Below are 55717 nucleotides of genomic sequence, written 5' to 3' on the forward strand. Positions count from 1 at the left end.
AGACTGCTCCATCCCGCGTCTGTGTGTCGGCATTCTACAGAGGATCGCTGGGCTGTCAACCTTGAATCTGGATAAATCTGTTCCTGTTCAATCGGTTAGCGCTATTTCTACTTTGGGCGAAGGGCGCGCAGGGCAGGTGGGGCAAGGCTTTCAGCTCTATCGGATAGCGTTTTTCGATTGAGAAAATAAATTCACCGGTCTTTTCCTACGGTCTAGAAAGAACATTCAGACTACTGGTGCTATATACAGGTGTCAGTGAGATACTGCGGATCCGGCTCGCCATGTTTCCTTTTCTGTCATGACCCAGCGAAAAATCATCCACGTCGACTGTGACTGTTTCTACGCCGCCATCGAGATGCGCGACGACCCGAACCTGGCCGGTAAGCCATTGGCGGTGGGTGGGTCGGCGGATCGGCGCGGGGTGATTGCCACCTGCAACTATGAAGCGCGGGCGTATGGTGTGCGGTCGGCGATGTCGTCCGGGCACGCCTTGAAGCTGTGCCCGGACCTGACCATCGTCAAACCGCGCATGGACGCCTATCGCGAAGCCTCGAAGGAAATCCACACGATCTTTCGCGATTACACCGAGCTGATCGAACCGCTGTCGCTGGACGAAGCCTATCTCGACGTCTCCGACAGCGCGCATTTCGGCGGCAGCGCCACGCGCATCGCGCAGGACATTCGGCGGCGAGTGTCCAATCAGTTGCACATCACCGTTTCTGCCGGCGTCGCTCCGAACAAGTTTCTGGCGAAGATCGCCAGCGACTGGAAGAAGCCCAACGGGCTGTTCGTCATCACCCCGGATCAGGTTGAGGATTTTGTCAGCGGTTTGCCGGTGAGTAAGCTGCACGGTGTCGGCAAAGTCACCGCCGACAAGCTGGGTAAGCTCGGCATCGTCGACTGCCTGCACTTGCGCGAGTGGGACAAGTTGGCGCTGGTGCGCGAATTCGGCAGTTTCGGTGAGCGGTTGTGGAGTCTGGCCCGTGGGATTGATGACCGGCTGGTGCACAACGACAGCCGCCGTCAGTCGATCAGTGTCGAAAATACCTACGACGTCGATCTGCCGGACCTGCGCAGTTGCCTGGACAAGCTGCCGGAGCTGCTGGAAACCCTGAAAACCCGCATGGAGCGGATCGACAGCAGTTATCGACCGGGCAAGCCATTCGTCAAAGTGAAATTCCACGACTTCACCCAGACCACACTGGAGCAGGCCGGGGCAGGGCGGGATCTGGGCAGTTATCAGTTGATGCTGACGCAGGCGTTCAATCGGGGAGGCAAACCGGTGCGCTTGTTGGGGGTAGGGGTGAGGCTGGAGGATTTGCGCGGTGGGTTTGAGCAGATGGAGTTGTTCGAACGGTGAATCTTAAAAACAAAAGATCGCAGCCTTCGGCAGCGCCTACAGGGAAGCGCGATCCTCTGTAGGCGCTGACGAAGGCTGCGATCTTTTATCGGGCCTTAATTCGGTCCCGGATCTGCTACCAGGCGCCCGGCATCCTTGGTCAGCGACTTGAGAAACTCAGCCTGCAACTCAGGATCGTTGCGCGTCAGTTCGATCAGGCTTTGTTCCAGCTCGCTGGCCTCTTCTTCCAGACCCAGTTCCGACAGACGTTTGACCCGGTGTACCCACTGGCTCACTTCGTCGTCTTCCAGGTCGTCGTAAATCAGCCCGTGCGCTTCCAGCAACTTGCTGCGCAGGTGGCTGCTGATGGCCAGGGACGAATCGCTGTGCACGTCATCCTTGCCGTCCTCGACGCTGATCTGCAGCTTGCCGATATGATTGAGGTCATTTTCGGCGAACGGGCTGTCCAGCAGGTTCAAGCGCAGGACGCCGTTGCGATCAGTGGTCATGTCGAACGTCTGCTTGCCAGCCTTGACCTGCACCGGACGCTCGCTCCACGGCAGGCTCGAATACTCCATGCGCTTGTCGCGCTGGACCTCATCGATACCGGCCAGGTTCTGTTGCGCGCGACCATGGGACGGCACGTTCATGAACGGGTTGATCCCGGCAATGCCGTAGCTCAGCCAGTCCTTGGTCACGCTGTCCGGCAGGTTGCCCAAGGCGAACACGTTGACCACATTCGCGCCGACGCCGGCCACCACGGCCACCGCGCCCAGCGGAATCTCGTAGATTTCGCGCCAGGGTTGGTAAGGGGTGTAGCGATCGTAACGACGGGTAACCTCGAACTCGGTGACTTCGAAGGTCTTCTGTTCGTTGATTTTCACGCGTCGCTGCGGCAGCTCAAGCATCTTGGGCTCACCGACATCGATCTGTAGGCTGTGATCGAGCAATTTGCGCTCGACCCGCTCTTCGTGCTCGCTGCGCTGTGACATTTGATTGGCACAGCCGCTGACCAGCAGGGCGCCGCACAAGGCGGCGCCACCGAGGCCCAAGGTGTTTCGCTTGAACATGAGGTCTCTATCTGGATTCAGCGGCGGATACGGGCCTGAAGGAAGGACACCACATCGGTGACCGGCAGCGCTTGCGCTTCGGACTCGGTACGGCTCTTGTATTCCAGGTTGCCATCGGCAAGACCGCGGTCGCTGACCACGATCCGGTGTGGAATGCCGATCAGCTCCATGTCCGCGAACTTGATGCCCGGGCTGGTTTTCTTGTCGCGATCGTCCAGCAGCACTTCGAAGCCGGCCGCAGTCAGTTCTGCGTACAGCTTGTCGGTGGCTTCGCGTACCTGCTCGGTTTCATAGCGCAGCGGTACCAGGGCGATCTGGAACGGCGCCAGGGTGTCGCTCCAGATGATGCCGTTTTCGTCGTTGTTCTGCTCGATGGCAGCTGCCACCACGCGGGAAACGCCGATGCCGTAGCAACCCATTTCCAGGGTGACCGGCTTGCCGTTCTCGCCCAGCACTTCGCACTTCATCGCCTTGCTGTACTTGTTGCCCAGCTGGAAGATGTGCCCGACTTCGATGCCGCGCTTGATTTCCAGGGTGCCCTTGCCGTCCGGGCTTGGGTCACCGGCGACCACGTTACGCAGGTCGGCAACGGTCGGAACCGGCAGATCACGCTCCCAGTTCACGCCGAAGTAGTGCTTGTCGTCGATGTTCGCACCGATGCCGAAGTCGCTCATCAGCTCGACCGAGCGGTCGATGATGATCGGCAGTGGCAGGTTCAGTGGGCCGAGGGAACCGGCGCCGGCGCCGATGGCGTCACGCAGTTCGGCATCGGAAGCCATGACCAGCGGGCTGGCAACGCCCGGCTGCTGGGCTGCCTTGATTTCGTTGAGTTCGTGGTCGCCACGAATCACCAGCGCGATCAGCTTGCCTTCTTCCTCGGCGTGGACGATCAAGGTCTTGATGGTCTTTTCAATCGGCAGATTGAATTTTTCCACCAGCGCGGCAATGGTCTTGGTGTCTGGCGTATCGACCAGGCGCAGCTCTTCGGTCGGTGCAGGACGCGAGGTTTCGCGTGGCACGGCTTCGGCTTTCTCGATGTTCGCCGCGTAGTCGGAACCGTTGCTGAAGACGATATCGTCTTCGCCGGACTCGGCCAGTACGTGGAACTCGTGGGAGCCGGCACCACCGATCGAGCCGTTGTCGGCTTCAACCGGACGGAATTTCAGGCCCAGACGCGTGAAGATGTTGCAGTAGGCTTCATGCATGCGGTCATAGGTGATCTGCAGCGACGCCTGATCGGCGTGGAAGGAGTACGAGTCCTTCATGATGAATTCGCGGCCACGCATCAAACCGAAGCGTGGGCGGATTTCGTCACGGAATTTGGTCTGGATCTGGTACAGGTTGATGGGCAGCTGTTTGTAGCTGCTCAACTCGTTGCGCATCAGATCGGTGATCACTTCTTCGTGGGTCGGGCCCGCGCAGAAGTCGCGACCGTGGCGGTCTTTGATGCGCAGCAGCTCAGGGCCGTATTCTTCCCAGCGCCCCGATTCCTGCCACAGCTCGGCCGGTTGGGTGCTCGGCATCAACACTTCAAGCGAGCCGGCGGCGTTCATTTCTTCGCGAACGATGGCTTCTACCTTGCGCATTACCCGCAAGCCCATCGGCAGCCAGGTGTACAGGCCCGAAGCGAGTTTGCGGATCATGCCGGCGCGCAGCATCAGCTGGTGGCTGATCACGACCGCATCGGAAGGCGTTTCTTTCTGTGTGGCGAGCAAAAATTGACTGGTGCGCATGGTTGGCCGTTGTCGGTTGCTATGACTGGAAATGACGGAGCAGTGTACCGGCGAGAGTTGCCGACGTACAGGATTGCGCTCGGCGGTGAGGCTCAACGGCGGGAATCCTCCCGCCGTATATGAAATGTCCTACGACTCTTCCGCGACAGAGGTCGGTAAAGGCTCGGGCGTGGGTGTCGGGCCTTCGCGGCGATTTTCCTGGAACCAGTGCAGGGCAATCAGCAGCAGGGTCGGTACGCCGAGCAGCGCCGTGATCATGAAGAAGTTGTGGTAACCGAACTTCTCGACCATCACCCCGGAGTAACCGCCCATCAGGCGCGGCAGCAACAGCATGATCGAGCTGAGCAGGGCGTACTGGGTGGCCGAGAACTTCAGGTTGGTCAGGCTCGACAGGTAGGCGACGAACGCCGAGGTCGCGAGCCCGGAACTGAAGTTGTCGAGGGAAATGGTCACCACCAGCATCTGCAGGTTCGGGCCCATGTCGGCCAGCATCACAAACAGCAGGTTGGTGGCGGCCGACGCCACGCCGCCGATGAACAGGATCGGCAGGATGCCGAAGCGCACGATCAGCAGGCCACCCATGCCGGCGCCGACGAGGGTCATGATCAGGCCGAAGATCTTGCTGACGCTGGCAATCTGATCCTTGGTGAAACCCTGGTCGATGTAGAACACGTTGGCCATCACGCCCATCACCGTGTCGGACATCCGGTAGGTGGCGATCAGCCCGAGCAGCAGCAGCGCCTGCCAGCGGTAGCGCAGGATGAAGTCGTTGACCGGGGTCAGCACCGGCGCCAGGCCGCGACGGCCCATGGTCGACAGGCACAGCCCGGTGAGCAGGGTATAGAGGATGGCGCGCAGGAACGCGCGGTCTTCGAGCAGCAGGTCGAGCGGACTCATGGTGCCGAACAGCACGCTGGCGAAATCGGTGTTGTAGAGCTGGGTGAACATTGCCGGAACGGACACCAGCAGCACGATCAGCACGAATACCGAGGCCAGTTGATGCACAAAACTGTAGCGGCCGGCCTGCAACTGCGTGCGCAGCGGCACTGGCGGTTCGCGCATCAGCAACGAGGTCAGCAGGGCAGGGACCATCAGTACGCCGAACAGGGCGTAGGTGCCGGTCCAGGCCGAATGCTGATAGTTGAAACCGGTGGAGCCGAAGCCCTCGGCGAAGAACAGTGCGCCCGCCGTGGCCAGCAGCGCGGCGACGCGATAACCGGACATGTAACTGGCGGCCAGCGCGGCCTGACGGCTGTCGTCGGCGATCTCCAGGCGATAGGCGTCGACCGCGATGTCCTGGGTGGCGGAGGCGAAGGCGACGACGACGGCAATGGCAATCAGCCAGGACAGATGCTTCTGTGGATCACAGAAACCCATGCCGATCAGGCCCAGGATCACCAGCGCCTGCGAGAGCACCAGCCACGAACGGCGGCGGCCAAGCTTGCCCAATAAAGGCAGGCGCCATTGGTCGAGCAGCGGTGACCAGACCCATTTGAAGGCATAGGCCAGGCCGATCAGGCTCGCGTAGCCGATGGTTTCACGGGCCACGCCGGCTTCACGCAGCCAGACGGAAAGCGTCGAAAATACCAGCATGTACGGCAGGCCGGCAGCGAAACCGAGCAACAACAGCACGAGCGTCGAAGGACTGGCATAGGCGGCGAGCGCGGCGCGCCAGGTTTTACGGGGCATGGGCTGAAGTCTGCCTCAAGATTGCGAAAACAAAGCGCGCACTCTAACCGCTGTGCTCTACCGGACGCCAGCCATGGCGCTGAATATCCACACGATTGTTCAGGACGGTGACGCCTTCAGCGCGCAATCTTGCCCGTTGCTCGTCCCCCGAAGGGCTGCCCACCGGCAGGCTGATCCGACCGCCGGCACCCAGTACACGGTGCCATGGCAGTCTGGTGTCACCGGGCAACTGACTCAGGGTCCTGCCGACCCAGCGGGCGGCGCGCCCCAACCCCGCCAGTTCGGCCAACTGACCATAGCTGACCACCTTGCCTTCAGGTACTTGGGCGAGGGTCGAATAAAGCGCCGTGCGTCGGATTTGCGCTTCGTTTTCGTCGGGTTGGATTGGCTCTTTCACCTGTGCGGTTCCTGAACAACGATCGTGTCGATGCGTTGAAGGGTAATCCGTCGGCGGGCAGATGAGAAATGAACTCAATGGAAATCGTCCGGTCAGTCCTTGTCAGGGCTTTATTCCTACGGATAATGCCGACCTTTTTTGCAATCCTGAGCCTTCGATTCGCTTATGTTGTCCAGAACCTTGCTGTGCCTTGCTGTCTTCAGTGCGTCCACGCCCCTGCTTGCCGATACCGTCTGGTTGAAGAACGGTGACAAGTTGAGCGGTAAAATTTCCCTGTTCGACGGCGGCAAATTGCTGATCCAGACCCAGTACGCGGGTGCGGTCACGATCGACTGGAAACAGGTCAAGACCCTGGAGAGCGATCAGGAGTTGCTGGTCAAACAGGACGCCTACACCGGTGAAAAAGCCAAGTCGTTGACCGCCGCCGATGACGGCAAGGTCACCCTGGCCAATGGCGAGGCGCCGAAAACCGTGGAGCTGGCGAGCATTCAGCAGATTCTCAAGCCCAAACCGGTGGTCGAGGATCTGGTGTGGAAGGGCAACGTCGGCCTGGCCTTGGATTATCAGCGCGCGGAAAAGGATACCGACGACTACGACATCGACTTCAAGACCTCGGCTCGTCATGGTCGCTGGCGCCATACCGCTGAAGGCGAATACAACCGCGAAGTACAGGACGAACAGGTCACCACCAATAACTGGCGCGCCGAATATGCACTCGACCGCTTCCTGACCGACAAGTGGTTCTGGCAGGGTCGTCTGAACTACAAACGTGATTACGTTGAAGAGCTGTCGCGTCAGCGTGTGGTCGGTACCGGTCCGGGTTACCAGTTCTGGGACGACGAACTGGGTGCGTTCTCGCTCGGCTCGCTGCTTAACCGTACCGATTACGAGTACAGCGATGGCGGCAAGGACAATTTCTACTCGGTCGCCATGAAGTGGGACTACAACCGCTACCTGATTGGCAAGAAGGTCGAGTTCTTCACCAATGGCGAACTGGGCAAGCCGCTGTCCGATGTGGCCGACTACGCGCTGGATGCCGAGATGGGCCTGCGCTACAAGGTTACCGACTGGGCGTCGCTCAACCTCAAGGCCGAGCGCGACATCATCAGCGGTACCAAGGATGCGGACTTGAACAAGACCCGCTACACCGCAGGGTTTGGCGTGGCTTGGTAAGGCACAGGCAAAAGGTCGCAGCCTTCGGCAGCGCCTACAGAGGATTGATGTATCTGTAGGCGCTGTCGAAGGCTGCGATCTTTTTTGCGCCTGGAAAAACACACGCCCACAAAAAAGCCCCGCTTTTGAGGGCGGGGCTCTTTTCTAAAGAAGCTACAAGTTAGATAACTTGTACTTCTTCAGCTTGCATGCCTTTCTGACCGCGGGTAGCGATGAAAGAAACCTGTTGGCCTTCTTTCAGGCTTTTGAAGCCGTCGGATTGGATAGCTTTGAAGTGAACGAACAGGTCGTCACCGGATTGTGGGGTGATGAAGCCGAAGCCTTTTTCATCGTTGAACCACTTAACGGTACCGGTTTGGCGATTAGACATGGTGTAACTCCTTGAACAAAGATAACTGCGACTCAGGAAGAACCCTGGCCGAGACTGAGTGCAAAGAGCAGGAAAAATTCTTGTAGATGGTTGGATCGAAATTCAACATATCGTGTAGAGATTCTCAGTGACACAAGCAGCACAGTGGCGCCACCTTAACCCTTTTTCCGGAACGTGCCAATGCTTCTTGCGAAGGTTTCGCTGTTTTAAGGATCGGCGGTGTGACGGTTCGTCGCCAGAGCTCGTATTTCCAGGCTGTTCGGCGAGAATTGCAGCGCGCACTTTGAACCCGGCGGCGCGCCCGGTAAGATGCCGGACAGATTTTTTCCACCTCGCTATTCAGGACACCCGCCATGAGCATCAAATCGGACAAGTGGATTCGCCGCATGGCGCAGGAACACGGCATGATCGAGCCTTTCGTCGAGCGCCAGGTGCGCGGCAGCGACGACAGCCGTGTGATCTCCTACGGTGTGTCGAGCTACGGCTACGACGTGCGTTGCACCAACCACTTCAAGGTGTTCACCAACATCAATTCGGCGATTGTCGATCCGAAAAACTTCGACGCCGGCAGTTTTGTCGACATCCACAGCGACGTCTGCATCATTCCGCCGAACTCCTTCGCCCTGGCCAGCACCGTCGAATACTTCCGTATTCCGCGCAATGTCCTGACCATCTGCCTGGGTAAAAGCACCTACGCGCGTTGCGGCATCATCGTCAACGTCACCCCGCTCGAGCCTGAGTGGGAAGGCCACGTGACCCTGGAATTCTCCAACACCACCAACCTGCCGGCGAAAATCTACGCCAACGAAGGCGTGGCACAGATGCTGTTCCTCGAATCCGACGAGCAATGCGAAGTCTCCTACAAGGACCGTGGCGGCAAATATCAGGGCCAGCGTGGCGTGACCCTGCCGCGTACCTGATCCGTCCATCTGACAGTTCGCGGGAATTCTTTGGCGGGCAGACACTCTATGGGGTGTACTGCCCGTTTTTGCCTCTGGCAACGCGGGCCTTCGCCGAGGAGGGTTCCATGAAGATCGATCCGCATATCACCGCCGAACTGGCAAGGCTTGAGCCCAATCAGGTTGGCGTTTTGGCCTGGTCGTTGCTGGCACAGCCGTCCATCAGCATGGCCGGCGGAATTCCCGGTCAGCCTGATCCCGATACCCCCAACGAACAACCGACCGAGCCGGGCGAGCCGACCCTTCCGGACGAGCCGCCACCGGCGCCAGTCGCCTGATTGCTAGCCCATGCATGGCCAGTCAGTCGAGGTCTGTCAAAGACTTCAACTGACTGGCCATATTTCGTTATCGCCGACGACAAAAATCCTGCAATGGGCGTCCTTCTCCACCGGATAACCGCCGGTAAAGGCGCCAAATGCCGGCAACAGACTCAAACGTTCACCCAGCCGGAAACACGCCAGGCGCAAGCTTTGCCGCCCCCGACCATGGAGTCGGTACACCGGATGTACATGCCCGGCCAGTACATGGCGTTCGGGATGTGGATCAGGCTCGTGTTGCAAGGCAAATGGCCCGATCAGCAGCGGCTCGGGCACTACCCTGATGTTCAATGATGCCGGAGGATCGCCAGCGCGCTTGTCGTGGTTGCCGCGAATCAGCGTCATCGGCAGATCGACGTGACGTGCGCGCCATTCGGCCAGCGCATTCAAGGTGCCCACGGCATGCGAGCCGGGGCCGTGCAAGAAGTCACCGAGGAAAATCAGCTGCCGGCACGGCAGTTTCGCCAACAACTGGTCGAGAACCTCGATGTTCGCCGCCGTGGTACCCAGTGGCACCGGCTGACCGAGACGACGATAGGCGGCGGCCTTGCCAAAATGCACGTCGGCGATCAGCAACGCCTGTTGCGCCGGCCAGTACAGGGCTTTTTCCGGCAGCAGCCAGAGTGCTTCGCCCGCCAGGCGTACCGGATAACCGCTGCTCATCAGGCGTTACCCTTGTCGGCGGATTTCTCCAGGTCGCCGACCATGCGTCTGATGCGATCGGCGAGTTTTTCCGAACTCATGCTTTCACGCATGCGCTCCACCAGCAGTGGAAAACCGAGCGGCGTCGGGCGTTTGATCAGGTGCATATCCAGTTTCATCCGGTTGATCCGCTCCAAAGTCTGTTCCAGACGACGAATATCCAGCTCCTCGCGCAGGACTTCTTCCCCGGCCTGCGCCAGCAGCAGGTTGTCGGCGTCATATTGCTTGAACACTTCGAAAAACAGCCCGCTGGAGGCCTGCACCTGGCGAGTGCTTTTCGGCGCGCCGGGGTAGCCGGCGAACACCAGCCCGGCGATCCGGGCGATTTCGCGAAAACGTCGCAGCGCCAGTTCGCCGGCATTCAGGCTGGCCAGCACATCCTCGAGCAGATGCAGAGGGCTGAGCAGCGCTGCATCAAGTTGCTCAGACCAATCGACCGGCGTGGCGCTGAGCAACTCCAGCCCGTAATCGTTGACCGCGATCGAGAACGTCAGCGGCTGGCGCTGGCTCACGCGCCACGCCAACAGGCTGGCGAGCCCGAGATGCACTTGGCGCCCGGCAAACGGGTAAAGGAACAGGTGCCAGCCTTCGCGGGACTTCAGCACCTCCACCAGCAGGCTGTCGGCGCTGGGCAGGCCCGACCAGCGCGCCTGGGTTTGCAGTAACGGTTGCAGCGCGTGCATTTCCGGTCCGGCGAACTGTCCCTGCGCCGCCGCACTGAAACGGCTGACCACGGCCTCGGCCAGTTCGTTGGAAAGTGGCATCCGTCCGCCATTCCAGCGCGGTACGGCGGCTTTTTTCGCAGTGCTGCGTTTGACGTAGGCGGTCATGTTTTCCACCCGCACCAACTCCAGCAGACGCCCGGCAAACAGAAAGCCGTCGCCCGGTTTCAGTCGCGCAATAAAGCCTTCCTCGACGCTGCCCAACTGCTTGCCGCCGCCACCCTTGCTCCAGAACTTCAGGTTGATGCTCGCATCGCTGACGATGGTGCCGATGCTCATGCGATGCCGTCGGGCCAGACGTGCATCGGGTACGCGCCACACACCATGTTCGTCCGGCTCGACCCGGCGGTAATCCGGATAAGCCGTCAGAGAAAGTCCGCCGTGGCGTACGAACGCCAGCGCCCAGGCCCAGTCTGCCGGCGTCAGGTCACGATAAGCCCAGGCGCCACGAACTTCTTCGTACAGCTCTTGCGCAAGAAAGCCACCGCCCAGAGCCATGCTGACCAGATGCTGCACCAGCACATCCAGCGGTTTGTAAGGTGACAGGCGCGGTTCGAGGCGCCGTTGCTCCACGGCATCGCGCGCGGCGGCGGCTTCGATCAGCTCCAGGCTGTGGGTCGGCACCAGCGTCACCCGCGAGGTGCGCCCTGGCGCGTGACCGGAGCGCCCGGCTCGCTGCATCAGTCGCGCCACGCCCTTGGCCGAACCGATTTGCAGCACTCGTTCCACCGGCAGGAAGTCCACGCCCAGGTCCAGACTCGAGGTGCAGACCACGGCTTTCAGGAGGCCGTCCTTCAACGCCAGTTCCACCCAGTCGCGGGTCTCGCGGGACAGTGAGCTGTGGTGCAGCGCAATCAACCCGGCCCAGTCCGGCCGTGCGTCCAGTAATGCCTGATACCAGATTTCCGACTGTGCCCGGGTGTTGGTGAATACCAGGCTGCTGGCGCAGGCGTCGAGTTCGGCGACCACTTGCGGCAGCATCTTCAGACCGATGTGCCCGGCCCAGGGAAAGCGCTCGATGGCCGGTGGGATCAAGGTGTCGACCTTCAGCGCTTTGTCGCTTTGGCCCAGCACCGTCACGCCGCCGCCCTGTGGGATCAGTACTTGTTCGGCGTGGGACTGATTACCGAGGGTGGCGGAAACGCCCCACACGATCAGATCGGGTTGCCAGTGGCGCAGGCGGGCCAGCGCCAGTTGCAGTTGCACACCGCGCTTGTTGCCGAGCAATTCGTGCCATTCATCGACGACGATCATGCGCAGGCTCGACAGCGCGGTTTTTGCATCGGCGCGGGCGAGCAGCAGGGTCAGGCTTTCCGGGGTGGTGATCAGCGTGGTCGGCAGGCGTCGGCCCTGACGGGCGCGTTCGGCGCTGCTGGTGTCGCCGGTGCGCAGGCCGATGCTCCACGGAATCTGCAAATCGCTGACCGGCGCTTGCAGGGCGCGGGCGGTGTCCGCGGCGAGGGCGCGCATCGGCGTGATCCACAGCACGGTCAACGGTTCGGCGGGCGCTTTGCGTTTTTGGGGGGCTGCGGCGGGAGGCTTGATGCGGGCGAAGCGATTGAGCGCCGCGAACCACACCGCGTAGGTTTTACCGGCCCCGGTGCTGGCGTGAAGCAGCCCCGACTGACCTTTTTTGACGGCGGCCCACACCTGCTTTTGAAAGGCGAACGGCTTCCAGCCGCGGGCGCTGAACCAGGTTTTTGCGAGGTCGGGAGTTTTCGCCATGCCGGCTGCGCGCGCTCTGGAAGTGTTCTTCCAGTGACCACGCCGACGTACGAAAGGTTTAAAAACACCGCAATCTCAATGTAGGAGCTGCCGCAGGCTGCGATCTTTTGATCTTGAAAGGCAACATCAAAAGATCGCAGCCTGCGGCAGCTCCTACAGGGGGATTCGCGGTTACTTGAGGTTACCGCTGAGGAACTGCTTCAGCCGTTCGCTCTTCGGGTTGCCCAGCACGTCTTCCGGCGCGCCTTCTTCTTCCACCAGCCCTTGATGCAGGAACAACACCTGGCTGGAAACCTTGCGCGCAAAGCTCATTTCGTGCGTCACCATGATCATGGTCCGGCCTTCCTCGGCCAGCCCCTGAATCACCCGCAGCACTTCGCCCACCAGCTCCGGATCGAGCGCCGAGGTCGGTTCGTCGAACAGCATCACTTCCGGCTCCATCGCCAAGGCCCGGGCAATCGCTACCCGCTGTTGCTGGCCGCCAGAGAGAAACGCCGGGTACTGATCGGCGACCCGCGCCGGCAGGCCGACCTTGTCCAGGTAACGCCGGGCGCGGTCTTCGGCTTCCTGCTTGCTGCAACCCAGCACCCGGCGCGGGGCCATGGTGATGTTTTCCAGCACGGTCATGTGGCTCCACAGGTTGAAGTGCTGGAACACCATCGCCAGCCGCGTGCGCAGGCGTTGCAGTTCATTCGGGTCGGCGACGTGCATGCCGTGGCGGTCGGTGACCATGCGGATCGCCTGGCCGTCCAGGCTCATGGCGCCGTCGTTGGGTTGTTCGAGAAAATTGATGCAGCGCAAAAAGGTGCTTTTGCCCGAGCCGCTGGCGCCGATCAGGCTGATCACGTCGCCAGTCTTGGCCTTGAGCGAAACGCCTTTGAGCACCTGATGGTCGCCATAGCTTTTGTGCAGGCCTTCAACGGTCAATTTGTACATGAGACAGACATCCTCAAGGCGAAAGTAGGTAGCCGCTGCGATAGGCTTCGGCGCCCGCCACGTGGGCGATCACCATGCCGGCAGTGGCCATGCGTCGCAGCGAGCGGGCGTACATCACGCCGGCAGCGGTGCAGCAAATGGGGGTTACCCGATCACTGATCGGGTCGATGATTTCGGCGATCTGTTGCCCGGCTTGCAGGTATTGCCCGGCCGTGGCGGTGTACACCAGCAAGCCGCCCACCGGCGTGGTCACCGGTTCGACGCCGGCCAGTGGCGTGGCGGGGAATGGCAAGGACGGCTGCGGCCTGGTTTCGCCGACAATTGCATCGAACTGGATCAGGTAATCGATCAACGCCTGGCAGTCGCGGCTGGCCATCGGGTGATTGACGTCACCCTGGCCGCGCAATTCCACGGTCACCGAAAAACTGCCCAGCGGAATGTCGAAGTGTTCGCCGAAACGCTCCTTCAGTTGCCACCAGAGCAGGGTGAAACATTCGTCGAACGACTGGCCGCCGGAGTCGGTGGCCAGCAGGCTGGCCTGGGCTTCGATGTAGCGCGCCAGCGGTTCGACCTGCGGCCACGCCTCGGGGGTGGTGTAGAGGTGAACCACCGATTCGAAATCGCAGTGCAGGTCCAGCACCATGTCGGCATCGCACGCCAGCCGTTGCAGGGTCAGGCGCTGGGATTGCAGTTGCGTGGCGGGTATCTGGCGGGCGAGGGCGTTGCGCAGGCTGGCGCGGATCAGCTCAAGGTTGCGTTGCGGGTCATCGCCGAGCTTGCCCTCGATGTCGTTGCCGATTTCTTCGCTGAGGTCGACGAACCAGCGATTGAAATTCTGCCCGCTCTCCATTTCGTAGCGGCCCAGCGGCACATCCATCAGCACTTGTTCGAGGCCGACCGGATTGGCCACCGGCACCAGCACGATCTGGCTGCGCAGGCGCCCGGCGGCTTCCAGCTCCGCCAGGCGCTGTTTGAGGTGCCAGGCCACCAGCATGCCGGGCATTTCGTCGGCATGCAGCGAAGACTGGATGTAGATCTTGCCTTGGGCCTGCTCCGGGCCGAAGTGGAAGCTGTGGATCTGTCGTGCGGTCCCCGGCACCGGGGCCAACAGGTCATGAATCTGGTGTCGCATTACAGGTTTTCCTAGTGGGTCGGCCCGAGGAAGGCCAGCCATCGGCGTTCGGCGAGGCGGAACAGGCCGACCAGCGCAAAGGTTATGGTCAGGTAGATCAGCGCGGCGATGCCGAACGACTGGAAGGTCAGGTAGGTCGCCGAGTTGGCGTCCCGCGCCACTTTCAGAATGTCGGGAATGGTCGCGGTGAAGGCCACGGTGGTCGAGTGCAGCATCAGGATCACTTCGTTGCTGTAATACGGCAACGAACGGCGCAGCGCCGAAGGCATGATCACGTAGGCGTACAGCTTCCAGCCGGTCAGACCGTAGGCCTTGGCCGCTTCGACTTCGCCGTGGTTCATGCTGCGGATCGCCCCGGCGAAAATCTCCGTGGTGTAGGCGCAGGTGTTCAGGGCAAACGCCAGGATCGTGCAGTTCATCGCATCGCGAAAGAAACTGTCGAGCAGCGGCTGCGCGCGCACGGCGGCGAGGCTGTAGATGCCGGTGTAGCAAATCAGCAACTGGATATACAGCGGCGTGCCACGGAACAGGTAGGTGTAGAACTGCACCGGCCAGCGCACATAGAAGTGCGAGGAAACCCGGGCGATCGACAGCGGAATCGACACCAGGAAGCCAATGAAGATCGACGCGCTGAGCAGCCACAGGGTCATGGCCAGCCCGGTGATGTTGGTGCCGTCGGTATAAAGGAAGGGTTTCCAGTATTCCTGCAGGAGTTCGATCATCGTACAGCCTCCCGTGCGCCGGCGGCGTAACGGCGCTCGAGCCAGCGCAGGATGACGTTCGAAGCACTGGTGATCAGCAGATAGATCAAGGCGGCGAGTACCAGGAAGTAGAACAGTTGATAGGTGCTTTTACCGGCGTCCTGCGCGGCCTTGACCAGATCGGCCAGGCCGATGATCGACACCAGCGCGGTGGCTTTGAGCATCACCATCCAGTTATTGCCGATGCCCGGCAGGGCGAAGCGCATCATTTGCGGGAAGACCACGAAGCGAAAGCGCTGGCCGCGTTTGAGGCCGTAGGCGGTGGCCGCTTCGACCTGACCGCGTGGCACAGCGAGGATCGCCCCACGGAAGGTTTCGGTGAAATACGCTCCGTAGATGAAGCCCAGGGTGATCACCCCGGCGGTAAAGGAGTCGATCTCGATGTAATCCCACTCCATGACGTCGGTCAGCGCGGTCAGCCAGGTTTGCAGGCTGTAGAAGATCAACAGCATCAGCACCAGGTCCGGCACTCCGCGAATCAACGTGGTGTAGAGCTGGGCAGGCAGGCGCAGCAGTCTGGATTTCGACAGTTTGGCACTGGCGCCCAAGAGGCCGAGCAACACGGCCACCAGCAGCGACAACGCCGACAATTTGATGGTCATCCAGGTGCCTTCCAACAGCAACGGACCGAAGCCCTTGAGGCTGAAGGCGGAGAGCCCCAGATTTTGTAAGAGGTTTTCGAACATAAATCAGCAACCTGAGCGGATGGAAAAGGCGCCCATCGAGTGATGGGCGCCGGGGCATTATTTGCCGCTGTACAGATTCAGATCGCCAAAGTGTTTCTTTTGAATCTCGGCGTATTTGCCGTCATCGTGTAACGCTTTGATACCTTTATCTAAAAGCGCCTTCAGCTCTTTGTTACCTTTCTTAATACCGACAGCGGTTTTGGCTGGCAGCAATTCGCTGTCGACCGGCTTGCTGACTTCGTAGCCGGCGCCATCCGGCGTCTTCAAAAAGCCCAGTTCGGCTTGCAGCATGTCCTGGATCGAGGCGTCGAGACGGCCGTTTTTCAGGTCGGCGTACACCTGATCCTGGTTGGCGTAAGCCTGGATTTTCACCCCGGCCTTCTCCAGTACGGCCTTGGCGTAGGCTTCCTGAATGGTGCCTTGCTCGTAACCGACGGACTTGCCTTTGAGGGACGCGACGTCATCGCTCAGGCCGGAACCCTTCTTGAACACATAGGAAGTCGGGCCGGAGAACAGCTCGCTGGAGAAGTCGATCGCCTTTTCACGGGCCGGGGTCACGGTCATCGACGAGATCACACCGTCGAATTTGTTGGCGTTGAGGCCCGGAATCATGCCGTCGAAGTCGCTTTCAACCCACTTGCACTTGACCTTCAGCTCGGCGCAGATCGCGTTGCCCAGGTCGATGTCGAAGCCCACCAGGCTGCCGTCGGCCGCTTTCGACTCGAACGGTGCGTAGGAAGGATCAACGCCAAAACGCAGCTCTTTGTATTCCTTGGCCAGCGCGGAGCCGGCGGCCATGCACAACGCCAGTGCAGAAAGGGTCAGCAATGCTTTTTTCATTATTCAATCCCTAAGAACCAATATGAGCGCTTGTGGCGCAGAATTATTGTTACTGGAACGCGTACGACCTATAGAAAGTAGCAATTTCCGAACCAGAGTCCCGAACAAGTGTTTTAAAAGGTTGGGATTGAGGGATGCGGAAGGGATTGGTGCATGGAAATGGACATTGTCGATGCCTTGCACCAATGCAGGTCAACGACGAGTTTTCTGTAGAAAGTGAAACTTTGTGGCGAGGGGGCTTGCCTCCGTTGGGCAGCGAAGCGGCCCCGGGCTATTCCAGTAAAATCGGGCATCCAGGGTTTACGACTGCTGCGCAGCCGAACGGGGGCAAGCCCCCTCACCACAGGTAATCTCAGTTAGCCAAAGATCAGTGTCCCGGAAAACCGGGTCAGGCCAGCAGATCCTGCAGCGTCGCCAGGCTATCGGCCTCATCCACGCTCTTGTCCTGCCGCCAGCGCAGCATGCGCGGAAAGCGCACGGCGATCCCGCTCTTGTGCCGCCGCGACAGGGCGATGCCTTCGAAACCCAGCTCGAACACCAGGCTCGGCTTGACGCTGCTGACCGGGCCGAATTTTTCCACGGTGGTTTTGCGCACGATGCTGTCGACCTGGCGCATTTCCTCATCGGTCAATCCCGAATAGGCCTTGGCGAAGGGCACCAGCGCCCGTTGGCTGGACTCGGGCGGACCGTCCCACACCGCAAAGGTGTAATCGCTGTACAGGCTGGCGCGTCGACCATGGCCGCGCTGGGCGTAGATCAATACGGCATCGACGCTGAACGGGTCGACCTTCCACTTCCACCACACGCCCATGTCCTTGGTCCGGCCCACGCCATACAGCGCGTCGCAGGCCTTGAGCATCATGCCCTCGACCCCCAGCCGCCGCGACGCTTCACGCTGGCGCGCGAGGTCTGACCAGTCGCTGCCGGTGAGTACCGGCGAGGGCAGTAACACCGGGGTGTTACTGCGGGCGATCACCAGTTCCAGTTGCGCACGCCGTTCAACCTGCGGGCGGTTGCGCCAGTCATCGCCCTGCCATTCCAGCAAGTCGTAGGCGAGCACCACCACCGGCACCTCTTCGAGGATCTTCTTGTCGAGGGTCTTGCGTCCGATACGTTGCTGCAGCAGGGCGAACGGTTGCACGGCCGGCGGTGTGCTCGATTGTGGATCGAAGGCGTCTTCGGTGGTCGGGTGGGTGCTTTTCCAGACCACGATTTCGCCATCGATCACCGTGCCATCCGGCAAGCCGTGCACCAGAACGTCCAATTCCGGGAAGCGCTCGGTGACCAGTTCCTCACCCCGCGACCAGACCCACAGTCGCCCGTCACGCTTGACCACCTGCGCGCGGATGCCATCCCACTTCCATTCCACCTGCCAGTTGCTCGCCGGCCCCAGCAGCGCTTCAAAGTCTTCCACCGGTTGCGACAAAGCATGCGCGAGGAAGAACGGGTAGGGCTGGCCGCCGCGCTGGGCGTGTTCGTTCTCGGACTCCGGAGCGATCAGTTTCAGGTAGCTGGCGGCATTCGGCCGGTTCGACAGATCGGTGTAACCCACTAGCCGCTGCGCCACGCGTTTGCTGTCGAGGCCGGCCATCGACGCCAAAGCACGGGTGACCAGCAGTTTCGATACGCCAACACGGAAGCTGCCAGTGATCAATTTGATGCACAGCATCAGGCTTGGCCGATCCAGTTGCGCCCATAGCACGGGGAGCTGGCGGGCGAGGTATTCCGGGGTTTCACCGCGCAGCGGCAGCAGTGTGTGTTCGATCCATTCGGCAAGGCCTGCGTCGGAGCTGTGCGGGTTTTCCGGCAGCACCAGCGAAATGGTTTCCGCCAGATCGCCGACCGCCTGGTAACTCTCTTCGAACAACCACGGCTGCAGCCCCGAGATCTCGACGGCCAGCTCACGCAGGATGCGCACTGGCACCAGTTGTCGCGGACGCCCGCCGGACAGAAAGTACACCGCCCATGCCGCATCCTGCGGTGCGGCCTGGGCGAAGTAGGTTTGCATCGCCGCCAGTTTGGCGTTGCTGGACGTGGTGGCGTCGAGTTCGGCATACAGCTCGGCGAAGGCTTTCATGCTTGCACCTCGGCGATGGCCGGCTCGACGCCAATGTTTTCCTCTTCGTCGTCGCCGTATTCGGTGTTGAATCCCTGCGCATCCAGGCCTTGTTCGCGCAGATGGCGCACCAGCACGCCAATCGAGCCGTGGGTGACCATCACGCGCTCGGCGCCGGTCTGGTTGATGGCCCACAGCAGACCGGGCCAGTCGGCGTGATCCGACAGCACGAAGCCGCGATCCACGCCACGCCGCCGGCGAGTGCCGCGCAGGCGCATCCAGCCGCTGGCGAAGGTGTCGCTGTAGTCACCGAAACGGCGCATCCAGTTGCTGCCGCCCGCTGAGGGCGGGGCAATAACCAGCGCCTGACGCATGATCGGGTCGGACTTTTTCACATCGCCGGCGTAGAGGGTCGGCGGCAGGTACACCCCGGCCTCGCGGTAGACCCGGTTTAGCGGTTCGACCGCGCCATGGCTGAGGATCGGCCCGAGGCTGGCGTCGATGCCATGCAGAATTCGCTGGGCCTTGCCGAACGAATAGCAGAACAACACGCTGGCCTTGCCGGCGGCGATGTTCGCCTGCCACCACTGGTTGATCTCGCTGAACACTTGGGCTTGCGGCTGCCAGCGATAGATCGGCAGGCCAAAGGTCGATTCGGTGATGAAGGTGTGGCAACGCACCGGTTCGAACGGTGCGCAGGTGCCATCGGGTTCGACCTTGTAGTCGCCGGACGCGACCCAGACTTCGCCGCCGTATTCCAGGCGCACCTGGGCCGAACCGAGCACATGGCCGGCGGGATGGAAACTCAAGGTCACCCCGTGGTGGGTCAGAGGCTGACCGTAGGCAAGCGTCTGCAGGTTGATGTCCTGACCCAGACGCGCACGCAAAATCCCTTCGCTGGCACTGCTGGCAAGGTAGTGCTGGTTACCGCCACGGGCATGATCGCCGTGGGCATGGGTGATCACCGAGCGTTCGACCGGGCGCCATGGATCAATGTAGAAATCCCCGGCAGGGCAGTACAAACCTTCGGGGCGGGCGATAACTAGATCCATGTCGTTACCAGAATGGAGGGGCTTGTTAGCTATGAGGTTGGCGGGAGTCTGGAAGTTCTATCGAGTTTTTATGTGGGGCGAAAAGCAAAAGATCGCCGCCTTCGGCAGCTCCTACAGGATGTTCACCATTCCCATGTAGGAGCTGCCGAAGGCTGCGATCTTTTGATCTTGCTCTAGAGCTTATTTACCCGGAGTAAGGGTCAAACGCGTCTTGCCATACACCCGGTCAAAGTTCTGCGGCTGCATCGGCAAGCCGATGTACTGGCCCTTGAGCCACGCATCGATGCCGTTGAGGTAGTTCGGGCTGGCCGGGTTGCCGGACTGGCCGGTGCCGTTCTGGCCCATCAGCGGCTCGGTCTGGCTGAAGTCGACGATGAAACGCATCGACGGTGCGCGGGTGGTATTGAAGTCCTGACCCCAGGCAAACGCCGCAGTATTGAGCGTGGTGTGATCGCCGCCGGCTGTCAGTGGACCGTGAACGGTCTGGCCATTGGCGTTTTTCCACGTGTAGCTGTGCAGTCTGCCCCACTGCCAGGCCTTGTGATCGCCACCCAGCTGGCTGTCGCCGGCGCTGATCGCCGCCGCCAGACTGCGGGCGAGGATCACCGCTTTGTCTTCTTTCTGCGGGGTGCGGATGTCATCCCAGAACGGGCTGTCTTCGCGACCGAGCAGGTGATCGGCTTGCGCCGCGTAGGACAAGTCGCCATTGGCGATAAAGGCTTTCCACGCCGGGCTCGACTCGGGGCCGAGTTCGTCGAGGAAGATCTGCTTCATGCTTTCTTGCAGGAACAGTTCATAGATCGCCGCATCGGCCGACGTCGCGCTGAGCTTGCCGTCGAACGCCATCAAGCGGGTAAACGCCTCGCGGGCCTTGCTGCGATCGGCTTCCGGCAGGGCATCAATCGCCTGTTTCAGCGGCTGCTTCATGCCTGGGGCTTCGAACATCTTCTTCAGCTTGGCGGCAAACGTCGTGGTCTGGTCGTATTGCATGGCGATCACGCTGCGACCGTCCTGTTTGCCACTGCCAGCCAGTTCGGCCAGGCGCTCGCCACGCTCCGGCGCGGCCCAGGAGTTGGACAACTGCATGCCGTAGCCGTGAGGAATCACCCGCTGGTTGGCGGTGCCGAGCCAGCCCTGGGTCGGATCCTGATCGTACGGGTGCAGCATTGGGTCGGCGTAACCGTCCCAGTCGTAGCGACCTTCCCAGCCCGGTGATGGCAGCAGGCCTTCGCCTTCGCGACGGTTCGGGAAACGCCCGGTGACCTGCCAGCCGATGTTGCTGGCGTCGGCAAACACCATGTTCAGGGCGATGGCGCGGATCTCGCGGCTGGCGTCCGAAGCACGTTCAACGTTTTGCGCGCGGGTCAGGTCAAAAAACGCGTCCAGCGATTTGTCGTCGGTGAAGCTCGGGGTTTGCAGGGCCAGGCCAAAACCGTTGCCTTGCGCCGCCGCTTGGGCACTGTTGAGCAGCGCACCGTGACGGGTTTCGTACACCGCTTCGCGAATCGGCCGCTGGCCTTTGACGAAATAGGTTTCGTTGCGCACGCCCAGCGGCTGCCATTTGCCGTTGACCTCGTAGGTCAGGCTGCTGCCCTGACGGCGGATTTTTTCCAGGAACAGGTCCTGGTTGTCGCCGAGCACGCTGGTGGCACTCCACGCGACTTTGCCATTGAAACCGCCGAGGACCATCGGCAAACCGGCCACCGTGACACCGGCAGCCTGATATTTCGGCGCGCGGATCTGCACGAAGGTCCACAGCGACGGTGCCGCCAGTGGGCCATGGCTGTCGCTGGCAAGAATGCTCTTGCCGCTGCGGCTGCGTTGCGGGGCGATGGCCCAGTTGTTCGACGTGCTGGTGCCGAGCAGATTTACCGCCGCCAATTGTTGGCGGGCGTTGCTCAGTTCGCTCAGGCCGGGGATCTGCCCGTTGAGCTTGAGGCCTTGCAGCTTGTCGGCCTCGGCCAGTGGCAGGTTTTCGTCCGGGGCGGACGGGGTCAGCCAGGCGAGTTTGTCGGTGGTCACGGTTTGCGCCAGCACCAGCGAGGAAATCTCTTCCGGCAGGTTGGCCGACTGGCTGAAGTTCAACAGCGCGAACATCAGCGCCGAGTCTTCCGGTTTCCAGTATTGCGGCTTGTAGCCGCTGGAGGCGAGGTCGCCCGGCAGTTTGTCGGCATAGCGGAACAGGTAGGCGTTGACGCCCCGCGCATAGACTTCGAAGAAGCGCTTGAGCCGTGGCGACGAGGCCTTGTACAGCTCGTCGGCGCTTTTCTTCAGATTGACCGCACGCATGTAGCGGTCGGCGTCGAGCATCGACGCGCCGGACATTTCCGCCAGACGCCCCTGGGCCAACAGGCGCAGGGTGACCATCTGGTTGATGCGGTCGCTGGCATGGACGTAGCCGAGGGTGAACAGCGCGTCGTGGAAGCTGTTGCTTTCGATCAACGGCATGCCCATGGCATTGCGTCGTACCGAAACGTTCTGCGCCAGGCCCTTGAGCGGTTGCACGCCGGAGGTGGGCGGGAGGGTGTCCTGAGCGTTCCAGGTCTGGCAACCGGACAGGCTCAAGACACCGGTCACTGCTGCGGCAACGCCGAACCGGGGAAGAAAATGTGTAAGGGCTGGCGAGGCCATGGCAAAGCTCCTGCGGGGGTGTAGAGGCTGGGGGCGCAATAAAGCCGCTACGTTAGTGAGCAGGAGGTGGCCGCGCAAGCGGGGCGAGTGGTTATTTCTGTATTTGTCTGACCAACAGCAAATCAGCAGAGATAACAGTGTTTTTGTGGCGAGGGAGCTTGCTCCCGCTGGAGTGCGAAGCGCTCTCAAACCATTCACCGCGATTTATCAGAAAAATACGCTGTCTGGATAACGACTGCTGCGTAGCCGAGCGGGAGCAAGCTCCCTCGCCACAACAACGATCCATCCAGATATCAGGGTTTCGGCGGGTTGATCTTCTGCACCAAGGCATACGCGTTCACCGTCGCCGGGCGATCCTTGATTGGCTTGAATCAGAGCTTGCTCACCCCGTGGCGGTGATGCTGAAGTGCGGGAAACTCAATGACCCTGCGTGAGACAAATCGCCATGGAGCTTCAGACCAACGCCGCACTGATCATCATCGACCAGCAACAGGGCATTCTGGAACCGCGCCTGGGCCGGCGGAATAACCCTCAGGCCGAAGAGCGCATGCTCGATTTGCTGGGGGAATGGCGTAGCAGCGGGCGTCCTGTGATTCATGTGCAGCACCTGTCGCGCTCGCCGGACTCGGTGTTCTGGCCCGGGCAGTCAGGGGTGGAGTTTCAGCCACGGTTTTTGCCGCAGGACAGCGAATGGCTGATCCAGAAACAGGTGCCGGATGCGTTTTGTTCGACTGGGCTGGAGGCCCGGTTGCGTGAGGCGCGGATCGGGCAGTTGATCATCGTTGGCGTGGCGACCCACAACTCGGTGGAGTCCACAGCGCGCACGGCGGGCAATCTGGGGTTTGATACGTGGGTGGCGGAGGATGCGTGTTTCACTTTCGACAAGGCCGATTATTTCGGCACACCGCGTTCAGCCGAAGAGGTGCACGGGATGTCGCTGGGGAATTTGCATGGGGAGTATGCGACGGTGACCGGGAGTGCGCAGATTCTGGCGGCCGGCTGAAGGTTTTTGGTGAATGTACCGTCGGTATCGCGAGCAGGCTCGCTCCTACAGTTGAACGCATTTCATCTGTAGGAGTGAGCCTGCTCGCGATAGCGATGTTTCAGGCGAAGAAGGACTTCGCCCAAGGCATCAAGCGCCGTGGCACTTCTTGAATTTCTTGCCGTTGCCGCATGGGCAAGGGTCGTTGCGGCCGACGTCTTTCAGGGCGTTGCGCACCGGTTCCTGGTGGGCGTGGCCGCAGTTCGGGCCGTGGACATGGCCATGGTCGTGATCATGATGATGGTCATGATCGTGGTTGCAGTCAGGGCCATGGACATGAGGTTGCTGAGTCATCGGTTGTGCTCCGGAATTAAATCGGCGGGGATTATCACGCCATTGCGCTCCAGGTGCACGTAGTGGGCGATGAATAAACCGGTTTCCATCTCGCCTTGCAGTCGATAAGGCACCTGCTGGTGCGGACTCTTGAGCATTTTCACCACGTCCTTCACCCGTGGCCACAGGTTGGTGCGGATCGGTATCCGGTAGAACGCGCTGCTTTTGGGCCCCACGGTGATCCAGTGTTCATGCTCGCCTTCGGCCAGCAACATATCCGCCAGATGGATGCGATATTCCATACCACGCACGGTCAGGTCGCTGTCGTTGGGGTTGTCGATGCGAAAGTGCAGGATGAATTTCTGCTCAAGCAGCTTGGCCCGCACCACCTCGACTTTCACCAGGTGGACGGCGGGGTCGACGCTGTCATCGCTGAACCACGAGGCGCAACCGCCAAGATTCAGGACCAGTGTCAAAGTGAAGAGCTGGAATGTGCGCCAACGACCGAGCATGGTTGAACTCCCTTTGCAGCCAGTCTAGACGCTAAAAAGATCGCAGCCTGCGGCAGTTCCCACATAAGTCGCATACCCCTGTAGGCGCTGCCGCAGGCTGCGATCTTTTGACCTTATGCGCCGAAATATCCTGCACAGCACTTCTTGAACTTCTGCCCGCTGGCACACGGGCAACTGTCGTTGCGTCCCAGCTTCAACTGCACGGTCGGGTCGATGAAGTACCAGCGCCCGCTGTTCTGCACGAACGATGAGCGCTCGCGGTGGCTGTGTTCGCCCTGGCTGTCGTGCCAGCGTGCGGTGAAGGTGACGAAGGCGTGCTCGGGCTGGCCGCCGAACACTTCCGAGCTTTCGACCTCAAGGCCGAGCCAGGTGCTTTGTGCGCTCCAGGCGCTGATCGACTGGCGATCCAGCCCCGCCTGCTGAGCGGGCAGGGTGGTGGCCACCAGATAATCGATCAGCCCCAGCACGTAGGCGCTGTAGCGCGAACGCATCAGGGCTTCGGCGCACGGCGCCGGGTGGCCGGCGTGATAGTGGCCGCAGCAGGCTTCCAGCGGGTTGCCGCTGCCGCACGGGCAAATGGCTGTACTCATTGCATTACCACCAGTATTTCCCGAAGTTTTCCGGATTGGCCCAGAACCGCGAGTTGAGCCAGTCGGGGACTTGTTTGTAGTCAAGCAGATCGTAGGTGAACAGGGTCAGCACTTGATCGTCACGCTGGAAGCGTTCACTGGCTTGCAGCGCCAGTGAATAGAAATCGGTTTCCTGCCAGCCGCTCGCCGTCAGGTCCGCCAGCACCGCGATGCGGCTGGCGTTGAGGTTGCGGATTCCGCCCAGCAAATTCAGGCCCTCGCGCTTGGGCAGATGCTCCAGGCAGTCGACCACCAGCGCCAGGTCAAAGCGCCGCGCCGCGAGTTCGGCGGGCAACGCACCGGGTTCGGCGTGGGCGACGCAGCAGTCCGGGTGCGCCTCCTTGAACGCGGTGAGTGCCGGAAATTCGCTGGCGCCGATCAGCAGCAAACGCGCCGGGGCATAGCGATCCAGTAAAGCAGCCAGCGCCTGTTGCGGCGTGCGCGAAGAAATGGCGACGTTCATCGAAGCTCCTCAATCAGATCGCCAAGACTAGCGCGCCAGACGGATCCGGCCTAGACCCCGGTTTGCCGCATCTGGCAAAAGTGCCGAATCACTGTGAACACGGTCCCAAATGCCAGCGGCCTATTGCTGGCGGAGATTAAAACTCCGGTCTTTACTCCGTGAATCGGTTCTAAGCCGATCCCTCAGGAGAAAACCAGATGAGCATAGTTCGGACAGCATTACCTTTGATTCTGCTAACCAGTGTGTTGACTGGTTGCGCAGGTTTGCAGAAAACCGACTGGCCGACCTGTGCGGCGGTCGGTGGTGTGGTCGGTGCCGGTCTCGGTGCGACGGAAAGTTCGGCGTGGGCCGGCTATGGCGCATTGTTGGTCGGTGGTACCGCAGCCGCCTATTGCTGGGTGCACGGTGATGGCGACGAAGACGGCGATGGTGTGCCGGACAGTCGCGACAAGTGCCCGGGCACGCCTAAAGGCGTACAGGTCGACGCTGACGGTTGCCCTCCACCAGCCCCTGCGCCGGTGGTAGAAGAGGCTGTTGTGGTCAAGGAAGAAACCATTGTCATCCGCGATGTGCACTTCCAGTTCGACAAAGCCACCCTGACCGGTTCCGATAAACAGGTTCTGGACAAAGTCGCCACGCGCCTGAAACAAGAGTCGTCCACGGCGCAACTGACCGTGACCGGCCACACCGACAGCGTCGGCAGCGATGCCTACAACAAAAAACTGTCGGATCGTCGTGCGCACTCGGTGGTGGAATACCTGATCCAGCAAGGTGTGCCGCGTGCCAGCTTCGTCTCGGTATCGGGCATGGGTGAAAGCCAGCCAGTGGCGGATAACAAAACCGCTGACGGTCGCGCACAGAACCGTCGTACCGAAATCAAAATCGTCCGCTAGCCCCTCTCGCATCCGCGGCTTGTGCAGTCGCGGATGCGGGTCTTTACTCCTGTGTAACCGGTATGGGCCGGTGACACAGGAGCTTTCACAATGACTGTTTTCTCAAGGTCCGTCTTGCCGGTGCTGCTGCTAGGCAGCTTGCTCACCGGTTGTGCTACCCACAGCGATGGCGATGCCCCCCTCAATCAACGTACGTGGCCGATCTGCAGCCTGATAGGCGGGCTGGTCGGTGGCGGTCTTGGCGCCATCGAAAGTGGCGGCTGGGCCGGTGGCGGCGCGGCGCTGGGGATTCTGACTGGCGGGCTGATCTGCTATGCCCAGGATGGCGATGAAGACGGCGATGGCGTGTTCGACCGCCGCGACCGTTGCCCTGACACCCCGGCCAATACCCCGGTCGATCATCGCGGCTGCCCGTTGCCGCAATATCCGGTCACTGCAAAAGCCCCCGAGCCTGCGCCGCAATCGGAAGTCATCACCCTCAGCGACGCGGGCAATGTGTTGTTCGATTTCGACAAATCGGACCTGACTCCGGCCGCCAAGGCCCAGCTCGATACGCTGATGGACAAGCTGCGCAATGCCGACGTGGTCAGCATCAAGGTCATCGGCCACACCGACAGCAAGGGTTCGGATGCCTATAACCAGGCGTTGTCGCAGCGGCGCGCCAGCAGTGTCGCGGCGTATCTGCTGAGCCAGGGCCTGGAACCGGGCAAACTGACCAGCGAAGGGCGCGGCGAGAGCGAGCCGGTGGCCGACAACGCGACGGACGAGGGACGGGCGAAAAATCGTCGGGTGGAGTTGCATATCAATCGCTAAGACTTGTCTGTAGTCCGCAGGCTAGAGCTGCCGGGCGACGATCATCGTCGAGCCGGCAGCCATCCGACGGCTGACAAAAGTTTTTTCATTTGCCCCTCTGGCTTATCCCCCGCCTAAGCCGTTACTGTGCGCCCAAAGAATAATTCCGAGACGGGGGAGCGTATGAAGGTTTTCTGGGGGCTGGGGCGCTTGTTGACCCTGCTGTTCTGGTGCGTGGTGGTGGTCAATCTGCTGGTGCCGTTTGTGCATCCGTTGCATTTGCTGGTCAATCTGGCCGGTGCCCTGTTGCTGGCACTGCATGTTCTGGAATTGCTGTTCTGCCGCCTCAAGGGGCGTCCCAACCCGTGGCGTGACCGTCTGCGGATCCTGTTGTTCGGCGTATTTCACCTGCAAACCATCCCGGCCCCGGCCGCTCCGGAGGCTTCTTCCCATGCGTAAACTTTGCCTGCTCGCTGCATTGATCAGTCCCCTGGCCTGTGCCCAGGTGGTCAGCGTCGAACCCAACTCGCTGATGCGTCTGCCCAACACCGCCAGCACCTTGCAGCTGGAACGGCTGGAAGTGGCCGACTACGGCACGCTGCTGATTCCTTCCAACGTGATCGAGCTGACCGTCGGCGAATTGCGTCTGGGCCACGAAGCGCGCATCGCAATCGTCCCCAGCGAACAGGCGCTGGACATGAAAGTCAGCCGTGCGCAGTTGTCCGAGGGCAGTCTGATCACTGCTCGCGGCGCGCCGGGCACTTATGAAAAAGCCGCCCGCGCCGGGCGCAACCTGAATTTGCAGTTCAAGGCGTTGAGCGCGCCGAAGTTGCTGGTTGATGCCCGTGGCGGTACCGGAGCACCGGGTTTTGTCGGCCTCGATGGCGGTAACGGTGAAGATCCGGGTTGCACCTGGGGCGAGGCCGGCCACGGTTTTGATGGCAGCAACGGCAGCGACGGCCAACCCGGTGCTCCGGGGGCGCTGGTGCGCCTGGAGGTGCCGCGCGAGTTTCCGGCTGAGCTGATCAAGGTCAACGTCGCTGGCGGTGCCGGTGGCCCGGCGGGTGTCGGTGGCAAGGCGGGCAAGGGCGGCAAGTCCAAGGGCTGCCTGGTGTATCGCGCCGATGGCGGCAAGAACGGCAAGGCCGGGGCTGATGGTCAGCCTGGGCCAGTGGGGGCGGCGGGTGCGGTGACCGTGCAACGCCTCTAAATAACAGCGCTACTCACAACCGTGGTGAGGGAGCTTGCTCCCGTTGCGCTGCGAAGCAGCTCCAAATCAGCTGACGCGTTCAATCTGAAGAAACGCGGTATCTGGGGTAGGGCCGCTACGCGACCCGGCGGGAGCAAGCTCCCTCGCCACAAAAAGTGTTTGTCTTCAGCCGCTCAGAACATCGGTCGAGCGGCGGCAATCGCCACCAGCACCAACCCGACAATCAAGTTAATCCCCACCACCCGGCGAATCCGCCCCAGCACCGCCGCACCCGCCGGCCAGTCCTTGGCTTCAACGGCCTTGCGCAACTCTGGCAGCATCAAGCCCTGAATGCGGATAAACAGCGCCGTCATCACCACATACAGCCCCATCATCACCTGCACGTACTTCGGCGCGGTCTCGAACCCGATGTGCTGCAAGTGCAGCATGCCCACGCCGCTGATCGGCAACAGGATCACCGCGACCCAGACCCAGCGGAAAAAACCTTGAAACACTTCCACCCACAAGGTCAGGCGGGCGGGGCCGTCGAGAGCCTTTACTGCCGCCGGGCGCAGGACCATCCAGGCGAAAAACATGCCGCCGACCCAGACCAGGGCGGACAGGACATGCAGCGGATAAACGAGGCTAAAAGGTGTCATTGGGGTACTCCGTTCTGCGCGGGATCGATTCGCGGGGTATGATAGCCGCCGATCCGAACTACTGAAAATTTATCCAGCGTTTTTACGCCCGACACTCAATGATCAGCACTGAACTCAAAACCACGATCCAGGGCGCCTACTCGCGTTTTCTTGAAGCCAAGAGCCTCAAGCCGCGTTACGGCCAGCGCCTGATGATCGCCGAAGTCGCTAAAGTCCTCGGGGATATCGACACCGATGACGAAGGCCGGCGCAGTGGCGACCCCGCGATTGTCGCGGTGGAAGCCGGCACCGGTACCGGCAAGACCGTGGCCTACAGCCTGGCGGCGATTCCCACGGCGAAGCTGGCTGGCAAGCGCCTGGTGATTGCCACCGCGACCGTGGCCCTGCAAGAGCAGATCGTCTACAAGGACTTGCCCGACCTGATGCGCAACAGCGGGCTGAACTTCAGCTTCGCGTTGGCCAAGGGCCGTGGCCGCTACATGTGCCTGTCCAAGCTCGACATGCTGCTGCAGGAAGGCCATGCGCAAACCGCCACTGCGCAGCTGTTCGAAGAAGAAGGTTTCAAGATCGAGGTCGACGAGGCCAGCCAGAAGCTGTTCACCAGCATGATCGAGAAACTCGCCGGCAATAAATGGGACGGCGACCGCGACAGTTGGCCCAACGCCCTCGAAGACGCCGACTGGGCACGTCTGACCACCGATCACAGCCAGTGCACCAACCGCCATTGCCCGAACTTCGGCCAGTGCGCTTTCTATAAAGCGCGCGAAGGCATGGGCAAGGTCGACGTGATTGTCACCAACCACGACATGGTCCTGGCTGACCTGGCCCTGGGCGGCGGTGCGGTGCTGCCGGATCCGCGCGACACCATTTATGTGTTCGACGAAGGCCATCACCTGCCGGACAAGGCCATTGGCCACTTCGCCCATTACACGCGCCTGCGCTCGACCGCCGACTGGCTGGAAACCACCGCCAAGAACCTCACCAAACTGCTGGCCCAGCATCCCTTGCCGGGGGATCTGGGCAAGCTGATCGAACAGGTGCCGGAGCTCGCGCGGGAGATCAAGACCCAGCAGCAGTTCATGTTCACCGCGTGCGAGCAGATCGCCGACTTCAAACCCGGGGAAGACGTCGAAGGTCGCGAGCGGCCCCGTCATCGTTTCGTCGGCGGGGTGATTCCCGAGCACATGCGCGAAATGGGCATCGAGCTGAAAAAAGGCTACTCGCGTCTCAACGATCTGTTCACCCGTCTGACCGACCTGCTCAAGGAAGGCATGGACGGCGAGGTCAACATCGGCATCGCCAGCAATCAGGCCGAAGAGTGGTATCCGCTGTTCGGCAGCCTGTTGTCCCGCGCCTCGGGCAACTGGGAGCTGTGGACCGCGTTCACCGCCGAAGACCCGGAAGACAGCCCGCCGATGGCGCGCTGGCTGACGCTGGCCGAAAGCGGTTCGCTGTTCGACATCGAGGTCAACGCCAGCCCGATCCTCGCCGCCGAGACCTTGCGTCGCAGCCTGTGGAACGTGGCCTACGGCTGTCTCGTGACGTCGGCAACCCTGACCGCGCTGGGCACCTTCGACCGTTTCCGCATGCGTGCCGGCCTGCCGAAAAAAGCCGTCACCGCCGTGGTGCCGAGTCCGTTCCATCATGCCGACGCCGGTGTGTTGCGGGTCCCGGACCTGAAGGCCGACCCGCGCGATGCAGCCGCCCACACCGCGGCGATCATCCGCGAGTTGCCGGATCTGGTCGAAGGTTCGCGCGGTACGCTGGTGCTGTTCTCTTCGCGCAAACAGATGCAGGACGTGTTCGATGGTCTTGACCGCGACTGGCGCAAGCAAGTGTTCATTCAAGGCAACCTGTCGAAACAGGAAACCCTGAACAAACACAAGGCGCGGGTCGATGGCGGCGATTCCAGCGTGCTGTTCGGCCTCGCCAGTTTCGCCGAAGGGGTGGACTTGCCGGGGGCGTACTGCGAACACGTGGTGATCGCCAAGATCCCGTTCTCGGTGCCGGACGATCCGGTCGAGGCCGCGCTGTCGGAGTGGATCGAAGCCCGCGGCGGCAATCCGTTCATGGAAATCTCGGTGCCCGACGCTTCGCTGAAACTGGTTCAGGCTTGCGGTCGTCTGCTGCGTACCGAAGAAGACCGCGGCACTATCACCTTGCTCGATCGGCGGCTGGTCACCCAGCGCTATGGCAAGGCGATCCTCAATGCGTTGCCACCTTTCCGTCGTGAAATATCCTGAGACAACGGTGGGCAGTTTTGCCCGCCGCGCTGTCTATCTCTCTGCCATGCTTTTCCATTGGCCTTTTGGTCGTTAGGGAGAACTCCGTTCTTATGATTCGCCGCTCGTTGCCTGCCGTGTTTGCCTTGATCTTCGCCACCCCCTTGCTGGCGGCGCCTGCCGGTCAGCAGACCCTGTTCAACTTCGTTCGCCCCGCCGACGTGGTGAAAGTCGTCACCGAAAACACTGACCTGCCACAAGCCAACGCCGAGCAAACCCCGGAAGGGGAAGTGCTGCGCCGGGTGACGTTCAACCCGGTAGCTCGCCCGACCCTGCGCCTGACCCCGCAGACCGGTGCCTGGGACTGGTCACAGTCGGACATGATGAGCCTGCGCCTGCAAAGCGCAATGAACTGGGCCGTGACGGTCTACGTACAAATCCAGAGCAATAACGGGCAGACGCTGACCAGCCGCGTCGACCTGCCGGCCGGTCCTGCGCAAACCCTGCTGGTGCCGCTGGTGGCGACCTCGCCACTGAGCCAGGGCATGAAGGCCGGGCCGCCGATGCCGCTGACCGTCGACGGCCAGCGGATTCTGCTGGCCAGCAGCGGCGGTGAAATCGACCGCAGCCAAGTGGTGTCGGTGAGCCTGTGGATGGATCAGCCGAAAGCCGCGCAGAGCTTGCTGCTCGAACGTTTCGGCGTGCAGGACGGTGACGCGGTGACCCGGGCCGTCTACGGCAATCTGGTGGACGCTTACGGTCAATCGACTCGCAGCAAATGGCCGGAAAAAGTCAGCAGCGATGAACAACTGAAATCTGCCGCTGCCAAGGAAGAACAACAGCTGAAAACCTGGCTGGCCGAGCGCGAAAAGTCCTCGCTGGACAAGTTCGGTGGCTGGAGCAAAGGCCCGGCGTTCAAGGCCAGCGGCTTTTTCCGCACCGAAAAGCGTGTCGGTCGCTGGTACCTGGTGACCCCTGAAGGGCATCCGTTCTATTCGCTGGGGGTCAACACCGTCAGCCCGCAGGTCAACCAGACGTACGTGGCCGGGCGTGAGTGGATGTTCGAATCCCTGCCCAAGCCTGACGAGCCGCTTGCCAGCCATTTCGGCGAGGGCGACAACCGTGGCGGCAACGGCGCCGATCAGGGCCGGGGCTACAACGCCGGGCGCTGGTACGATTTCTACGCGGCCAACCTGCAACGCCTGTACGGCGAGCCTTGCGCCGCGCAGACCAAAGCCGAACCAACGGCCGAGCCGACAGCGGCCACGCCATGCAAAGCCACGGTCGACGAACAGAAGTGGACCACGCACACCCTCGATCGCCTGCAAGCCTGGGGCTTCAACACCGTCGGCAACTGGAGTGCCGACTCGCTGGGCGATGCCGAGCGGGTGCCGTACACCTTGCCGCTGTCGATCGTCGGTGATTACACCAGCATCAGCACCGGCACCGACTGGTGGGGCGGCATGCCTGACCCGTTCGACCCGCGTTTCGCCATGGCCACCGAGCGCGCCGTCGCCATCGCCGCCCGCGATCATCGGGACGATCCGTGGCTGATCGGTTACTACGCCGACAACGAACTGGCCTGGGCCGGTCTCGGCACCGATCCGCAATCGCGCTACGCCCTGGCCTATGGCACGTTGAAAATGACCACCGACGTACCGGCCAAACGTGCGTTCCTCAAGCAACTGCGCGACAAGTACCGCAACCAGGCGGGCCTGTCGAAAGCGTGGGGCATTGATCTGCCGGCGTGGGAGTTGATGGAAGACCCGGGGTTCGTGCCGCCGCTGCCGAATCCGGAACACCCGGAAATCGAAAACGATTTCAAATACTTCCAGAAGGTGTTTGCCGATACCTACTTCAAGACCATCTCCGATTCGCTGAAATGGCACGCGCCGAATCAGCTGCTGCTCGGCGGGCGTTTCGCCACCAGCACCCCGGAGGCCGTGGCGTCCTGCGCGCAGTACTGCGACGTGTTGAGTTTCAATATGTACACGCTGAAACCGCAGGACGGCTATGACTTCGCCGCTTTGCGCGCCCTCGACAAACCGGTGCTGATCACCGAATTCAATGTCGGTTCGGCTGACCGTGGCCCGTTCTGGGGCGGCGTGACGCCACTGGCGAAGGAAGAGGATCGCGGCCCGGAGTACACCAATTTCCTAAAACAGGCGTTGAGCGAACCGTCGATTGTCGGCGTGCATTGGTTCCAGTATCTGGACCAGCCGGTGACCGGGCGTCTGCTCGATGGCGAGAACGGGCACTTTGGTCTGGTGGGGATTACCGATCTGCCGTATCAGGGCTTTGTCGACGCCGTGCGCAAGAGCAATCTGCAGGCGCTTGATCAGTTGGGCAAGGAGGCTGAGAAAGCCTCTAAGCACGAAGCCGAAGGCGGCAGGAAAGGTGAGGCAGGCAAAGGTGCGGGAGCAGGGCACGCGGGTGGGCACTCGGGGAATGGTCATTAATCTGTGATGCGCTAAAAGAGAGCAGCCTGCGGCAGCTCCTACAGAGGAAAGCGATTTCATGTAGGCACTGCCGCAGGCTGCGATCTTTTGACTTGGCTTTTAACCGTCTGGCCCGCAGCTGTTCCCAAATCCCTCAAGGGCTGGAACAATGCGGGCCACTTTGTAGAGCGTTTTCGCGGGGGAGTTGCGGGTGCAGATTCAGGGACATTACGAGCTTCAGTTCGAAGCGGTGCGCGAGGCTTTCGCGGCACTGTTCGACGATTCCCAGGAACGCGGCGCAGCCTTGTGCATCAAGGTCGGCGGAGAAACTGTCCTCGACCTCTGGTCCGGTACCGCCGACAAGGACGGCACCGAGGCCTGGCACAGCGACACCATCGCCAACCTGTTCTCCTGCACCAAGACTTTCACCGCGGTCACCGCGCTGCAACTGGTGGCCGAAGGCAAACTGCAACTGGATGTACCGGTTGCCCGCTATTGGCCGGAATTCGCTGCCGCCGGCAAAGAATCCGTCACCCTGCGCCAACTGCTCTGCCATCAGGCGGGTCTGCCGGCCCTGCGCGAGTTGCTGGCGCCAGCCGCCCTTTACGAATGGCAAACCATGGTCGACGTCCTCGCGGCCGAAGCACCCTGGTGGACGCCGGGCACCGGCCACGGGTATGCCGCCATCACCTATGGCTGGCTGGTCGGCGAATTGCTCCGTCGCGCTGACGGTCGCGGGCCGGGCGAGTCCATCGTCGCCCGTGTCGCCAAGCCGCTGGGCCTGGATTTTCACGTCGGACTGGCTGACGAAGAGTTCTACCGCGTGGCGCATATCGCTCGCGGCAAGGGCAACGTCGGCGACGCTGCCGCCCAGCGCCTGTTGCAGGTGACCATGCGCGAACCGACCGCCATGACCACCCGTGCCTTCACCAATCCGCCGTCGGTGCTCACCAGTACCAACAAACCGGAATGGCGGCGCATGCAGCAGCCGGCCGCCAACGGTCATGGCAACGCACGCAGTCTGGCCGGTTTCTACGCCGGGTTGCTCGACGGCAGTCTGCTCGAAAGCGAAATGCTCGAAGAACTGACGCGCGAACACAGCGTCGGTGAGGACAAGACGCTGCTGACCCGTACCCGCTTCGGTCTGGGCTGCATGCTCGATCAGCCGGACATGGCGAACGCCACCTACGGCCTCGGTCCGCGTGCGTTCGGTCATCCGGGGGCGGGCGGTTCGGTGGGTTTTGCTGATCCTGAGCACGATGTCGCGTTCGGTTTTGTGACAAATACCCTTGGGCCGTACGTCTTGATGGATCCGCGCGCGCAGCAACTGGCGCGGGTACTTGCCACTTGTCTGTAAAGCGTTACGTGAGGTTCCAGATTTGGAACCAGATCCGGTTTTTTGATTCAAAGCGTCTGTTTATCCGGGCAAAAGAGCTCTGATTTTTCATTACTTCACTTTGTGGATTTTCAATGTCGTCCAAAAAAACTCTCGCCCTGGCCCTGTGTGTTGCGATTACCGGTTGTGCACAGACTCCTAAAAACGATGCGGACGGTGGCAGTTGGTGGCCGTTCGGATCTTCCGACAAAGTGGCGGCCAAAGAGCCGGCACCGGCTCCAGCCCCGCTCAAGCCTGCTGCCACCGCACCTGTGGCCAAGACTGAAAGCAGCAGCCATTGGTACTGGCCGTTCGGCAGCTCCGATGACGCGGCGGCCAAGGCTGCTGTGAAACCCGAAGTAAAACCAGAAGCCAAACCGGCTGTAGTGGCCAAGGCCGATGCTGACACCGGCAACAAGTGGTGGTGGCCGTTCGGCGGCAAAGACCAATCCACTGCCAAAGTGGTGCCGATGCCTGACCCGAAAGTCACCCAGGCCTGGCTGGATGACTACGAACCGCGCCTGCGTGCGGCGATCAAGGACAGCAATCTGCAACTCGAACGCCGTGACAACGTGCTGGTGGTGATCGCGCCGGTTGAAGGCTCGTTCAACCCGAAGCGTCCGGCGATGCTGCTGCCGGTGACCCTCAGCCCGTTCACCAATGTCGCGAAAATCCTCGAAGCTGACCCGAAAACCGCGGTACTGGTACTCGGTCACAGCGACAACACCGGCGCCGCGCCGGCCAACGTCAAACTCAGCCAGGAGCGCGCCCAGTCCGTGGCGGCGATCTTCCGTCTGAGCGGCTTGCAGCGTGATCGCCTGATGCTGCGCGGCATGGGCGGCGATGCCCCGCGTGCGGCCAACGACAGCGCTGAAGGCCGTGCGCTGAACCGTCGTGTCGAACTGCTGGTGACCCCGCAGAACACCATGGTTGCCCTGCTGAGCAAATACAACATGCCGGCGCCAGCGCCGACCACGATGATTGCCGCACAGGACGTCAAGCCTGCAGCCAAACCGGTCACCCCGGCGCCGGCTGCTTCGAAAGCCGCCGTACCTGCGAGCAAAAAGGCTCCAGCGAAGAAAGCTGCCGCCAAGGCGCCAGCGAAGAAAGCGGCGACCAAGGCTCCGGCGAAAACGCCTGCCAAGAAAACCGCTCCGGCCAAAGCGGCGACCACTGACAAGAAAGTCGCCGCCACCGATACTTCCAAGCAGTGATCCGCTAACGAAAAGGAATGCGCCATGACCCAGGCTCTGGCAGATATGCGTCGTGATTACACCCGGGATGGTCTGACCGAGGCGCAAGCCCCGGGCGAACCGTTTGCGCTGTTCCACCAGTGGTTTGCCGACGCGGTGAAAACCGAACAGGCGCCAGTGGAGGCCAACGCCATGACCCTGGCCACGGTCGATGCGGATGGTCGACCGCATTGCCGCATTCTGCTGCTCAAGGGCCTGGACGAGCAGGGTTTCACCTTCTTCACCAACTACGACAGCGCCAAGGGCCAGCAGCTGGCGGGCAACCCGTTTGCCGCCATGACCTTCTTCTGGCCGACCCTGGAGCGCCAGGTGCGCATCGAAGGGCGTGTGGTGAAGGTCACGCCTGCAGAGTCCGACGCGTACTATCAGGTGCGTCCGCTGGGCAGCCGGCTCGGGGCCTGGGCCTCACCGCAGAGCCGGGTGATCAATGGGCGTGGCGAGCTGGAAGATCTGCTCAAGGCCACCGAGCAGCGCTTCAGCGATACTCAGCCTGACTGCCCGGAACACTGGGGCGGTTACCGCCTGCTGCCTGAGCGCATCGAATTCTGGCAGGGGCGTCCAAGCCGTCTGCACGATCGCCTGAACTATCGTCAGCAGGGTGCCAACTGGATTCTTGAACGTCTGGCGCCTTAAGCAGTCTACCGAGCGGGATAGCCTGCCGCAGCGGCCTCAAGCCATTTCGGCAGGTCCCGACGCTTGATCTTCTGCACGCGGGCATGCGCCAGTTGTTCGAGCATGAAGGCGCGTTTGCCTTCATCCTTGCCCGCCAGGGACAATGCCAGGTCACGATCCATCCAGCGTTTGATTCGCACGTACAGCCACCAATGGAAGTACAGACCGGCGACGGTGGTGACGAAAATGATCAAGTAATCCATGAAAATCCTTGGGGTGGCCGGGCAGGTTGGGCGATTTGGCGCTACTGTTGGGTGGGGCTGCAGGCGCCTGTACCGGGCCTGAATAAAACCAAGTTTATCCGGGCTGTGTCGTGACAGGCGTCAAGCAGCGGGGTTTAATGAACACCTGTTCTTTTGGAGTTGATGCTATGCGTAAGTCTGTTCTGCTGGTTGCTTCCTTTTCCACGATGGCGATGTTGCTGACCGGCTGCCAGTCGAGCCTGACCGGTGACTCCTACTCCCGTGACGAAGCGCGTCGTGTGCAGACGATTCGCATGGGCACCATCGAATCCCTGCGTCCGGTGAAAATCGAAGGCACCAAGACCCCGATCGGCGGCGCTGCAGGCGCAGTGGTCGGCGGTGTCGGCGGCAGCGCCATCGGTGGCGGCAAAGGCAGCATCGTGGCGGCGGTCATTGGCGCCGTGGCCGGTGGTCTGATCGGTTCGGCCACCGAAGAAGGCCTGACCCGCACCCAGGGCGTGGAAATCACCGTGCGCGAAGACGACGGCAGCATGCGCGCCTACGTGCAACAGGTTCAGGAGAATGAAGTGTTCCGTGTTGGCGAGCGTGTGCGGATTTCCACTGTTGGTGGGACCAGCCGCGTTTCGCACTAAGCGGCAACGAGCGGTAAAACAAAACCCCGATCAGGTGACTGGTCGGGGTTTTTTGTTTGTTTCAATTCGCCTGCTCAGTGCTGGGCACAGGTGCCCATAAAATACTCCAGACCCTTTGGGAAGCTCACGTTCAGAAGGACCTCCAATGCACTTACTTGATCCTGGCTCAATAACAACTCCCCAGGTTCCAGTTCGCTAAGCGGTTTGGATTCGATGAGCTGTGCAACCTTTTCATTCATTTCGCTACCGTTGATATCCATTTCAAACTGTAGCGAGTTGTCTTGGATTTCATCAGGGTAAAACCCGGTTATTGAAAGGTAACGCATGCGTTCGTCCCTTAATTTCTAGAGGTTCTTCTATCCGGCTCGGCAGGCCCGGTTTGTTCACCAGTAATATGATTGAACTCACCCAAATGAGTGGTTCCTAGTTTGTCGTATTTTTCTACGGCATTGCTTTTGTAATCCCATTCATAGATCCGGCCTTTGCGGTCTACCCAGCGTGCTCGCCGCTTTCCACCACCCTGAACCGATGACTTGGACTTCACTCTGACTGCATCAGGAAACGCAGGTAGCGTCTTTGGGTGGTCGTAGTAGGCATGGTCGCGAGCTCGGCTGAGAACAATGTAAACCGGCTTAACCCCCGAATCCGCCGGAAACACCAGAATGAAATCCCGGTACTCTGGCGGATAAACCGGATTCACCAGAATTCCGTCCGCCGCTTTCGTTGGCGGATAAACCCAGATGTGCGGTGCCTGCGGTGCAGCCTCCAGCGCGGGAATACCGAGGATGTCCGAGCCATCCACCGCAGGCGTCCAGATCAGTTCGACGCCTTCACCAAGGTCTGCAATGAACTGACTGCCACGCGTGCTGAACTGCACGACATCGACCATTTCCCAATCGCGGTTCCAGCCGGTGTAGAAGCCGTAGCCCTTGAGGCTGCCGTCGGCCTGTTGTTCGATACGCAGGCGAACGCGGGTGCGGGCCTGTTTGAGGCTGCGCAGTTGCTCGTCGCTATAGAGCGCGCTGTCGCCGAGGCTGGAAGGCATGAGCAGCGCCACCAGTCCTGCCAGGGTGGCGGCAGCGGTTCCGGTGGCGATGGCGGGTAGCGCCTCGAACGCGGCACCGGCCAAGGCGAAGCTGCCCAGCCCGGCGGGAATTGCTGTTGCGCTGACCTTCTTCAGCGCCACACCACCGTTTCCATCGCTTTCACGTGCGCCAAGCAGGATCAGCTCCCCGTAATCCTTGAGGCTGTCCGTCGGCACCATCCCCGAAGGATTCGCGTAATCGATGATCGCGTCCGGCAATTTGCAGGACTTGGCGAACACGCACCCGGCACGCACTGGATCAGGCTTTTTGGCCGCCATCTCGCGGCTGCGCTCGAAGGCCTCCTGCCGCGCCAACATGGCGTCGTAAGCGTTTTGTCGGGATTCGCGTTCGGCCAGTTCAGTGGCCGTCATGTAGCGGTAGGTGACGTGATGACCGTCGCCCGCCGGTGGGTTGGGGACCCGGGGAATGTCCTTGGTGCAAGCCACTGAGCGTCCTTTCGTTCATCCATCGACAGCCCTTCGAAAGGGCTGCACGACGTTAACGAAGCAGGCAAAGGGTGGCTGTAGGACGCGTCTCTAATGAAGTGTGGATTGTTCGCTATTGGTCAGGCAGGGCAGAACCTGTGGCGAGGGAGCTTGCTCCCGCTGGGGAGCGAAGCACCCCCAAAAAGCGGGGTCTGCTGCACAGCCTGGTGGGAGCAAGCTCCCTCGCCACAACAAACCCAATCACAGGTGTTCTATGCAGCTAGATCCGTGCTCCGGCGACTTGCCGCCGCCGTCACCGCATACCCGAGCAACGCCGCCAGAATCGATCCGGTCAGGATGCCCATGCGGTCCATCCCGGCGTAGTCGCTCACGCCCGGTTCAAAGGCCAGCGAGCCGACGAACAGGCTCATGGTGAAGCCGATGCCGCAGAGGATCGCCACGCCCAGCACCTGACCCCAATTGGCGTCCTGGGGCAGGGCGGCGATGCCGATTTTCACCGCCAGCCAGGTCAGGCCGAACACGCCGATGGTCTTGCCCAGCAGCAGGCCGATGGCGATGCCCATCGGCACGTGATGGGTGAAGCTTTCGACAGTCACGCCGCTCAGTGACAGCCCGGCGTTGGCGAACGCGAACAGCGGCAGAATGCCGTACGCCACCCATGGGTGCAGCGCGTGTTCGAGGGCCAGCAGCGGCGACGGCTCGGCATTTTTGGTGCGCAGCGGAATGCAGAACGCCAGCGTGACACCGGCCAGCGTCGCGTGGACACCGCTCTTGAGCACGCACACCCACAGGATCAAACCGATGATCATGTATGGCCCGAGCTTGACCACGCCGAGCCGGTTCATCGCCACGAGTGCCGCGATGCACGCCGCCGCCAGCCCCAGCGACAGGGTCGAGAGTTCGCCGGAATAGAAAATTGCAATGATCACGATGGCGCCGAGGTCGTCGATGATCGCCAGGGTCATCAGGAACAGCTTCAGCGACACCGGCACGCGTTTGCCCAGCAGCGCGAGTACACCGAGAGCGAAGGCGATGTCAGTGGCGGTCGGAATCGCCCAGCCGTCGAGGGCTGGCGGGTTGTCCCGATTTAGCCACCAGTAAAGCAATGCCGGCACGACCATGCCGCCAATCGCTGCGGCGCCCGGCAAGACGATCTGCGACGGTTTCGACAGCTGCCCGTCGAGCACTTCGCGCTTCACCTCCAGGCCGATCAGCAGGAAGAACAGCGCCATCAGCCCGTCGTTGATCCACAACAGCAGCGGCTTGGCGATTTTCAACGCGCCGATCTGCGCCACCACCGGGGTGTCGAGCAGGCCGGTGTAAAGCCAGGACAGCGGTGAGTTGTTGATGATCAGGGCGAGGATCGCGGCGGCGATCAATAGCAGGCCGCTGGCCGCTTCCAGCTGAAAGAAACGGGTGAAGGTTCTACGCAGCGGCAAGGTCGCTCTCCATCAACATTCCCAAAGGTCTTACACCCGGACACAAAACCCGTACCGGGTGACACTTGCACAGAGCCTAGCAGTTGGCGGATATATTGAGCCTCAGCTGTATCTGTGAGCCTTGTAGGTTTTTTCCTATGCTGGGTGACTGAGCCTGTGACGAGGCGATTCCTGCCCGATTCGACGAGAGCATGACCATGAGTGACAACCGACAGTGGGCCCGCGAAGCCATCCGCATCATCGAAGCGGACTTCCAGCGCAGCGCCGACACCCACCTGATCCCCTTGCCGCTGCCAGGTTTTGCGGGCATCGAGTTGTACTTCAAGGACGAATCCAGTCATCCCACCGGCAGTCTCAAGCATCGCCTGGCCCGATCACTGTTTCTGTACGCGTTGTGTAACGGCTGGCTCAAGCCCGGTGCGCCGGTGATCGAGGCCTCCAGCGGTTCGACGGCGATTTCCGAGGCGTATTTCGCGCGCATGCTGGGCCTGCCGTTCATTGCGGTGATGCCCGCGACCACCTCCAAAGAGAAGATCGCGCAGATCGCCTTCTACGGTGGCCAGAGCCATCTGGTAAAGGATCCGACGCAGATTTACGCCGAATCCGAGCGTCTGGCCCGCGAGCATGGCGGCCATTTCATCGATCAGTTCACCTACGCCGAGCGGGCCACCGACTGGCGGGCGAACAACAACATTGCCGAGTCGATCTTCCAGCAGATGCGTTTCGAGAAGCACCCGGAGCCGAGCTGGCTGATTTCCAGCCCGGGCACGGGCGGCACCACCGCGACGCTTGGCCGCTACGTGCGCTATCGCCAGCATTGCACCCGGGTGTTGTGCGCCGATGCCGAGCGTTCGGTGTTCTTCGATTACTACCAGACCGGTGACGCCAGTCTGCGTCTGGACTGCGGTTCGCGGATCGAAGGCATTGGCCGGCCACGGGTGGAAGCGTCGTTCCTGCCCAAGGTGATCGATGCGATGGTCAAGGTGCCGGACGCCTTGTCGCTGGCGGCCATGCATTATCTGGCGCAGCGCCTGGGGCGGCATGTCGGTGGGTCGAGCGGCACCAACCTGATCGGCGCGCTGATGGCGGCGCAGCAGATGAAAGCGGCGGGGGAGTCGGGGTCGATCGTGGCGATCCTGTGCGATGGCGGCGAGCGTTATGCCGACACCTATTACGATCAGGACTGGCTGAAGGCGCAGGGTTATGAATTGGAGGGATTGATCGCGGCGGTGGCGGCGAGTGCCGAACGCGGTGAGGCGCTGCCGACTTCAGTGTTGCGCGCCAATATCTGACACACCGAAATCAAATGTAGGAGTGAGCCTGCTCGCGATAGCGGTGTGTCAGTCAACATTTATGGTGTCTGACACACCGCTATCGCGAGCAGGCTCACTCCTACAAAGGTTATGTATCAGTCAGTAAGGCCGAGGATGTCGCGCGCCACGGCCTCGGCAATGCGAATCCCGTCCACACCCGCCGAGAGAATCCCGCCCGCATAACCCGCGCCTTCGCCGGCCGGGAACAGACCCTTGACGTTCATGCTCTGCAGCGACTCATTACGCGTGATGCGCAGCGGCGATGAGGTACGGGTTTCGATCCCGGTCAATACCGCGTCATGCAGCGAATAACCGCGAATCTGCTTCTCGAACGCGGGTAGCGCTTCGCGGATCGCTTCGATGGCGAAGTCCGGCAGTGCCAGGGCCAGGTCGCCCAGGGCCACGCCCGGTTTGTACGACGGCTCGACTTCGCCCAATTCGGTCGACGGGGTGCCGTTGATGAAGTCGCCGACCAGTTGCGCCGGCGCCTTGTAATCGCTGCCGCCAAGGATGAACGCGTGGGATTCCAGACGCTCCTGCAGCTCGATGCCAGCCAGCGGGCCGCCCGGGTAATCGACTTCCGGGGTGATGCCGACGACGATCCCGGAGTTGGCGTTACGCTCGTTACGCGAGTACTGGCTCATGCCGTTGGTAACCACGCGGTTCGGCTCGGACGTCGCCGCCACCACGGTGCCGCCCGGGCACATGCAGAAGCTGTAGACCGAGCGGCCGTTCTTGGCGTGGTGCACCAGTTTGTAGTCGGCGGCTCCCAACTTGGGGTGGCCGGCGTATTTGCCCAGGCGCGCACGGTCGATCAGCGATTGCGGGTGTTCGATGCGGAAACCCACCGAGAACGGTTTGGCTTCCATGAACACGCCACGGCTGTGGAGCATGCGGAAGGTGTCACGGGCACTGTGGCCGAGGGCCAGGACCACGTGTTTCGAATGCAGGGTTTCGCCGCTCGCCAGCTCGACGCCGACCAGTTGGCCGTCGTCGATCAGCACGTCGGTGACGCGCTCCTGAAAACGTACTTCGCCGCCCAGGGCACGGATCTCTTCACGCATGGTCTCGACCATGCCGGTCAGACGGAACGTACCGATGTGCGGTTTGCTGACGTAGAGGATTTCTTCCGGCGCGCCGGCCTTGACGAATTCGTGCAGGACTTTACGCCCGAGGAACTTCGGATCCTTGATCTGGCTGTACAGCTTGCCGTCGGAGAACGTGCCCGCGCCGCCTTCACCGAACTGCACGTTGGACTCGGGGTTGAGCACGCTTTTACGCCACAGGCCCCAAGTGTCCTTGGTGCGCTGACGGACTTCGGTGCCGCGCTCGAGGATGATCGGTTTGAAACCCATCTGTGCCAGCAACAGGCCGGCGAAGATCCCGCATGGGCCGAAACCGACCACGATCGGGCGCTGGCTCAGGTCGCTTGGCGCCTGACCGACGAATTTGTAGCTGACATCCGGTGCCACGTTGACGTTACGGTCGTCGGCGAACTTGCCCAGCACCTTGGCCTCGTCGCGCACGTTGAGGTCGATGGTGTAGATGAAGCACAGTTCGGAGGACTTTTTGCGCGCGTCGTAGCTGCGCTTGAACAAGGTGAAATCGAGCAAATCATCGCTGGCGATGCCCAGGCGCTGCACGATAGCGGCACGCAGGTCTTCTTCGGGATGGTCGATTGGCAGCTTGAGTTCGGTGATTCGTAACATGGCGAGGATCCGGGTTCGCGGGGCGCACAACTGCGCCAGGGCGTTTGAAGGCCGCGATTATAAGCCGCAAAGGCCGGATCCGGTGAGGCTAAAACGCTCAGTCGTTGCGCGATCCGCCGAAATACCCGCAACCGCGCTGCACCTTGCCGTCGATGCGCAGTTCGGCGCTCATGTGCTGCACGCTGCCGGTGCTGCTGTCGACGCAGCGTTGCGGTGCGACCCACAACTCGATGCGCTGGTTGTTGGCTTCGCTGCTCAGGTTGAAGCGGCCGTCGCCCAGTTGTTCTTCGACATAAGGCACCGCCAGCGCGGGTTGGCCTTCTCGGTCGATGACCATGCCCTTGCCGCTGACTTTGACGTTCCACTCAGGCGTGTGGCCGGCGGCACGCAGGATCAACAGCTTGAAGTTCGGGTCATCGCATGCGGTGCCGGAGCGCTCGACGCGATACAACTGGCCGAGGTCGAGCCGGTCGCCGGCGATTTTTCCGCGCACGTCGGCAAACAGCTTGCCTTGCTGATCGGCGAGGGTCGCGGCCTCTTGCAGCACGCTGGTGCCGCCGATGTCGTTGACCACGTATTGACGTTGTTCGCCACACGGCTGAAACACCAGTTCGCCGTCGGCCGCCGTCAATTGCCCTTGCATGCGGGTTTGCCCGACATGGGCAGCGCTTTCACGCGGGCCATCAAGCAATTGGCAGGCGGCGAACAACGGCAGCAGGGCAACAACGATCAACGAACGGGCAACACGCATCTTCGGCTCTCCAGACAAGTGCCGCCACGTTACGCAGGCTGACAATCAAATGCAAAAGATCGCAGCCTTCAACCCACGTGAAAGGTCTGGCCGGTTTGCAGGCCTTCGACACTTTTCGCGTAGGCCAACGCCACATCCGCCGCAGGTACCGGCTTGTAGCCACGAAAGTACGGGGCATAGCTGCCCATGGCTTCCTGCAGCACGGTCGGGCTGATCGAGTTCACCCGCAGACCGCGCGGCAGTTCGATCGCGGCAGCCTTCACGAAGCTGTCCAGTGCACCGTTGACCAGTGCCGCCGAGGCGCCAGAGCGGATCGGGTCGTGGCTGAGCACGCCGGTGGTGAAGGTGAACGAGGCGCCATCGTTGGCGTATTCGCGACCGATCAGCAGCAGGTTGACCTGGCCCATCAGCTTGTCTTTCAGGCCCAGGGCAAAGCTGTCGGCGTTCATCTCGCCCAGCGGGGCGAAGGTTACGTTGCCGGCCGCGCAGACCAGCGCGTCGAACTTGCCGGTTTGCTCGAACAGTTGGCGAATCGAGGCGCTGTCGCTGATGTCGACCCGCAAGTCGCCGCTGCTGCGACCGATGCGAATCACTTCGTGGCGCTGGCTCAGTTCTTTGTCCACGGCCGAACCGATGGTGCCGGCGGCACCGATCAACAGAATCTTCATGGGCTGTTCCTCAATGGGTTGAACGAGGTTTCAGTCTAGAGTGGTTTTTTCTGCGGATAAGCGCACTAATAGGCAACCTTTGGTTTTCAAATGGAAACAATCCATGAGCGAAATGGATGATCTGGCGGCGTTTGCGGTGTTGATCGAGGCGGGCAGTTTTACCCTGGCGGCGCAGCAATTGGGCTGCAGCAAGGGCCAGTTGTCCAAGCGCATCAGCCAGTTGGAAGCGCAGTTTTGCGTGGTATTGCTGCAACGCACCACCCGCCGTTTGAGCCTGACGGCGGCGGGTGCCGCATTGTTGCCGCAAGCCCAGGCGCTGGTGGTGCAGGTGGAGCGGGCGCGTCAGGCGCTGGCGCGCTTGAAGGATGACATGGCCGGGCCGGTGCGGATGACGGTGCCGGTATCGCTGGGGGAAACCTTCTTCGACGGATTGCTGCTGGAGTTTTCGCAACAATACCCCGAGGTGCAGATCGAGCTGGAGCTGAATAATCACTATCGCGATCTTTCACGGGATGGCTTCGATCTGGCAATCCGCACCGAGGTGGCCAATGACGAGCGCCTGGTGGCCAAACCCTTGCTGGCCTGGCAGGAAATGACCTGCGCCAGCCCGGCCTATCTTGCACAGTTTGGCGAGCCGCTGACTCCGCAAGAGCTGGTCGAACACCGTTGCCTGCTCAACAGTCACTACAGCGGTCGCGAAGAGTGGCTGTATCACCAACAGCATGAACTGCTCAGGGTACGGGTTTCCGGTCCGTTCGCCAGCAACCACTACAACCTGCTGAAGAAAGCCGCTCTGGCCGGCGCCGGCATCGCCCGCCTGCCGTCGTACCTGTTGCAGACGGAACTGGCTGACGGGCGTTTGTGCTGGTTGTTGCGGGACTATCAGACCCGACGCATGCCGATGTACCTGGTGCATCCGTATCAGGGTGGTTTGCCCAAACGCACGCAAGTACTGGCGGATTATCTGATTGGCTGGTTCAAGCGCAGTGGCGAGGCGCTGGATCGCCTTCAGCGCTAACCGTCCTTGTTAACCCATTCCCTGTAGGAGGAGCTGCCGAAGGCTGCGATCTTTTGATTTGGTTTTTTACAAGCCAGATCAAAAGATCGCAGCCTTCGGCAGCTCCTACATTGAAATCAGCGGTTGTAGTGTCTGGCAATCAGATGATCGATCGACAATTTCCCCGGCCCGGTCGCCATCAGGTACAGCAGCACCGCCGCCCAGGTGCCGTGAGTCGGATAGGCATCCGGGTACACGAACAGCTGAATAGTCAGGGTCATGCCCAGCAGCGCCAGTGCGGAAAACCGTGTGGCGAAGCCGATCAGGATCAGCACCGGAAAGAAGTGCTCGGCGAACGCTGCCAGGTGTGCGGCGATTTCCGGTGACAGCAGCGGCACGTGGTACTCGCTTTTGAACAGTGGAATGGTCGAGTCCGCCAAGTGTGGCCAGCCGAGTTGAGCGGTGCCGTCGATCAGGTCAATGGCCAGGCCTTCGACCTTGGTCTGCCCGGACTTCCAGAACACCGCGGCAATCGAAAAACGCGCGATGAAAGCGATCAGGCTATGGGGGATTTTCTCCAGCAGCGCAATGGCGTGGGCGATGAGGTTGTTCATGGCGATTCCTTGTCATTCAGGTCAACGATGGCGTGGTGCGCAATCAGCAGCGCGAGGGTGTGGCTGAGGTCGAATGGCGGGCTGTTTTGTGCGGCTGCCAACAGCGGCTGGCCATCGAGCAGGTGACGCAGAAACGCGCTGGCGCCGGGTTCGAGGGCCAACACCTCGACGTCGAGACCGTTGCGCAACACCAAGGCGTGTTGTCCGTGGTGGATGTCGATGCCGGCCAGCGTTGCATCACCCTGATGCGCGGCCCAGATCGCGACCACGGCGTGGTTCGAATCCAGCAGGTGCAGGGACGGATGAAGCTTGATGCGCAGCTCGCTCAGCCCATCGGGCTCGGCGAGTGCTGCGGTGATCTGTTGCGGGTGCACCGGCAGCGCATCGGCGGCGTGATAGGCACAGGTGCGCAGGCGTTCCAGACGTGCCACATCGGCCAGATACGGCACGCTCGCGGCCGGTTCGAAGGCGTCGATGAAGGCTGGCAGCGCTTCGCCATAACGACTCATCAACGGGCTGTGTGGTGGTTGCTGTTGGACGAAAACGGCAGCCATGGCGCGGAAGAACTCCTCGCCGACCAATTGCTGCACCACCGGATAACTGTCCGCCAAGGCATTGATCAATGAACCCTGCACATTGTTGCGGTACACCGAAAATCGGCTGGCCGGATCGGCACCGTTGGCGCAGCACAAACCCTCGGGGCAGGGCCGTTGCGGGTCGAGCAGGGCGGCAGCAAAAGCCGCTTGAGTGCTCATGACCGGACTCCCGCGTCGAGCAATATTTCGTCGGCCTGCCGTGCCTCGGCCAGCAACACATTGAACGCTGGCAGTTGATTGTCGCGCTCGATCAGAGTCGCCACCGCGCCGGTGCGGTGCAGCGCTTGCCGGTACAAGGCCCACACCGCTTGATCGATCGGCGCACCGTGATCGTCGATGAGCAAGCGCTCGCCGAGGCTGTCGTTGTCTTCGGCAAATCCGGCCAGATGAATTTCGCCCACGGCCTGCAACGGCAGGGCGTCGAGGTAAGCCAGTGGATCGCGTTGATGATTGATGCACGAGACGTAGACGTTATTGACGTCCAGCAGCAGACCGCAACCGCTGCGCCGCACCACTTCGGCGATGAAGTCCGGCTCATCGATGGTCGAGCGCTGGAACGCCAGATAGGTCGCCGGGTTTTCCAGCAGCATCGGGCGCTTGAGGGTGTTCTGCACCTGGTCGATGTGCGCGCAGACCCGGTTCAGGGTCGGCATGTCATAGGCCAGCGGCAGCAGGTCATTGAGAAACACCGGGCCGTGGCTCGACCAGGCCAGGTGTTCGGAAAAGGATTGCGGTTGATAACGCTCGATCAGCTGCTTCAGGCGTTGCAGGTGCTGAACGTCCAGTGGCCCTTCGGCCCCGATGGACAGTCCGACGCCGTGCAGTGACAGCGGATACTGCTCGCGGATCAAACCGAGAAAGTGATGAAACGGACCGCCGTCCACCATGTAGTTTTCGGCGTGGACTTCGAAGAAACCGAGATCCGGTAGCGAACCGAGCACTTCACGAAAGTGCCCGGTCTTGAGCCCCAGCCCGGCACGGCGCGGGAGCCCGGGGAGGGCTGCCTGAGTGCGGGTCGGGACAGGTTCGTCGAGGGTGAACATGATCGTCACTCAGGCTGGCCGTGGATCAGGACTTGGCTTTGAACGCTTGCATCTGACCGAAACCGGTCGGCGAGGTCTTGCTCTCGGTGGTGGCACAGGTGCCTTTCGGCACGAGTTTCCAAGCGTTGGCCTGGTAGTCCATTTTCGACGTACCGGCGCAGGTGGTGCCTGCACCGGCGGCGCAATCGTTGTGACCTTTCATGGCCACGCCGAAGCATTTCTCCATGTCGGCATCAGCGGCGTGGACGGTTGATATGGCGGCCATGCTCAGGGCAGAGCCAAGGGCCAGAACCAGGGCGGTAGCGGACAGGGTGCGGGTGGTAGCAGTCATGATGTTTCTCCAGGTTTGAGCTTGGGTTTTGCAAGCGAAGTGCGCTTGCTTACCCCACTAGAGAAAGCTCATGGCGATGCGTTACAGCCGACCCGAAACTTTTTTAGAAATTTTTCAGAACCCTGTATTCCCCCTGTGGGAGCGAGCCTGCTCGCGAAGGCGTAGTGTCAGACGCCATTGATGTTCAATGACCCACCGCATTCGCGAGCAGGCTCGCTCCCCCAGTGATTGTGTTCACTCCCTCCTGTTCTATAGTCATTTCAACGGCCACGTTGACAGGCCGATTTACCAGGACGGTATCTCATGACGAAGGATCGCTCAGACTCTGCTGCGCTATCGCGCAAGGTTTCATCGTTTGCTCTGGCCTGCACGCTGCCCCTGTTGCTCTCCACGGTTCACGCCCAGCCACACCCCGATCCACTGGACACGCTCACGCGCATCAACCACAACTACAACACTCTCAAGGACAACTGCCAGGAACCCGACACCGGCGCCGCGCGCGGGCTGTATTACTGCAGTGGCGTGACCTTGCGCATGGTCAACGACGGGCCGTTCAATCCGTGGGATTACAGCCCCTACGCGATCAAGATTGGTGCGACGTCCTATTCGTGGATCCGCAAGGACCTGAGCACGCGGATTCTCATCCACCCGGCCGGGTTCATCCTGCGCACGCCCACCGATGCGGCGGCGCTGAAGCTGCCGGTCAAGGAGCAGGGCTTTACCTGCATCTATGCCTTCGATGGCGGCACCGGGCCGGAGCGCAAGTGGTACGGCTGCGGTTTCTTTGACAGCCGCGAACCGCCGCGCGCTGCGCAAGGCACGATGAACAACCGCAATGCCGCGCTGGCCTATGGCACCTGTGCCGAGGCCGGGGTGACCACCGCCGAGCAATGGACGCAGAAATACACCGGTCTGATGAAAGGGCCGATCCAGTACGGTCAGTGCTCGTGGAACGCGGAAAAACCCGGCGACTGGCAGGCGATGATCCGGGTGCACGAGTCGCGCCCGAACACGACCAACAAAGACCCCTTTGCCTTCAGTGCCCAGGTCAACGAATTCATGTTGAAGAACGCCACCGCGACCAACGACGGCAGCGAAAACATGAAGTACATCGACGCCTTTATCTACAACGTCAACAGCACGCAGAACTTCGCCACGCGCGGTGATCAGGCTCCGCCGAAACCGGAGAACGGCCTGAACAGCGCGCGCAATTTCCAGAAGAAACTCAAGGCCCAGGGCTACAGCGTGCCGATCCTGCGCCTGGATTTCACCCAACCTGCCGAGCGGCGTTTCAGTTATGTCGCCGCCGATCAGGCAATCGACGAGATGGTCGTGGCTGGCGCCCCGGCGCCCAAGTACATCGCGGATGCCGTGTGGATCGAGCGTTACGACCCGGGCACCCGGAAAAACGAATGGTCGCTCAAGGTCACGCCGACGGCGCAGGGCAAGGCGGCTCAGGCCACTGACCAAGAGGCCGTGTACAAGGAATTGTTGGCCCTGCGTGGCACTGACAGCCAGTGGCGCGACAACGAGAAAGCGGCGGGCAGCATGCGTCAGCAACTGAGCTGTCTGGTGCAGAACTATCCGGTCAAGACCGAGTGGAATCTGGAGCCGTTCCGCCCCGTGGTCAGCCCGCAGGACGCGGCGAAGGCCGGTTGCAATCCGGTGCCGGTCCAGGCCCCGCAATACATCGCCTCCGCCGACTGGATCAAACGTTACGACCCCGGCACCCGCCAGGATGAATGGAGCCTGAGCATCGTGCCCACCGCGACGGGGCGCGCCTTGCCCAACGATCAGGCCGGGGCTTTGTACGATCAGTTGTTCGCGCTCAAGGGCGCGGACAGCAACTGGCGTGACAACGAAAAATCCGCCGGCAGCATGCGCCAGCAATTGAGCTGCGTGCTGGTCAATTACCGTAACAAGACGCCATGGAATCTGGAGCCGTTCAGGCCGGCGTTGTCGGACAGCGAAACTCGCGCCGCGGGTTGCAACCCGGTCCCGCGTTGAGTGTGTGTGTTGGCTAATCAAGGAGATGCAAGCCATGAAGAAAAGTCTGATCAGGACCGTTCCACTGCTGTTGGTACCGCTGCTGTTGCACCCCGCCTGGGCCAATGCCGAGTCATGTGCCGAGACGCTGAAAAAGGTCGAAACGTTGTACAACAACACCGTCGACAGTTGCGGGCAGGACCCCGCCTCGGACTGCTCGGGGCTACTGGTGCGCGGCACGCACCGGGCTGATCCGGCCAAGGGGCAGAAATGGGACGTGTGGAATCCCAGCCCGAAAGCCGTGGAGCTGGGGACGTTTGCCGCCTCCTACATGCGGGCCGACGGCATCAGTTATGAAGACCCCGGCATGAGCACGCAGAACGGTTATCTGATTACCCCTCGGGATCTGGTGCGCGACCCGGAAACACCGGTGCACGTCTATTGTGCGTTTCCCAACGATGCCTGGACCGACTTTCGCAACGACCGTGGCTGTGGCGACAACAAAAACACCGCCCCGACCGAGGCGGTCTGCCAGGCCATGAAGCCGCCTGTTTCGACGCCGAATGCCTGGGTCGCGCACTTTACCCAGTACAACAACAATCGGCAGCAGGACCAGTTGCAGTGTGGCTTCAACATGCGCAATCCGATGAGCAGCAAGGAACGGGTCGACGCCTTTCGCAACTTCATGGGCGCGCGCAAAGTCATCAACAGTCGTGAGTTTCAAACTCAGACCGAACTGCGCCTGGGCAATCCGAAAACCGATGAACTGCCGGTGCTGGCGTTCTTCTACAGCGATCAGCGCGGCCTGAACGACGCGCTGGCCAATCAAAAGGACTACAAGGCCAAGACCGGCAAGGACCGCAATATCATCAAGATCGACTTCCCGAGAACTCCGGTCGCCAAGGCCTCGTTCTCGTGCATCCAGACCTCGACACCGACTGAACCGAAGTTCTGCGACAAGTACATCGAGTCCAGCACCTGGGTACAACGTCCCGATCCGAAACTGGGGCCGAACACCTGGTCGCTCACGGTAGTGCCGACCGCGTGCGGCCGCGCGATCAAGGATGACCAGACCGACCGGATGTTTGCCGAGCTGTACAACAAGCACAAGGACGATCAGCAGTGGCGCGAGTACAGCGTCAATGGCGGCTCGTTGCGTCGGCAGATGGTCTGCCACCTGGCGGCGGTCTACGACGGCAAGCCTGTGAGGAACAAGCCTGAGTGGAACCTTGAGCCGGCACGGCCTTATGTCGATCAGGCGACGGCGGTGGCGCAGCACTGCAATCCGTATTAATTCCCTGTAGGAGTGAGCCTGCTCGCGATGGCGTCGTGTCCGACACAGTGATGTTGAATGACACACCGATATCGCGAGCAGGCTCGCTCCCACAGGGGATCGGTGTTGAATTCAAAATACAAAAAAACGGCCTGCGAAGGCCGTTTTTTTGTTCAGCGAAAAGCATCAACCGCCCAGATACGCCTCGCGCACTTTCGGGTCGGTCAGTAGCGCTTCACCGGTGCCTTGCATCACCACACGGCCGTTCTCCAGAACGTACGCACGGTCAGCGATTTTCAAGGCCTGGTTGGCGTTCTGCTCGACCAGGAACACCGTCACACCGTCCTTGCGCAGTTGTTCGATGATGTCGAAGATCTGCTGGATGATGATCGGTGCCAGGCCCAGCGACGGCTCGTCGAGCAGCAGCAGTTTCGGCTTGCTCATCAGCGCCCGGCCGATGGCGAGCATCTGCTGTTCGCCGCCGGACATGGTGCCGCCGCGCTGGTTGAAGCGTTCTTTGAGGCGCGGGAACAGGCCGAGGACCTTGTCCATCTGCGCCTGATAGTCGCCCTTGTCGGTGAAGAAACCGCCCATGGACAGGTTCTCTTCGACGGTCAGACGGGCAAACACCCGACGACCTTCCGGCACCACCGCGATGCTTTTACGCATGATCTGCGACGAGTCCTGGCCGACCAGTTCCTCACCCATGTAGCGGATGCTGCCGCTGTGCGCCTGCGGTGAACCGCAGAGCGTCATCAGCAGCGTGGACTTGCCGGCACCGTTGGCGCCGATCAGGGTCACGATCTCGCCCTGACGGACTTCGACGTTGACGCTGTGCAGGGCCTGGATCTTGCCGTAGAAGGTGGAAACGTTTTCGAACTGCAGCATTTACGCTTCCCCCAGGTAGGCTTTGATCACTTCAGGATTGTCGCGGATCTGATCCGGCGTGCCGTCGGCCAGAGGTGTGCCCTGGTTGATCACGACGATGTGGTCGGAAATGCTCATGACCAGTTTCATGTCGTGTTCGATCAGCAGCACGGTCACGTTGTGCTCCTCACGCAGCACGCTGATCAGCGCCTTGAGGTCTTCGGTTTCCTTCGGGTTCAGACCGGCTGCCGGTTCGTCGAGCATGAGGATCCGTGGGCGGGTCATCATGCAACGCGCGATTTCCAGACGCCGTTGCTGACCGTAGGCCAGGGTGCCGGCGGTACGGTTGGCGAATTCTTTGAGGTTGACCTTTTCCAGCCAGTACTCGGCGAATTCCATCGCCTCGCGCTCGCTTTTGCGGAACGCCGGGGTTTTGAACAGGCCGGACAGGAAGTTGGTGTTCAGGTGACGGTGCTGGGCGATCAACAGGTTCTCGACCGCCGTCATGTCCTTGAACAACCGCACGTTCTGGAAGGTGCGCACCACGCCTTTGAGGGCGATCTTGTGCCCCGGCAGGCCCTGAATCGGCTCGCCGTCCAGCAAAATGCTGCCGCCCGTTGGCTGATAGAAACCGGTCAGGCAGTTGAACACGGTGGTCTTGCCGGCGCCGTTCGGGCCGATCAATGCAACCACCTGTTTTTCCTTCACGGTCAGGGCCACGCCATTGACCGCGAGCAAGCCGCCGAAGCGCATGCTCAGGTTTTCGACTTTCAAGATCTCGCGGCTCATTTTCGCAACTCCATGTGTGGGCGTTGCATCGGCAGCAGACCTTGTGGACGCCAGATCATCATCAACACCATCAGCGCACCGAACATCAACATCCGGTATTCGCTGAACTCACGCATCATTTCCGGCAACAGGATCATCACCACGGCGGCGAGAATCACGCCCAGCTGCGAGCCCATGCCACCCAGCACAACGATGGCGAGGATGATCGCCGACTCGATGAAGGTGAACGATTCCGGGGTCACCAGGCCCTGACGGGCGGCGAAGAAGCTACCGGCGAAACCGGCGAAGCTCGCCCCCAGGGTGAACGCCGACAGCTTGATGATCGTCGGATTCAGACCCAGTGCGCGGCAGGCGATTTCATCTTCACGCAGCGCTTCCCACGCACGGCCGATCGGCATGCGCAGCAGACGGTTGATGATGAACAGCGCCGCCAGCGCCAGCAACAACGCAACCAGGTAGAGGAAAATCACCTTGTTGATCGAGTTGTATTCGAGGCCGAAGTACTCGTGGAAGGTTTGCATGCCTTCCGCGGTTTTGCGTTCGAAGGTCAGGCCGAAGAACGTCGGTTTCTCGATGTTGCTGATGCCGTTCGGACCGCCGGTGATGTCGGTCAGGTTGCGCAGGAACAGACGGATGATCTCGCCGAAGCCGAGGGTCACGATCGCCAGGTAGTCACCGCGCAGACGCAACACCGGGAAGCCCAGCAGGAAGCCGAACGTCGCCGCCATCAGGCCGGCAATCGGCAGGCAGATCCAGAAGCTCAGGCCGTAGTAGTGCGACAGCAGCGCGTAGCTGTAGGCGCCGACGGCGTAGAAGCCGACGTAACCCAGGTCGAGCAGACCGGCCAGACCGACCACGATGTTCAGGCCCAGGCCGAGCATCACGTAGATCAGGATCAGCGTTGCGATGTCTACCGCGCCACGGGAGCCGAAGAACGGCCAGACCAGCGCACCGAGGATCAGCGCGATGATGATGTAGCGTTGAGTGGTCGGCAGGGTCAGGAAGTTGCTGGCCTTGGCCGGGATCAACGGCAGGCCCGGCGAGGATTTCCACGCCTTGCTGATCTGCTGGTTGAACAGCACCCGCAGGAACATCAGCACCGAGCACACGGCGATGGTCGCCAGAATGGCCGGGCTGGTGCCGTGCACTTCGAGGTTGATGCCGACGATGGTCAGTTTCAGACCGAGTACCGGGTAGGCCACAGCCCACACCAGCAAGGCACTGAACAGTGCCTGTTTAAGATTCCTAGTCATACTTTCTCAACCTCCGGACGGCCCAGAATGCCGGTCGGACGGAACAACAGCACCAGAACCAACAAGCCGAAAGCCACGACGTCCTTGTACTGGTCGCCGAAGATATCGGCACCGAACGCTTCCGCCACCCCCAGCACCAGCCCGCCGAGCATGGCGCCGGGGATGCTGCCGATACCGCCCAGTACTGCGGCGGTGAAGGCCTTGAGGCCGACGAGGAAGCCGGCGTTCGGGTTGATCACGCCGTACTGCATGCTCAGCAGCACGGCCGCGACGGCCGCCAGCGCAGCGCCGATGACGAAGGTCAGGGCGATGATGTTGTTGGTGTTGATGCCCAGCAGGTTGGCCATCTTGATGTCTTCGGCACAGGCGCGGCAGGCGCGGCCCAGGCGAGAGCGGGAGATGAACAGCGTGAGGCCGAGCATGGCGACCAGGGTCACCACGAACACCACGATTTGCATGTAGGAAATCAGCACTTCATGTGCGCCACCTGGCCCGATGGAAATGTTCCCAGGGATCAGGTTGGGGATGGATTTGTCCTTGGAGTCTTGCGCCAGCAGAACCGTGTTCTGCAGGAAGATCGACATACCGATGGCGGAGATCAGCGGGATCAGACGGTTGCTGCCGCGCAGGGGGCGGTAGGCGATCCGTTCGATGCTGTAACCGTACGAACTTGTCACGACGATGCTCGCGATGAAGGCAGCGGTCATCAACAGCGGGACGTTGTCGATTCCCATCATGGCCAGCCCGGCGATGGCGATGAACGCCACGTAGGAACCGATCATGTACACCTCGCCGTGGGCGAAGTTGATCATTCCAATGATGCCGTAAACCATCGTATAGCCGATGGCGATCAGGGCATACGTGCTGCCAATGGTCAGGCCATTAACCAGCTGTTGGAAGAAGTGATAGAGGTCAGGCATTACAACGCTCCTAAAAACCTGATACGCATTTCACTGGTGGAGTCATTTTCCCGCCCGGCCCCGTGGATCTTTATCCACTTCGAATCCGGGTTTTGCCAGC

General features: G+C 61.3%; 54 protein-coding genes and 1 tRNA gene (1 of these 55 cut by a window edge). 19 read left to right on the forward strand and 36 right to left on the reverse strand.

All coding sequences use genetic code 11. The annotated features are described in order from the left end of the window. A tRNA-Met gene (locus tag NN484_RS02550) sits at positions 1 to 18 on the reverse strand (it extends 59 nt beyond the left edge of the window). A 280-nt stretch (positions 19 to 298) separates the two neighbouring features. On the opposite strand from NN484_RS02550, the gene dinB reads away from it, so the two are divergent. Further along, entirely contained in the window at positions 299 to 1360 is a 1062-nt protein-coding gene (gene dinB / locus NN484_RS02555; protein ID WP_274658530.1) for a DNA polymerase IV, read from the forward strand. 95 nt (positions 1361 to 1455) lie between these two features. Here dinB and NN484_RS02560 read toward each other — a convergent pair whose 3' ends face one another. The 4 genes from NN484_RS02560 to NN484_RS02575 all read right to left on the reverse strand — a co-directional run bounded on the left by NN484_RS02560 (position 1456) and on the right by NN484_RS02575 (position 6228). After that, the gene (locus NN484_RS02560; protein WP_215501469.1) at positions 1456 to 2409 is read right to left on the reverse strand and encodes a hypothetical protein; all 954 of its coding nucleotides are present in this window, start codon (positions 2407 to 2409) and stop codon (positions 1456 to 1458) included. 17 nt (positions 2410 to 2426) lie between these two features. After that, the gene (locus NN484_RS02565; protein WP_215501470.1) at positions 2427 to 4142 is read right to left on the reverse strand and encodes a proline--tRNA ligase; all 1716 of its coding nucleotides are present in this window, start codon (positions 4140 to 4142) and stop codon (positions 2427 to 2429) included. A gap of 129 nt (positions 4143 to 4271) precedes the next feature. Continuing rightward, positions 4272 to 5831 (reverse strand): AmpG family muropeptide MFS transporter, encoded by a 1560-nt coding sequence (locus NN484_RS02570; RefSeq protein ID WP_127649620.1) that lies wholly within the window; start codon positions 5829 to 5831, stop codon positions 4272 to 4274. Between the two features lie 43 nt (positions 5832 to 5874). After that, positions 5875 to 6228 (reverse strand): MGMT family protein, encoded by a 354-nt coding sequence (locus NN484_RS02575; RefSeq protein ID WP_274658531.1) that lies wholly within the window; start codon positions 6226 to 6228, stop codon positions 5875 to 5877. 165 nt (positions 6229 to 6393) lie between these two features. Between NN484_RS02575 and NN484_RS02580 the strand changes: the two genes are divergently transcribed. Next, positions 6394 to 7401: a DUF481 domain-containing protein gene (locus NN484_RS02580; RefSeq protein ID WP_127649622.1), complete on the forward strand. Its 1008-nt coding sequence runs from the start codon at positions 6394 to 6396 to the stop codon at positions 7399 to 7401. A gap of 160 nt (positions 7402 to 7561) precedes the next feature. Here the strand turns inward: NN484_RS02580 and NN484_RS02585 are convergent, their stop codons facing one another. Further along, entirely contained in the window at positions 7562 to 7771 is a 210-nt protein-coding gene (locus tag NN484_RS02585) for a cold-shock protein (protein ID WP_002554837.1), read from the reverse strand. A 353-nt stretch (positions 7772 to 8124) separates the two neighbouring features. Between NN484_RS02585 and dcd the strand changes: the two genes are divergently transcribed. Continuing rightward, on the forward strand, positions 8125 to 8691 hold the full coding sequence (gene dcd, locus NN484_RS02590; protein ID WP_003222308.1) for a dCTP deaminase: 567 nt from the start codon (positions 8125 to 8127) through the stop codon (positions 8689 to 8691). A gap of 107 nt (positions 8692 to 8798) precedes the next feature. Continuing rightward, positions 8799 to 9008, forward strand: coding sequence for a hypothetical protein (locus NN484_RS02595; RefSeq protein WP_127649623.1), 210 nt, complete (start codon positions 8799 to 8801; stop codon positions 9006 to 9008). A gap of 45 nt (positions 9009 to 9053) precedes the next feature. On the opposite strand, the gene pdeM is transcribed toward NN484_RS02595, so the two are convergent. The 10 genes from pdeM to NN484_RS02645 form a co-directional block, all read right to left on the reverse strand. Next, a complete protein-coding gene (gene pdeM, locus NN484_RS02600; protein WP_215501473.1) occupies positions 9054 to 9710 on the reverse strand; it encodes a ligase-associated DNA damage response endonuclease PdeM in 657 nt (218 codons plus the stop codon). Continuing rightward, positions 9710 to 12196, reverse strand: a complete 2487-nt coding sequence (locus NN484_RS02605) for a ligase-associated DNA damage response DEXH box helicase (protein ID WP_274658532.1) — start codon at positions 12194 to 12196, stop codon at positions 9710 to 9712. The genes pdeM and NN484_RS02605 overlap by 1 nt, the downstream gene beginning before the upstream one ends. A 171-nt stretch (positions 12197 to 12367) precedes the next feature. Beyond that, positions 12368 to 13132: an ABC transporter ATP-binding protein gene (locus tag NN484_RS02610; RefSeq protein ID WP_003222314.1), complete on the reverse strand. Its 765-nt coding sequence runs from the start codon at positions 13130 to 13132 to the stop codon at positions 12368 to 12370. A gap of 13 nt (positions 13133 to 13145) precedes the next feature. Further along, a complete protein-coding gene (locus tag NN484_RS02615) occupies positions 13146 to 14264 on the reverse strand; it encodes a succinylglutamate desuccinylase/aspartoacylase family protein (RefSeq protein ID WP_274658533.1) in 1119 nt (372 codons plus the stop codon). A gap of 11 nt (positions 14265 to 14275) precedes the next feature. Then, positions 14276 to 14986, reverse strand: a complete 711-nt coding sequence (locus NN484_RS02620) for an ABC transporter permease (RefSeq protein WP_097086541.1) — start codon at positions 14984 to 14986, stop codon at positions 14276 to 14278. Further along, entirely contained in the window at positions 14983 to 15711 is a 729-nt protein-coding gene (locus NN484_RS02625) for an ABC transporter permease (RefSeq protein ID WP_127649627.1), read from the reverse strand. The genes NN484_RS02620 and NN484_RS02625 overlap by 4 nt, the downstream gene beginning before the upstream one ends. Before the next feature lie 57 nt (positions 15712 to 15768). Continuing rightward, entirely contained in the window at positions 15769 to 16551 is a 783-nt protein-coding gene (locus tag NN484_RS02630) for a transporter substrate-binding domain-containing protein (protein WP_127649628.1), read from the reverse strand. 388 nt (positions 16552 to 16939) lie between these two features. Further along, positions 16940 to 18628 carry an ATP-dependent DNA ligase gene (locus NN484_RS02635; RefSeq protein WP_274658534.1) on the reverse strand — a complete coding sequence of 563 codons (1689 nt, stop codon included), beginning with the start codon at positions 18626 to 18628 and terminating at the stop codon, positions 16940 to 16942. Beyond that, positions 18625 to 19659 carry a ligase-associated DNA damage response exonuclease gene (locus NN484_RS02640; RefSeq protein ID WP_274658535.1) on the reverse strand — a complete coding sequence of 345 codons (1035 nt, stop codon included), beginning with the start codon at positions 19657 to 19659 and terminating at the stop codon, positions 18625 to 18627. The genes NN484_RS02635 and NN484_RS02640 overlap by 4 nt, the downstream gene beginning before the upstream one ends. Before the next feature lie 180 nt (positions 19660 to 19839). Continuing rightward, complete coding sequence (locus tag NN484_RS02645) at positions 19840 to 22290, reverse strand: penicillin acylase family protein (RefSeq protein WP_274658536.1); 2451 nt, start codon at positions 22288 to 22290, stop codon at positions 19840 to 19842. 445 nt (positions 22291 to 22735) lie between these two features. On the opposite strand from NN484_RS02645, the gene NN484_RS02650 reads away from it, so the two are divergent. Next, positions 22736 to 23293 carry a cysteine hydrolase family protein gene (locus tag NN484_RS02650; RefSeq protein WP_274658537.1) on the forward strand — a complete coding sequence of 186 codons (558 nt, stop codon included), beginning with the start codon at positions 22736 to 22738 and terminating at the stop codon, positions 23291 to 23293. A gap of 129 nt (positions 23294 to 23422) precedes the next feature. On the opposite strand, the gene NN484_RS02655 is transcribed toward NN484_RS02650, so the two are convergent. The 4 genes from NN484_RS02655 to NN484_RS02670 form a co-directional block, all read right to left on the reverse strand. Further along, on the reverse strand, positions 23423 to 23626 hold the full coding sequence (locus NN484_RS02655; RefSeq protein WP_003198420.1) for an SEC-C metal-binding domain-containing protein: 204 nt from the start codon (positions 23624 to 23626) through the stop codon (positions 23423 to 23425). Continuing rightward, the gene (locus NN484_RS02660) at positions 23623 to 24117 is read right to left on the reverse strand and encodes an LEA/WHy family protein (protein WP_274658538.1); all 495 of its coding nucleotides are present in this window, start codon (positions 24115 to 24117) and stop codon (positions 23623 to 23625) included. The genes NN484_RS02655 and NN484_RS02660 overlap by 4 nt, the downstream gene beginning before the upstream one ends. Positions 24118 to 24230: 113 nt before the next feature. Beyond that, positions 24231 to 24707: a YchJ family protein gene (locus tag NN484_RS02665; protein ID WP_127649634.1), complete on the reverse strand. Its 477-nt coding sequence runs from the start codon at positions 24705 to 24707 to the stop codon at positions 24231 to 24233. A 4-nt stretch (positions 24708 to 24711) separates the two neighbouring features. Next, positions 24712 to 25209 (reverse strand): DUF6231 family protein, encoded by a 498-nt coding sequence (locus tag NN484_RS02670; protein WP_127649635.1) that lies wholly within the window; start codon positions 25207 to 25209, stop codon positions 24712 to 24714. A gap of 197 nt (positions 25210 to 25406) precedes the next feature. Between NN484_RS02670 and NN484_RS02675 the strand changes: the two genes are divergently transcribed. The 4 genes from NN484_RS02675 (at position 25407) to NN484_RS02690 (ending at position 28104) form a co-directional block, all read left to right on the forward strand. Beyond that, a complete protein-coding gene (locus NN484_RS02675; RefSeq protein ID WP_047601178.1) occupies positions 25407 to 26102 on the forward strand; it encodes a PA1041 family peptidoglycan-binding anchor lipoprotein in 696 nt (231 codons plus the stop codon). A 90-nt stretch (positions 26103 to 26192) separates the two neighbouring features. Next, positions 26193 to 26915 carry a PA1041 family peptidoglycan-binding anchor lipoprotein gene (locus NN484_RS02680; protein WP_127649636.1) on the forward strand — a complete coding sequence of 241 codons (723 nt, stop codon included), beginning with the start codon at positions 26193 to 26195 and terminating at the stop codon, positions 26913 to 26915. A 162-nt stretch (positions 26916 to 27077) separates the two neighbouring features. Then, on the forward strand, positions 27078 to 27353 hold the full coding sequence (locus tag NN484_RS02685) for a DUF1145 domain-containing protein (RefSeq protein WP_025110781.1): 276 nt from the start codon (positions 27078 to 27080) through the stop codon (positions 27351 to 27353). Beyond that, on the forward strand, positions 27346 to 28104 hold the full coding sequence (locus tag NN484_RS02690) for a collagen-like protein (protein WP_215501481.1): 759 nt from the start codon (positions 27346 to 27348) through the stop codon (positions 28102 to 28104). The genes NN484_RS02685 and NN484_RS02690 overlap by 8 nt, the downstream gene beginning before the upstream one ends. 173 nt (positions 28105 to 28277) lie before the next feature. On the opposite strand, the gene NN484_RS02695 is transcribed toward NN484_RS02690, so the two are convergent. Continuing rightward, on the reverse strand, positions 28278 to 28742 hold the full coding sequence (locus tag NN484_RS02695) for a CopD family protein (protein ID WP_127649638.1): 465 nt from the start codon (positions 28740 to 28742) through the stop codon (positions 28278 to 28280). Positions 28743 to 28840: 98 nt separating this feature from the next. Between NN484_RS02695 and dinG the strand changes: the two genes are divergently transcribed. From dinG to pdxH, 5 genes are all read left to right on the forward strand, one after another. Next, positions 28841 to 30985: an ATP-dependent DNA helicase DinG gene (dinG, locus tag NN484_RS02700; RefSeq protein WP_007968875.1), complete on the forward strand. Its 2145-nt coding sequence runs from the start codon at positions 28841 to 28843 to the stop codon at positions 30983 to 30985. Positions 30986 to 31077: 92 nt separating this feature from the next. Beyond that, positions 31078 to 33423, forward strand: coding sequence for a beta-galactosidase (locus NN484_RS02705; protein ID WP_274658539.1), 2346 nt, complete (start codon positions 31078 to 31080; stop codon positions 33421 to 33423). A 190-nt stretch (positions 33424 to 33613) separates the two neighbouring features. Then, complete coding sequence (locus tag NN484_RS02710; RefSeq protein ID WP_274658540.1) at positions 33614 to 34759, forward strand: serine hydrolase domain-containing protein; 1146 nt, start codon at positions 33614 to 33616, stop codon at positions 34757 to 34759. Between the two features lie 113 nt (positions 34760 to 34872). Next, positions 34873 to 35991, forward strand: coding sequence for an OmpA family protein (locus NN484_RS02715; protein WP_274658541.1), 1119 nt, complete (start codon positions 34873 to 34875; stop codon positions 35989 to 35991). A gap of 24 nt (positions 35992 to 36015) precedes the next feature. After that, positions 36016 to 36663 (forward strand): pyridoxamine 5'-phosphate oxidase, encoded by a 648-nt coding sequence (pdxH, locus tag NN484_RS02720; protein WP_215501484.1) that lies wholly within the window; start codon positions 36016 to 36018, stop codon positions 36661 to 36663. 5 nt (positions 36664 to 36668) lie between these two features. On the opposite strand, the gene NN484_RS02725 is transcribed toward pdxH, so the two are convergent. After that, positions 36669 to 36905: a hypothetical protein gene (locus NN484_RS02725; protein WP_215501485.1), complete on the reverse strand. Its 237-nt coding sequence runs from the start codon at positions 36903 to 36905 to the stop codon at positions 36669 to 36671. Positions 36906 to 37072: 167 nt separating this feature from the next. On the opposite strand from NN484_RS02725, the gene NN484_RS02730 reads away from it, so the two are divergent. After that, on the forward strand, positions 37073 to 37537 hold the full coding sequence (locus NN484_RS02730; RefSeq protein WP_007969461.1) for an outer membrane lipoprotein: 465 nt from the start codon (positions 37073 to 37075) through the stop codon (positions 37535 to 37537). Positions 37538 to 37611: 74 nt separating this feature from the next. On the opposite strand, the gene NN484_RS02735 is transcribed toward NN484_RS02730, so the two are convergent. From NN484_RS02735 to nhaA, 3 genes are all read right to left on the reverse strand, one after another. Beyond that, positions 37612 to 37863 (reverse strand): pyocin S6 family toxin immunity protein, encoded by a 252-nt coding sequence (locus tag NN484_RS02735; RefSeq protein WP_274658542.1) that lies wholly within the window; start codon positions 37861 to 37863, stop codon positions 37612 to 37614. A gap of 11 nt (positions 37864 to 37874) precedes the next feature. After that, complete coding sequence (locus NN484_RS02740; protein WP_274658543.1) at positions 37875 to 39068, reverse strand: S-type pyocin domain-containing protein; 1194 nt, start codon at positions 39066 to 39068, stop codon at positions 37875 to 37877. Positions 39069 to 39319: 251 nt separating this feature from the next. Further along, on the reverse strand, positions 39320 to 40507 hold the full coding sequence (gene nhaA / locus NN484_RS02745) for a Na+/H+ antiporter NhaA (RefSeq protein ID WP_274658544.1): 1188 nt from the start codon (positions 40505 to 40507) through the stop codon (positions 39320 to 39322). Between the two features lie 197 nt (positions 40508 to 40704). Here nhaA and NN484_RS02750 point away from each other — a divergent pair, with 197 nt between their 5' ends. Next, positions 40705 to 41799, forward strand: coding sequence for a PLP-dependent cysteine synthase family protein (locus NN484_RS02750; protein ID WP_425518799.1), 1095 nt, complete (start codon positions 40705 to 40707; stop codon positions 41797 to 41799). A gap of 116 nt (positions 41800 to 41915) precedes the next feature. On the opposite strand, the gene NN484_RS02755 is transcribed toward NN484_RS02750, so the two are convergent. The 3 genes from NN484_RS02755 to NN484_RS02765 form a co-directional block, all read right to left on the reverse strand. Further along, positions 41916 to 43529: an NAD(P)/FAD-dependent oxidoreductase gene (locus NN484_RS02755; protein WP_215501490.1), complete on the reverse strand. Its 1614-nt coding sequence runs from the start codon at positions 43527 to 43529 to the stop codon at positions 41916 to 41918. Positions 43530 to 43626: 97 nt separating this feature from the next. After that, complete coding sequence (locus tag NN484_RS02760) at positions 43627 to 44280, reverse strand: COG3650 family protein (RefSeq protein ID WP_215501491.1); 654 nt, start codon at positions 44278 to 44280, stop codon at positions 43627 to 43629. A gap of 68 nt (positions 44281 to 44348) precedes the next feature. Further along, positions 44349 to 44948 (reverse strand): short chain dehydrogenase, encoded by a 600-nt coding sequence (locus NN484_RS02765; protein WP_127649649.1) that lies wholly within the window; start codon positions 44946 to 44948, stop codon positions 44349 to 44351. Positions 44949 to 45051: 103 nt separating this feature from the next. On the opposite strand from NN484_RS02765, the gene NN484_RS02770 reads away from it, so the two are divergent. Next, on the forward strand, positions 45052 to 45966 hold the full coding sequence (locus NN484_RS02770) for a LysR family transcriptional regulator (RefSeq protein WP_215501492.1): 915 nt from the start codon (positions 45052 to 45054) through the stop codon (positions 45964 to 45966). Between the two features lie 116 nt (positions 45967 to 46082). Here NN484_RS02770 and NN484_RS02775 read toward each other — a convergent pair whose 3' ends face one another. The 4 genes from NN484_RS02775 to NN484_RS02790 are packed head-to-tail and all read right to left on the reverse strand — an operon-like array spanning position 46083 to position 48529. Next, positions 46083 to 46559 (reverse strand): DoxX family protein, encoded by a 477-nt coding sequence (locus NN484_RS02775; protein ID WP_215501493.1) that lies wholly within the window; start codon positions 46557 to 46559, stop codon positions 46083 to 46085. Then, entirely contained in the window at positions 46556 to 47314 is a 759-nt protein-coding gene (locus NN484_RS02780) for an HvfC/BufC N-terminal domain-containing protein (RefSeq protein ID WP_215501494.1), read from the reverse strand. The genes NN484_RS02775 and NN484_RS02780 overlap by 4 nt, the downstream gene beginning before the upstream one ends. Further along, a complete protein-coding gene (gene bufB / locus NN484_RS02785; protein WP_215501495.1) occupies positions 47311 to 48198 on the reverse strand; it encodes an MNIO family bufferin maturase in 888 nt (295 codons plus the stop codon). The genes NN484_RS02780 and bufB overlap by 4 nt, the downstream gene beginning before the upstream one ends. Positions 48199 to 48223: 25 nt before the next feature. After that, positions 48224 to 48529: a BufA1 family periplasmic bufferin-type metallophore gene (locus NN484_RS02790; RefSeq protein WP_215501496.1), complete on the reverse strand. Its 306-nt coding sequence runs from the start codon at positions 48527 to 48529 to the stop codon at positions 48224 to 48226. A gap of 303 nt (positions 48530 to 48832) precedes the next feature. Here NN484_RS02790 and NN484_RS02795 point away from each other — a divergent pair, with 303 nt between their 5' ends. Both NN484_RS02795 and NN484_RS02800 read left to right on the forward strand, forming a co-directional pair. Further along, on the forward strand, positions 48833 to 50536 hold the full coding sequence (locus NN484_RS02795; protein WP_215501497.1) for a DUF2599 domain-containing protein: 1704 nt from the start codon (positions 48833 to 48835) through the stop codon (positions 50534 to 50536). Between the two features lie 34 nt (positions 50537 to 50570). Then, complete coding sequence (locus tag NN484_RS02800) at positions 50571 to 51809, forward strand: DUF2599 domain-containing protein (RefSeq protein ID WP_127649655.1); 1239 nt, start codon at positions 50571 to 50573, stop codon at positions 51807 to 51809. 165 nt (positions 51810 to 51974) lie between these two features. Here NN484_RS02800 and NN484_RS02805 read toward each other — a convergent pair whose 3' ends face one another. The 4 genes from NN484_RS02805 to livH are packed head-to-tail and all read right to left on the reverse strand — an operon-like array spanning position 51975 to position 55617. After that, entirely contained in the window at positions 51975 to 52676 is a 702-nt protein-coding gene (locus tag NN484_RS02805; RefSeq protein ID WP_064586349.1) for an ABC transporter ATP-binding protein, read from the reverse strand. Continuing rightward, on the reverse strand, positions 52677 to 53444 hold the full coding sequence (gene livG, locus NN484_RS02810; RefSeq protein WP_127649658.1) for a high-affinity branched-chain amino acid ABC transporter ATP-binding protein LivG: 768 nt from the start codon (positions 53442 to 53444) through the stop codon (positions 52677 to 52679). Next, the gene (locus NN484_RS02815) at positions 53441 to 54697 is read right to left on the reverse strand and encodes a high-affinity branched-chain amino acid ABC transporter permease LivM (RefSeq protein WP_274658546.1); all 1257 of its coding nucleotides are present in this window, start codon (positions 54695 to 54697) and stop codon (positions 53441 to 53443) included. The genes livG and NN484_RS02815 overlap by 4 nt, the downstream gene beginning before the upstream one ends. Next, positions 54694 to 55617 (reverse strand): high-affinity branched-chain amino acid ABC transporter permease LivH, encoded by a 924-nt coding sequence (gene livH, locus NN484_RS02820; RefSeq protein WP_127649660.1) that lies wholly within the window; start codon positions 55615 to 55617, stop codon positions 54694 to 54696. Before livH ends, NN484_RS02815 begins: the two co-directional genes overlap by 4 nt. Between the last annotated feature and the right edge of the window lie 100 nt (positions 55618 to 55717).

Origin of the sequence: Pseudomonas serboccidentalis, assembly GCF_028830055.1 — a bacterium.
In the GTDB taxonomy this organism is placed as follows: domain Bacteria; phylum Pseudomonadota; class Gammaproteobacteria; order Pseudomonadales; family Pseudomonadaceae; genus Aquipseudomonas; species Aquipseudomonas serboccidentalis.

What these genes read in the sequence shown, in the direction of transcription:
- NN484_RS02770 (WP_215501492.1), top strand. Translation starts at nt 45,052, where the DNA reads ATGAGCGAAATGGATGATCTGGCGGCGTTTGCGGTGTTGATCGAGGCG.
- NN484_RS02795 (WP_215501497.1), top strand. Translation starts at nt 48,833, where the DNA reads ATGACGAAGGATCGCTCAGACTCTGCTGCGCTATCGCGCAAGGTTTCA.
- NN484_RS02730 (WP_007969461.1), top strand. Translation starts at nt 37,073, where the DNA reads ATGCGTAAGTCTGTTCTGCTGGTTGCTTCCTTTTCCACGATGGCGATG.
- NN484_RS02690 (WP_215501481.1), top strand. Translation starts at nt 27,346, where the DNA reads ATGCGTAAACTTTGCCTGCTCGCTGCATTGATCAGTCCCCTGGCCTGT.
- NN484_RS02670 (WP_127649635.1), bottom strand. Translation starts at nt 25,209, where the DNA reads ATGAACGTCGCCATTTCTTCGCGCACGCCGCAACAGGCGCTGGCTGCT.
- NN484_RS02585 (WP_002554837.1), bottom strand. Translation starts at nt 7,771, where the DNA reads ATGTCTAATCGCCAAACCGGTACCGTTAAGTGGTTCAACGATGAAAAA.
- NN484_RS02775 (WP_215501493.1), bottom strand. Translation starts at nt 46,559, where the DNA reads ATGAACAACCTCATCGCCCACGCCATTGCGCTGCTGGAGAAAATCCCC.
- NN484_RS02655 (WP_003198420.1), bottom strand. Translation starts at nt 23,626, where the DNA reads ATGACTCAGCAACCTCATGTCCATGGCCCTGACTGCAACCACGATCAT.
- NN484_RS02695 (WP_127649638.1), bottom strand. Translation starts at nt 28,742, where the DNA reads ATGACACCTTTTAGCCTCGTTTATCCGCTGCATGTCCTGTCCGCCCTG.
- pdxH (WP_215501484.1), top strand. Translation starts at nt 36,016, where the DNA reads ATGACCCAGGCTCTGGCAGATATGCGTCGTGATTACACCCGGGATGGT.
- livG (WP_127649658.1), bottom strand. Translation starts at nt 53,444, where the DNA reads ATGAGCCGCGAGATCTTGAAAGTCGAAAACCTGAGCATGCGCTTCGGC.
- NN484_RS02645 (WP_274658536.1), bottom strand. Translation starts at nt 22,290, where the DNA reads ATGGCCTCGCCAGCCCTTACACATTTTCTTCCCCGGTTCGGCGTTGCC.
- NN484_RS02675 (WP_047601178.1), top strand. Translation starts at nt 25,407, where the DNA reads ATGAGCATAGTTCGGACAGCATTACCTTTGATTCTGCTAACCAGTGTG.
- NN484_RS02750 (WP_425518799.1), top strand. Translation starts at nt 40,705, where the DNA reads ATGAGTGACAACCGACAGTGGGCCCGCGAAGCCATCCGCATCATCGAA.
- NN484_RS02580 (WP_127649622.1), top strand. Translation starts at nt 6,394, where the DNA reads ATGTTGTCCAGAACCTTGCTGTGCCTTGCTGTCTTCAGTGCGTCCACG.
- dinB (WP_274658530.1), top strand. Translation starts at nt 299, where the DNA reads ATGACCCAGCGAAAAATCATCCACGTCGACTGTGACTGTTTCTACGCC.
- NN484_RS02815 (WP_274658546.1), bottom strand. Translation starts at nt 54,697, where the DNA reads ATGACTAGGAATCTTAAACAGGCACTGTTCAGTGCCTTGCTGGTGTGG.
- NN484_RS02630 (WP_127649628.1), bottom strand. Translation starts at nt 16,551, where the DNA reads ATGAAAAAAGCATTGCTGACCCTTTCTGCACTGGCGTTGTGCATGGCC.
- dinG (WP_007968875.1), top strand. Translation starts at nt 28,841, where the DNA reads ATGATCAGCACTGAACTCAAAACCACGATCCAGGGCGCCTACTCGCGT.
- NN484_RS02705 (WP_274658539.1), top strand. Translation starts at nt 31,078, where the DNA reads ATGATTCGCCGCTCGTTGCCTGCCGTGTTTGCCTTGATCTTCGCCACC.
- NN484_RS02615 (WP_274658533.1), bottom strand. Translation starts at nt 14,264, where the DNA reads ATGCGACACCAGATTCATGACCTGTTGGCCCCGGTGCCGGGGACCGCA.
- NN484_RS02760 (WP_215501491.1), bottom strand. Translation starts at nt 44,280, where the DNA reads ATGCGTGTTGCCCGTTCGTTGATCGTTGTTGCCCTGCTGCCGTTGTTC.
- NN484_RS02790 (WP_215501496.1), bottom strand. Translation starts at nt 48,529, where the DNA reads ATGACTGCTACCACCCGCACCCTGTCCGCTACCGCCCTGGTTCTGGCC.
- livH (WP_127649660.1), bottom strand. Translation starts at nt 55,617, where the DNA reads ATGCCTGACCTCTATCACTTCTTCCAACAGCTGGTTAATGGCCTGACC.
- NN484_RS02665 (WP_127649634.1), bottom strand. Translation starts at nt 24,707, where the DNA reads ATGAGTACAGCCATTTGCCCGTGCGGCAGCGGCAACCCGCTGGAAGCC.
- NN484_RS02715 (WP_274658541.1), top strand. Translation starts at nt 34,873, where the DNA reads ATGTCGTCCAAAAAAACTCTCGCCCTGGCCCTGTGTGTTGCGATTACC.
- NN484_RS02680 (WP_127649636.1), top strand. Translation starts at nt 26,193, where the DNA reads ATGACTGTTTTCTCAAGGTCCGTCTTGCCGGTGCTGCTGCTAGGCAGC.
- NN484_RS02565 (WP_215501470.1), bottom strand. Translation starts at nt 4,142, where the DNA reads ATGCGCACCAGTCAATTTTTGCTCGCCACACAGAAAGAAACGCCTTCC.
- NN484_RS02625 (WP_127649627.1), bottom strand. Translation starts at nt 15,711, where the DNA reads ATGTTCGAAAACCTCTTACAAAATCTGGGGCTCTCCGCCTTCAGCCTC.
- bufB (WP_215501495.1), bottom strand. Translation starts at nt 48,198, where the DNA reads ATGTTCACCCTCGACGAACCTGTCCCGACCCGCACTCAGGCAGCCCTC.
- NN484_RS02800 (WP_127649655.1), top strand. Translation starts at nt 50,571, where the DNA reads ATGAAGAAAAGTCTGATCAGGACCGTTCCACTGCTGTTGGTACCGCTG.
- NN484_RS02725 (WP_215501485.1), bottom strand. Translation starts at nt 36,905, where the DNA reads ATGGATTACTTGATCATTTTCGTCACCACCGTCGCCGGTCTGTACTTC.
- NN484_RS02595 (WP_127649623.1), top strand. Translation starts at nt 8,799, where the DNA reads ATGAAGATCGATCCGCATATCACCGCCGAACTGGCAAGGCTTGAGCCC.
- NN484_RS02805 (WP_064586349.1), bottom strand. Translation starts at nt 52,676, where the DNA reads ATGCTGCAGTTCGAAAACGTTTCCACCTTCTACGGCAAGATCCAGGCC.
- NN484_RS02570 (WP_127649620.1), bottom strand. Translation starts at nt 5,831, where the DNA reads ATGCCCCGTAAAACCTGGCGCGCCGCGCTCGCCGCCTATGCCAGTCCT.
- dcd (WP_003222308.1), top strand. Translation starts at nt 8,125, where the DNA reads ATGAGCATCAAATCGGACAAGTGGATTCGCCGCATGGCGCAGGAACAC.
- NN484_RS02635 (WP_274658534.1), bottom strand. Translation starts at nt 18,628, where the DNA reads ATGAAAGCCTTCGCCGAGCTGTATGCCGAACTCGACGCCACCACGTCC.
- NN484_RS02640 (WP_274658535.1), bottom strand. Translation starts at nt 19,659, where the DNA reads ATGGATCTAGTTATCGCCCGCCCCGAAGGTTTGTACTGCCCTGCCGGG.
- NN484_RS02660 (WP_274658538.1), bottom strand. Translation starts at nt 24,117, where the DNA reads ATGCTCGGTCGTTGGCGCACATTCCAGCTCTTCACTTTGACACTGGTC.
- NN484_RS02685 (WP_025110781.1), top strand. Translation starts at nt 27,078, where the DNA reads ATGAAGGTTTTCTGGGGGCTGGGGCGCTTGTTGACCCTGCTGTTCTGG.
- NN484_RS02605 (WP_274658532.1), bottom strand. Translation starts at nt 12,196, where the DNA reads ATGGCGAAAACTCCCGACCTCGCAAAAACCTGGTTCAGCGCCCGCGGC.
- NN484_RS02650 (WP_274658537.1), top strand. Translation starts at nt 22,736, where the DNA reads ATGGAGCTTCAGACCAACGCCGCACTGATCATCATCGACCAGCAACAG.
- NN484_RS02780 (WP_215501494.1), bottom strand. Translation starts at nt 47,314, where the DNA reads ATGAGCACTCAAGCGGCTTTTGCTGCCGCCCTGCTCGACCCGCAACGG.
- NN484_RS02735 (WP_274658542.1), bottom strand. Translation starts at nt 37,863, where the DNA reads ATGCGTTACCTTTCAATAACCGGGTTTTACCCTGATGAAATCCAAGAC.
- NN484_RS02560 (WP_215501469.1), bottom strand. Translation starts at nt 2,409, where the DNA reads ATGTTCAAGCGAAACACCTTGGGCCTCGGTGGCGCCGCCTTGTGCGGC.
- NN484_RS02620 (WP_097086541.1), bottom strand. Translation starts at nt 14,986, where the DNA reads ATGATCGAACTCCTGCAGGAATACTGGAAACCCTTCCTTTATACCGAC.
- NN484_RS02610 (WP_003222314.1), bottom strand. Translation starts at nt 13,132, where the DNA reads ATGTACAAATTGACCGTTGAAGGCCTGCACAAAAGCTATGGCGACCAT.
- pdeM (WP_215501473.1), bottom strand. Translation starts at nt 9,710, where the DNA reads ATGAGCAGCGGTTATCCGGTACGCCTGGCGGGCGAAGCACTCTGGCTG.
- NN484_RS02755 (WP_215501490.1), bottom strand. Translation starts at nt 43,529, where the DNA reads ATGTTACGAATCACCGAACTCAAGCTGCCAATCGACCATCCCGAAGAA.
- NN484_RS02765 (WP_127649649.1), bottom strand. Translation starts at nt 44,948, where the DNA reads ATGAAGATTCTGTTGATCGGTGCCGCCGGCACCATCGGTTCGGCCGTG.